The following is a 57,671-nucleotide window of genomic DNA, read 5'->3' as shown; positions in this document are numbered from 1 at the left end:
CCGCGCAGGAGGCGGGCTTTCGTCCGTGCCTGCGCTGTCGCCCCGAAATCTCGCCGGAGCTCGCGTTCTGGCGCGGCACTTCGAACACGGTGTCGCGGGCACTGGCGCTGATCGAGGCCGGCGGGCTTGACGCCGATGACGTCGAAGGGCTCGCCGATCGGCTTGGCGTTGGCGCCCGGCAGCTGCGGCGGTTGTTCCGCCAGCATGTCGGCGCCTCGCCGATTGCGATCGCGCAGACGCGGCGGGTGTTGCTCGCAAAGCAGCTCATTCACGAGACCTCGCTGTCGATGGCGGAGGTCGCGCTCGCCTCGGGCTTCGGCAGCGTCCGCCGCTTCAACGAGACGTTCCGCGACCTGTTCGCCCGTCCACCCGCGAGCTTGCGCAGGACGCGCGACAAGGCGCGGCGCGAGGCGGATGCGCTTTCGGTTCGTCTGGCCTATCGGCCGCCCTATGACTGGGAGGCGATGCTGTCGTATCTCGCTGCCCGTGCGATCCCCGGCGTCGAGCTGGTCGCGGGCGAGAGCTACCGGCGCAGCATCGCCTTCGGCAAGCGCAGCGGCGTCATCACGGTGCGGCCTGCCGGCAAGAACAGCGCCGATGTCACCGTGCGTTTCTCCGACATGGCGGCGTTGCCGTCGATCATCGCGCGCGTGCGCCGCGTCTTCGATCTCGCCGCCGATCCCGACCAGATCGGTGTGCATCTGGCGCTGGATCCGAGGCTCGCGCCGCTCGTCGCTGCGCGACCCGGCCTGCGCGTGCCGGGCGCGTGGGACGGCTTTGAACTCGCCATGCGTGCGATCTGCGGACAGCAGATCACGGTGCCGGCCGCCACCAAGCTGCTTGGCCGGCTGGTGCGGGCTTATGGCACGCCGCTGCCGGCTTCGATGCGTGATGGCGAAGGCCCGAGCCAATTGTTTCCATTGCCGAAGGCCATTGCAGCCGCTGATCCCGCAACCTTTGCCATGCCCGGCGCACGGGCGCGGGCGTTGATTGCGCTGGCGAAAGCGATTTCGGATGATCCCATGATTTTCAGCCGCGGCGCGAGTCTGGAGCAAGCGATCGCCAAGCTGCGCCGGCTACCGGGAATCGGCGAATGGACCGCGCAATACATCGCGATGCGCGAATTGCGCGAGCCGGATGCGTTTCCGGCTGCCGATGTCGGTCTGTTGCGGGCGATGGCGGATGCCGGCGGGCGCCGGCCGTCGCCCGATGAACTGCTCGCCCGCGCCGAGCGCTGGCGGCCCTGGCGGGCCTATGCGGCGCTGCACCTGTGGGCCGCGGGCGCAGCGTCCGCTGCCGCGCCGGAGGACGAGGTTGATGCGCGGAAAGCCGCCTGAACATTTTGCGGTCGATCGCCTCAAGACCCCGATCGGGCCGGCGCTCATCGTCTCCGACGGCGACGGCACGCTGCGCGCCTTCGACTGGGAAGACCATGCCGAGCGCATCACGGAGTTGCTGCGGCTGCAATATGGCGCGGTCGAATTGCACGAGGCGCGTGCGCCGAAGGCGATCCGGTCGGCGCTGACGGATTACTTCAGCGGCGATCTCAATTCGCTGAAGACCATCGACTGGCGCATCGCCGGCACGTCGTTCCAACGCAAGGTCTGGACGGCGCTGCCTGAGATCCCTGTTGGCTCGACCATGACCTATGGCGCGCTCGCCGCAAGGCTCGGCTCGCCGAACGCGATGCGCGCGGTCGGACATGCCAATGGCTCGAACCCGATCAGCGTGGTGATTCCGTGCCATCGTCTGATCGGCGCCAATGGCGCGCTGATCAAGTATGGCAGCGGGCTCGCGCGCAAGCGCTGGCTGCTCACGCATGAGGGTGTGGAATTGAAGCCCGGCGCATAAAAATGGTCAGGTCCGCAAACCGCCAGACGGTTTTGCGCAGCGCCGCTAGCGTCTCCATCATCTCGAACAGGGAGACGACGACATGACCACCGAAGACGTGCAGGATTTCGTGACGCGCTTGGCTGCGGCCTTTGCCGCGCTCGACGGCAACGCGTTTCTCGAGCTTTGGCATCCCGACGGCACCTTGCGCACGCCACTGGTCGATCGGCCGATCAAGGGCAGCGAGCTCGCAAAGCTGCTGGACGTTCAGATCGCGTCGGCGCCGGATTTCGTCTGGCAATTGCTCGACTGGACCTCGCGCGGCGATGTCGTCATCGTCGAATGGCAAACCACGCGCAATGTGAACGGTGCGCGTTTCTCCTGGCGCGGCGTCGACAAATTCCGGATTCGCGACGGCAAGATCGCCGAAGAGGTGGTCTACAGCGACACCGCGCCGCTGCGCGCGTTCCGCTCCGGCGAGAAGCTCGAGCCGATCACGAAGTTCTGAGCGTTTGTCATTCCGGGGCGCGCGAAGCGCGAGCTATGGTGCGCAATTGCGCACCTGAGAATCTCGAGATTCCGGGCCTGGTCCTTCGGATGATTCCGGAATGACGGACCAGATAGCTCAAGCCGCGGGCTTCGCCACCGCGTCGTCGCTCGACAACAGATGCAAGAGCGCGCTCTTGATCGCAGCCTGCCGCGTCGGCGCATTGATCTGTGCCCCGAGCAGATCGGTGACATAAAACACGTCGCGCGCCCGCTCGCCGAAGGTCGCGACATGGGCCGAGGCGATGTTGAGGTTGAGCTTCGAGAGCGCGGTCGTGAGCTGATAGAGCAGACCCGGCCGGTCGAGGCCGGAGACCTCGATGACGGTGTAGAGTTCCGACCACTGGTTGTTGATGGTGACTTCCGGCTCGACGACGAAAGGCCTGAGCTTGCCGCGGCCGGCGGCGCGGCGCGCCACGGCTTCCGGCAGGCGGAGCTTGCCCTCCAGGACCTCCTCGATCATGTCACCGATGCGGGTCGCGCGCCGGCCCTCGTCCTCGTCGCGATCGTACTCCCGCGAGATCGCAATGGTGTCGAGCGCGCGGCCGTCGGTCGTGGTGTAAATCTGGGCGTCGACGATGTTGGCGCCGGCGGAAGCGCAGGCGCCGGCGATGATCGACAACAGCCAGGGATGGTCCATGGCGAGGATTGTGAGCTCGGTGACGGCGCGCGTCTCGTCAAAACCGACATTGATCGCGAGCTTGTGGCCGGCCTGTTCGCTGGCGCGCACGAATTTGGCGTGACGGATCTTGCGCGGCAGCTCGACCTTGAGCCAGTAGGCCGGATAGTGCCGCCCGATATAGGCGTCGACTTCGGCCTCGGGCCATTCGGTGAAGGCGGAGCGGAACTCCGCCTGTGCCGCGGCAATGCGCCGGGCGCGGTTCACTTCCGAGAAGCCGCCGGTCAGGACCGGCTCGGTCTCATAGTAAAGGGTGCGCAGGAGCTGTGCCTTCCAGCCGTTCCACACGCCCGGGCCGACGCCGCGGATGTCGGCGGTGGTCAGGATCGTGAGCAGCTTCATCTGCTCGACCGATTGCACGACGCCGGCGAAATTCTCGATGGTGCGGCGGTCGGAGAGGTCGCGCGATTGCGCCACTGTCGACATGGTCAGGTGCTCTTCGATCAGCCAGGCCACGAGCTCGGTATCGCCCGGCGAGAAGCCAAGCCGCGGACAGAGCCGCCGCGCCACCTTGGCGCCCGCGATCGAGTGATCCTCGGGCCGGCCCTTGGCGATGTCGTGCAGGAGCACAGCGATATAGATCACCAGGCGATGCTCGGGCCGGCTCTTGCGCATCAGGTCGCTTGCGAGCGTCAGCTCCTCGTTGCTGCCGCGCTCGATGTCCTGCAGGAACCCGATGCAGCGGATCAGATGCTCGTCCACCGTATAGTGGTGGTACATGTTGAACTGCATCATCGACACGATCTTGCCGAAGGCGCGGATGAAGTGACCGAGCACGCCGGTCTCGTTCATCCGCCGCAGCACGGTCTCGGCGTCGTTCGAGGTCAGGATCTCCATGAACAGGCGGTTGGCTTCGGGATTTTCCCGAAGCTCGGTATTCACGAGCTTCAGCGAGCGCGTCACCGTGCGCATCGCGTCGGGATGGAAGGCGAGGTTGTTCTTCTGCGCCAGCCGGAAAAACCGGATCAGATTGACGGGATCGTGCTTGAACACGTCGGGCGCGGCGAGATTGATGCGGTTGTTGTCGACGATGAAGTCGTCGCTGTCGGGCACGCGCCTGCGCGCGGTGCCGGGGCGCAGCCGCGCCATGAAGCGGCTCAACACCGGCGCCGGCTTGGCCTGCTGGTCTTCCAGCTTGGCGCACAGGATCGCGGTGAGGTCGCCGACGTCCTTGGCTACCAGGAAGTAATGCTTCATGAAGCGCTCGACGTCCTGCATGCCGGGATGAGAGGTATAGCCGAGCCGGACCGCGATATCGCGCTGCAGGTCAAACGACAGCCGCTCCTCGGCGCGGCCGGTGAGGAAATGCAGGTTGCAGCGGACCGACCAGAGGAAATCGGCGCAGCGGCGGAAGATGCGGTACTCATGGGCGTCGAACACGCCGCGCTCCAGGAGCTCGTCGGTCTCGCGCACGCGGTAGACATATTTCGCGATCCAGAACAGGGTGTGCAGGTCGCGCAGGCCGCCCTTGCCGTCCTTGACGTTGGGCTCGACCAGATAGCGCGACTGTCCGGCGCGGCGATGCCGCTCCTCGCGCTCGGCGAGTTTTGCGGTGACGAACTCCGTGGCCGTGCCTTGCACCACGTCCTTGTCGAAGCGCGCGACCAGCTCATCGTAGAGGGGCTTGTCGCCCGCGAGGTATCGCGTCTCCAGGATCGCGGTGCGGATGGTCATGTCGCCGCGAGCCTGCCGGATCGATTCATCGACCGAGCGGGTGGCGTGCCCGACCTTGAGCCCCATGTCCCACAGGCAATACAGGATCGCTTCCGCAACCTGCTCGCCCCAGGCGGTCTGCTTGTAGGGCAGGATGAACAACAGATCGATGTCGGATTCGGGCGCCATCAGCCCGCGGCCGTAGCCGCCGGTCGCCACCACCGCCATGCGCTCGGCGCCGGAGGGCACCGGCGAGCGGTAGAGGTGCTGCGTCGCCGCCGCAAACAGGATGCGGATGATCTCGTCCTGCACGAAGCAGAGCCGCTCGGCGCAGCGACGGCCGTGGCGGTCCTTCAGGAGCTGCGCCTGCGCCGCAGCGCGCGCGGCGGTCAATTCGGCCTTGAGCATCTGCGCGACGGAGGAGCGGAACACGTCCTCGCGGCCGGCGTGCTTCTCCGCCAGCGCGTCGACCGCGGCCGCGACCCGTTCGGAGTCAAAGCCGGTGTCGGTGCCGGGTGTCGGTTTTGCGACCAGATTGTCCATCATTTATCCGGATATCGGACCCCGTCCGCGCTGTCACGGGGACATTGTTGAAAAGCGGCTTGGCGGCCGGCCATTGCGACCTTGCGCCGGCCGGTCGAGCGCCGATTCTTGCGCGACACCAAATTATTGAATTGGCGGAAGATTTTTCAAGAGCGGGCGATCCCGGATCGGATGGCATGATCCTGCTGCAGCGGGGTGCGGCGTGGCCGGCGGGCTGACACGTTCGTGTGTGGCCGCTATACCCGGCAACAGACAAAAGCCGGGAGAACAACGATGGACGCCGCCGAACTTCGCGCGATGCAGGCCCCGATCAAGGAACGCTACAAGCAGGATCCCTCCGCCGCGATCATCACGCTGAAAGCCAAGGGCTCGATCGAGAGCGAAGGCCTGAGCTGCAAGGTCGAGACTGGCCGGGCACTCGCGGTCGCCGGCCTTCATCCTGCAACCGGCGGCTCCGGGCTCGAGCTCTGCTCGGGCGACATGCTGCTGGAAGCGCTGGTCGCCTGCGCCGGCGTCACGCTGAAATCGGTCGCGACCGCGATCGACATGCCCTTGAAGAAAGGCCTGGTGTTCGCCGAAGGCGATCTCGATTTTCGCGGCACGCTCGGCGTCGACAAGGAGGCGCCGGTCGGCTTCGAGGAGATCCGCGTCCGCTTCGAGCTCGACACCGACGCGCCGCAGGACAAGCTCGATTTGTTGCTCAAGCTCACCGAGCGCTATTGCGTGGTCTATCAGACCATCAAGCACGGCCCGAAGGTTTCGGTGAACATGAAGCGGATCTAGTCCGCCGTCGTCCCGGCCAAGCGAGCACCTTGCGGCGCGTAGCGCCGTCAAGTAGCGAGCGCCGAGCCGGGACCCATAACCACAGGCAGTGGTTATTGCGACGGCTTTTAACCCCGCCGTCCTAAATCGAAACGCGGCGGGGGATGGGTCCCGGCTTTCGCCGGGACGACAGAAGAGAAATGTCCCCCGACCTGGCCTATTATCTCATCCTCGTCTTCCGCATGATCGTCGCCGCCGCCTTCGTGGTGTCGGCGTCCTTCATCACCGAGCATTCGGGGCCTGTGATCGGCGCGCTGGTGGCGACGCTGCCGATCTCGGCCGGGCCGTCCTACGTTTTCCTTGCGCTGGATCATGACTCCGCCTTCATTGCGCAGGGCGCGCTTTCGAGCCTGCCGATCAACGCCGCCACCATCTTTCTTGGGCTCACCTACACGCTGCTGGCGCAGCGGCACGGTCTTTTGATCAGCTATGGCGCGGCGGCCGCGGTGTGGATCGCCATTGCCGCCGTCGTCGGCTCGTCGCACTGGTCGCTGACCGGCGGCCTAATCATCAATGCGCTGGCGTTTGCGATCTGCACGCCGCTGATGCAGCGCTATCGCCACGCCAGGATGCCGCCGATCGCGCGCCGCTGGTATGACGTGCCGCTGCGGGCGTCGCTGGTCGCAACACTCGTCGCTGCTGTCGTCACGCTGTCGGGCCGTGTTGGCCCCAGCGTCAGCGGCATCCTCGCGCTGTTTCCCGCGGTGTTCTCCAGCATGATGCTGATCCTGCATCCGCGCATTGGCGGACCCGCGACCGCGGCCGTGATCGCCAACAGCGCCTGGGGCTTGATGGGCTTTGGCCTTGCGATTGCCGTGCTCCATCTCGGCGCGCTCAATCTCGGCTCCGCCTTGGGCCTGAGCCTCGCGCTTGCGACCTGCGTGAGCTGGAATTTGATGCTGTGGTGGATCGGGCGGAGGCGGAGGAGAGTGGTCAGATAGAGAAAGCGTAGGGTGCGCAAAGGCGCGCCAGCGCCGTGCCCACCATTCTTCGTATTGCACGAAAGCGGTGGGCACGCTTCGCTTTGCCCACCCTACGAATCACCTTCACTCCGCCATCCGCGCGAATAGCTCCCAATAAAAGCCGCACGACACCGCGATCGAGATGAGCGCAATGATCGCAGGCACCACCGGCTCGACCCGGCGCAACGCGCCGATCTCCTGCATCAGGATCAATGGTAGCAGCGGCAGCAGCATCAACATCAGCACGAGGGGGATCGCCCAGCCCGACGAGAACAGCATGACCAGACAAATCAGCACCTGCAGCAGGCCGGTGGCGAGCGCGAGCAACACCAAAAGCCATGCCGCGAGCCTCATGGCGTCTTGTCCGCGAGTGATTTGAGCCGATACAGCGCCTCCAGCGCCTCGCGCGGCGACATCTCGTCGGGATGCAGCGCTTTCACCGCCTCGGCCAACCGCTCCGCCTCGCTCGGCGGCGCGGCTTCCGCTGCCGCGCGCGAGGGGACGGCGAACAGCGGCAGATCGTCGGCGAGTGCACGTGCCGTCTGGCCGCGGTCTTGTGCTTCCAATTTCGCCAGCACCGCTTTGGCCCGCGCAATCACCGGCGGCGGAAGGCCGGCGAGCCTGGCAACCTGGATGCCGTAGGAACGATCGGCCGAGCCCGGCAGCACCTCGTGCAGGAACACGACGTCGCCCTGCCATTCCTTGACGCGGACGGTGGCGTTGAACATCCGCGGCAGTTTTGCGGAGAGCGCGGTCAGCTCATGATAGTGTGTGGCGAACAGGGTGCGGCAGCGGTTCGTCTCGTGCAGATGCTCGATCGCCGCCCAGGCGATCGAGAGCCCATCGAAGGTCGCAGTGCCCCGGCCGATCTCATCCAAGATTACCAGCGAGCGTTCGCTCGCCTGATTCAAAATCGCCGCGGTCTCGACCATTTCGACCATGAAGGTCGAGCGGCCGCGCGCGAGATCATCCGCGGCGCCCACGCGCGAGAACAGCCGGTCGACGACACCGATCCTGGCACGCGCAGCCGGCACGAACGATCCGATCTGCGCGAGCAGTGCAATCAGCGCGTTCTGGCGCAGGAAGGTCGATTTGCCGGCCATGTTCGGGCCGGTGACCAGCCAGAGCTGGCCCGCCCCCACCCTACCCTCCCCCGCTTGCGGGGGAGGGTAGGGTGGGGGTACGGGCGACAAGTCACACGTGTTGGCAATGAAGGGCTGGCCCTCGCGCTTGAGCGCCTGCTCGACCACCGGATGGCGGCCGGCCTCGATGGCAAAGCCGAGCGAGCCATCGACTTCCGGCCGCACATAATTGTCGTCGATGGCAAGCTTGGCCAGAGCGGTGGCGACATCGAGCAGCGCAAAGGCATGCGCGGCCGCGCGCAGATCGTCACTCGCTTCCAGCGCCTTGGCGCACAGCCGTTCGAAGATTTCGAGCTCGAGGTTGAGCGCCCGCTCGCCGGCGTTGGCGATCTTGGCCTCGGTCTCGCCGAGCTCGGCAGTGGTGAAACGCACCTGACCTGCCAACGTCTGGCGGTGGATGAAGGTCGCGTTCAGCGGCGGAGACATCAGCTTGTCGCCATGCTGCGCGGTGACCTCGACGAAATAGCCAAGCACATTGTTGTGCCTGATCTTCAAGCCCTTCACGCCGCTGTCGTCGGCGTAGCGCGCCTGCATCGCCGCCACCACAAGCCGCGAGGCGTCGCGCAGGCTGCGCGCTTCGTCGAGAGCCCGCTCATAGCCTTCGCGCACGAAGCCGCCGTCGCGCTTGATCAGCGGCAGTTGTTCGGCCAACGCGCGGCCATAGTCGCGCGCCAGCTCCCGCGACGGCCGCCGCAGTGCCGCGATCACGGATGCGATTTCCTGCGGCGGCTGCTCCAATTCTTCGAGCCGCGCCAGCGCCTGGTCGGCGGCCAGGATGCCGTCGCGCAGGCCGGCAAGATCGCGCGGACCGCCGCGTCCGACGGAGAGCCGCGCCAGCGCGCGCGACATGTCGGTTGCCCCGCGCAGGATGGAGCGAATGTCCTCGCGCGCGGCGCCGTCGACAACGAACGCGCCGACCGCATCCAGCCGGCGTGCGATCTGCGCGGCGTCCGTGAGCGGCGCCGCGAGCCGCTGCGCCAGCAGCCGCGAGCCCGCAGGCGTCACCGTGCAATCGATGGCATCGAGCAGCGAGCCGCGCCGCTCGCCCGCGAGCGTGCGCGTCAGTTCGAGATTGGCGCGGGTCGCCGGATCGATCGCCATGGTGGTGCCGGCCGCTTCGCGCGCCGGCGGCGACAGCGGCGGGCGCTTTCCCACCTGGGTGCGGTCGATATAGGTGACGGCCGCGGCCGCAGCGGTCGCTTCCAGCCGCGACATCGCCGCAAGCCCATCCATGGTCGCGACCGCGAAATAATCGCACAGCCGCCGCTCGGCAGTGGAAGAGTCGAAGACGTCACGGGTCAGCGGCGTCACGGCCGATAATTCATTGAGCCGCGGCGAAAGCTCGCTGTCACTATAGAGTGCGTCGGTGACGATCGCCTCGTTCGGATTGATGCGCGCCAGCGTCGCCTGCAACTCACCGCCCGCGCACTCCGTCACCATGAATTCGGATGTCGAAATATCGATCCAGGCGAGCCCAAAGCGATCGCCGCCGCTGGAGGAGCGGGCCCGCGCGATCGCGAGCAGATAGTTGTTGGTGCGCGCATCGAGCAGCGTGTCTTCCGTCAGCGTGCCCGGCGTCACCAGTCGAATGACGTCGCGCTTCACCACGCTCTTGGCGCCGCGGGCGCGCGCAGCAGCAGGATCCTCGGTCTGTTCGCACACGGCGACGCGGTGACCGGCGCCGATCAGGCGGTGCAAATAATCTTCGGCGCGCTCGACCGGCACGCCGCACATCGGGATATCCATGCCCTGGTGCTTGCCGCGCTTGGTCAGCACGATGCCGAGCGCCTTGGAGGCGATCTCCGCATCCTCGAAGAACAGCTCGTAGAAATCGCCCATCCGGTAGAACAGCAGCAGCCCGGGATGGGCCGCCTTTATTTCAAGGTATTGTTCCATCATCGGCGTGACGCGTGCATTGGCGTCCGCGGACGGCGCGGGCTCAGCGGGCGGGGCAGGCGGAACAGGCACGGGCTGCTGAACAGTCATGGCGGCGCAAACTAACCAATTTCGCGCAGCCCTCCTATCGCTTTGCCGCGTCGGGCCGGGTTTTCCACCCCCGCCATGACATGACGGGACATGCGCGAAAGCGAGGCTCGCGGCAAAAGCCTCAATTGACCTCGATGGGACGCACTCCTACAACTCGCCTGAAAATCCTGTCCAAACACGGCATTGAGGGAGAAACCGATGCGTGATGTCTATGTATGCGATGCCGTCCGGACCCCGATCGGCCGCTTCGGCGGCTCGCTCGCCAAGGTGCGCGTCGACGATCTGGCCGCTGCGCCGATCAAGGCGCTGGTGGCGAAACATCCGAAGCTCGACTGGTCGCAAGTCGACGAGGTCTTTTTCGGCTGCGCCAATCAGGCCGGCGAGGACAACCGCAACGTCGCGCGCATGGCACTGCTGCTCGCAGGTCTTCCGGATTCGGTTCCTGGCCAGACCCTCAACCGTCTTTGCGCCTCGGGCCTCGACGCGGTCGGCGCGGCGGGCCGCGCGATCCGCGCGGGCGAGATTGATCTCGCGATCGCGGGCGGCGTCGAGTCGATGACGCGCGCGCCGTTCGTGATGGGCAAGGCTGCGGAAGCGTTCTCGCGCTCGGCCGACATTTTCGACACCACGATCGGCTGGCGGTTCATCAATCCCTTGATGAAGGCGCAATATGGCGTCGACTCCATGCCGGAGACCGGCGAGAACGTCGCCGAGGAATACCAGGTGTCGCGCGCCGACCAGGACGCGTTCGCGCTCCGCTCGCAGCAGCGCGCAGGACAAGCGATGGCTTCCGGCTATTTCGCCGAAGAGATCATTGCCGTAACGATCCCCGGCGGCAAGGCCGGTCCCGTCGTGGTCGACAAGGACGAGCATCCGCGCCCGGATACGACGGCGGAGGGCCTCGCCAAGCTGAAGCCGATCGTGCGCAATCCCGGCACGGTGACTGCGGGTAATGCGTCGGGCGTCAACGACGGTGCGGCGGCGATGATCCTCGCTTCGGAAGCTGCGGTGAAGAAGCATGGCCTGACACCGCGGGCGAAGATTCTCGGCCTCGCTTCGGCCGCGGTGCCGCCACGCATCATGGGCATCGGCCCGGTGCCGGCCACCCGCAAGCTGATGGAGCGGCTGGGATTGAAGATTTCCGACTTCGATTTGATCGAGCTCAATGAAGCTTTCGCCTCGCAGGGCATTGCGTGTCTGCGGCAGCTCGGCGTCCAGGAGGATGCCGATTTCGTCAATCCGCATGGCGGAGCGATCGCGCTCGGTCATCCGCTCGGCATGAGCGGAGCACGGCTCGCCATGACCGCGGTGCACGGCATGGAGAAGCGCGGCGGAAAACGCGCGCTCGCCACCATGTGCGTCGGCGTCGGCCAGGGGGTCGCCGTCGCGATCGAGAAGCTGAATTGAAGCCTCACTCCTCCCCCTCTTCCCGCTCTTCGCGGGGAGAGGGGGAAGAAAGGGAAAGGGCTTTTCCGGATTAGTTATATCCTATAATGATCGGGGAAGCACGGGCCTCAAGGCTCCGGAGGAAACTGTCATGGGCTTTGTCTATCCCACCAAAAGCAACGACGCGCATCCGTTGCCATTGTCGCCGGACTACAAGAGCTCGATCCTGCGCGCGCCCTCGAGGCCGCTGGTCCCGATGCGGCATACGCTGTCGGAATTGACCGGCCCGGTCTACGGCCACGAGACCGTGCGCGCGGGCGACAACGACCTGACGACCCAGCACAAGGGCGAGCCGCTCGGCGAGCGCATCATCGTGCACGGCCATGTGCTCGACGAGGATGGCCGCGGCGTGCCGAACACGCTTCTCGAGATCTGGCAGGCCAATGCCTGTGGCCGTTACATCCATGTCCGCGACCAGCATCCGGCGCCGCTTGATCCGAACTTCACCGGCGCCGGTCGCGCGCAATCGGATGCGTCCGGCTATTACAAGTTCATCACCATCAAGCCCGGCGCCTATCCCTGGGGCAATCATCACAACGCCTGGCGGCCGGCGCACATCCATTTCTCGGTGTTCGGCCATTCCTTCGTCTCGCGCCTGGTGACGCAGATGTACTTCCCCGGCGATCCCCTGTTCGCCTTCGATCCGATCTTCAATTCGGTGCCGGACGAGAAGGCGCGCGCGCGGATGATCTCGTCCTTCGATCTGGAAAACACCCAGCCGGAATGGGCGTTGTGCTACCGCTTCAACATCGTGCTGCGCGGCAAGAACGCCACGCCAATGGAGAACAAGCAGTGACGGGGATTACGCCATCGCAGACCGTCGGTCCGTTCTTCAAATACGGTCTGACGCCGGACGGCAAATACGACTGGAACGACGCGTTCACGAGCAACCTCGTCACGCCGGATGCCTCAGGCGAACGCATCCGCGTCGAAGGCCGTGTGTTCGACGGCGAGGGGCAGCCTGTGCCTGATGCCATGCTGGAAATCTGGCAGGCGGATGCCCAGGGTCGCTTCGCCGACCCGCAGGACAAGCGCGCGCTGCCGAATGCGACATTCCGCGGCTTCGGCCGCTGCGGCACCGACGCCAATGGCGTCTTTTTCTTCGACACCATCAAGCCGGGCTCCGTGCCCGATCCCGACGGCAAGCCGCAGGCGCCGCATCTTCTGCTCGCCGTGTTCGCGCGCGGCATGTTGCGCCATCTCTATACGCGGATCTATTTCGGCGACGAGAAGGGCAATGCAAGCGACCCCGTGCTGGCGCTGGTGCCGCCAGACCGCCGCGCGACGCTGATTGCCGAACGCGAGGCCGGCAACGGCAGCGCCGTCTACAAGCTCGACCTTCGCTTGCAGGGCGAAGGCGAGACGGTGTTTTTCGACGTGTGAGTTGGCGCACGCTACCGCCACACCTACACTCGTCATGGCCGGGCTTGACCCGGCCATCCATCTTTAAAAGGATTCCTTTGAAGTTTGATGGGTGCGCGGGTCAAGCCCGCGCACGACGAATGTTATTTGCCGCAGCAACTACTCCAGCACCGCGTGCTCCGGTCCGGCAGGCTGCTTGCGCAAGCTCGCCTTGGTCGAGCCGATCATGATCGCGAGCGGGATCGAGCACAGGATGAAGATCATCACGAGCTGATAGTCCTGCGAGAAGGCGATGATCTGCGACTGCACATTGAGCATCACATCCGCCATGGCGCGGCCCTTGTCGGTGCCCAGGTTGATCATGCCGGAGACGTCGGGCATCTGCAGGGCGTGATTGAACGGATTCACGTTGTCGTTGAGGATCGCGTAGATGCGCCGCGATCCCTCCGTGAGCTGCGCGATCACGATCGAGATGCCGACCGAGCTCATGACGTTGCGCACCAGGGTCAGCATCGAGGTGCCATCGGTGCGCAGGTGCCCCGGCAGCGTCAGGAACGCCACCGTCGACAGCGGCACGAAGACGAGGCCGAAGCCAAACCCCTGGAAGACGCTGATGGTGATGATCTCTGGCACCTGGGTCTGGTCGGTCCAGCCGGTCATCTGGTACAGCGACAGCGCCGTGATGGAAAGGCCGCAGGTGATCAGCGTGCGGGCCTCGATGTAGCGCATCAGGCGGCCGACGATCATCATCGCGACGAAGGTGCCGCAGCCGCGGCTGGCGAGCAGCACGCCGGCGGTGATGATGGGATAGCCGATCACGTTCTGCAAATAGGGCGAGGCCAAGGCCATGGTGGAATAGAGCACCAGGCCCATCACGCCCATGAACACGCAGCCGGTGACGAAGTTGCGGTCCTTGAATAGCGCGAACTGGACGAACGGCCGCGCGGTCGTGAACGAATGCGCGAGGAAGTAATAGAAGCCGACGGCCGAGACGATGAACTCGACGATGATCTCGTTGGATTCGAGCCAGCCGAGCTGCTCACCGCGGTCGAGCGCGAGCTGCAGCGCGCCGATCGCGACCGCAAGCGCGGTGAAGCCGAACCAGTCGAAGCGCAGGTTGAGGTCCTTTTTGGTCTCATCCATGAAGATGATGAGGCCGAGCACGGTGATCGCGCCAAAGGGCAGGTTGACGAAAAACACCCAGTGCCAGGAATAGGTCTCGGTCAGCCAGGCGCCGAGCGAGGGCCCCATGATCGGGCCCATCATCACGCCCATGCCCCAGATCGACATTGCTTTGGCCCGCTCCTGCAGCGTGTAGGAATCGAGCATCACGGCCTGCGACAGCGGCACCAGCGCCGCGCCGAACACGCCCTGCAGGAGACGGAACAGCACCATCTGGTTGATGTCCTGCGCGAGCCCGCACAGCACCGACGCAATGGTGAAGCCGCCCGAGCAGATGATGAAGATGCGCTTGCGGCCGAAGCGGTTGGCGATCCACCCCACGGGCGCGGTCATGATCGCGGCCGCGACGATATAGGACGTCAGCACCCAGTTGATCTGGTCCTGCGAAGCCGACAACGAGCCCTGCATGTAGGGCAGCGCCACGTTGGCGATGGTGGTGTCGAGCGCCTGCATGATCGTCGCCGTCATGGCGCAGATCGTCACCATGTTCCGGCGCAGGCCCGGAACCATGGAGGCGGCTGGCACCGTGGTCGGCGACATCGCTGTTATTCCTGCGCGGCGGTCGCCGGCGCGAGGCCGAACAGGCCTGCCAGCGTGCGCTTGTGGCCGGTGTCGATGGTGGCGTAGACGCTCATGCCGGCTTTCAGCTTTTTGACGAACGGATCATCCTTGTCGAAATAGATCCGCACCGGCACGCGCTGCACCACCTTGACGAAATTGCCGGTAGCGTTCTGCGGCGGCAGAATCGCGAATTGCGCGCCGGTGCCGGGCGAGAGCGAGCCGACAGTGCCCTTGAACACGTGGTTCGGGAAGGCATCGACGTCGATCGTGACCTGCTGGCCATCCGCGACATAGGTAAAGTCGGATTCCTTCGGGTTGGCGTCGACCCAGGGATTGTCGATGTCGATGATCGAGAACACCGGCGTGCCGGCGGCGACGAAGCGGCCGAGCTGGATCTGCTCGACTTGTGTGGCGACGCCTGCCATCGGCGCGCGCAGCACGGTGTGGTCGAGGTTGCGTTGGGCCATGTCGAGCTGCGCCTTGGCCTGCGCATAAGCCGGAAATTCCACCATCGGCAGGTTCGGATTGCCGAGGAGCTGCGCCTTTGCGTTGGAAAGATTCTGCTTGACGAATTGCATCTGCGCCCCGGCGGTGACGAGGCCGGCGGCGGAATTGTCGAGGTCGAGCTGCGAGCCGACCTTCTGCTCGACGAGCTGCTGCTTGCGCGTGACGTCGCGCTGCTTCAGGTCGACGCCCTGCTGGGCGAGATCGGCCATCTGGCCATAGATTTTCACATTGGCGATCAAATTGTCATAGGTGGTCTTGGCCTGCTGGAGCTGTGCCTTGGCCTGGTTGAGGGCGAGCTGGAACGGCTCGGGATCGATCTCGAACAGCTCGTCGCCTTCTTTGACATTCTGGCCTTCCTTCACAACGACCTTGACGATCTTGCCGGAAATGTCGGGGGTGATCAGCACCTTCTGCGCGCCCACATAGGCGTCGTCGGTGCCGACATAGCGACCGCCATTCAGATAGAAGACGAGTCCGCCGATGGCGGCCGCGAGCGGCAGCACCACGAGCAGCAGGACGCGGCGGTAGCGGCGCATCGCCGCCAGCAGCCGGCGGCGCGGCTCCGCGGCGAGCTTCTTGGTCGGCCGGCCAGAGGGAGCGCCCTTCTGCTCGGGCGGGAATTTCAATACGGGGTCAGCCATAGCGCTGTTCTTTCTTCGGTGCGTCCGCCTCGTGGTTCTGGATGGCGTGGCGCACGTTTTCCTTGATCAGGTCGAGTTGGGTGAGGAGGCGGATGGCGTCCGCCGGGGTGATGCCGTCGAGCGCGGTCGCCGTGATCTCCGAGCGAAGGCCTGCGAGCTTGCCGAGGAGCTGGCGCCCCGCCTTGCGCAGATAGAGCCGGTTGACCCGGCGGTCGGTTTCATCGCCGCGCCGCTCGATCCAGCCGCTGTCGCAAAGCTTGTCGATCAGCCGCGTCAGCGTGATCGGCTGCATCTCCATCTGCTCGGCAAGCTCGGTCTGCTTCATGCCCTCGCTGCGTTCGACCTTGGCGAGCACCGCCCATTGCGCGCGGGTGATGCCGTAGCGCGCGGCCGCCCGGTCGGCATAAGCGCGCATCAGGCGCTGCACCTCGGCGAGGGTGAACAGAAAATTAAGGTCCACGGAACCCATAAGCCTGGTCTCCAATAAGCCTCGGATATAATAAGCTTGCTCATTAATTTTTGATGGTGGGTTAACAGGCCTCAGCTGCGCTCCCAGCACATGGCTGGTGGGTGCAGGCTTTGGGATCGGACCCCGAAATGCTAGAAATTGGCGTGATGACCCCGACAAAGCCGGCCTTTCCTGCGCCTGATCACGATCACCACCGCTGCTCGGCGGAGGCGATCAGCCATGCGGAACTGGTCTGCCGCGAGCGGGGACAGAAATTCACCCCGATCCGCCGCCAGGTGCTGCAGGCGCTGTCGGCGAGCCACCGGCCGCTCGGCGCCTACGAGGTGATCGACGCGCTCGCCAAATCGATGCCGCGGCCGGCGCCGATCACGGTCTATCGCGCGCTCGATTTTTTGATGGCCAACGGCCTCGTGCACCGCATTGAGAGCCGCAACGCCTATCTCGCTTGCGCGCACGACCATGACGCGGCCTCGCTGGTGGCGTTCCTGATTTGCGAGCGCTGCGGCTCGGTCGGCGAGATTCCGTCGGCTCCTGTGGCGCAGAGCCTGTCCACAGCCGCGCGCGCGACAGGTTTTGCGCCCAGACTCTCCGTCGTCGAAATCACCGGCACCTGCGCGCACTGCCAGAAGGCCGCATAACAAACACGGCGCCAAGCCGGTCATCAAGGAAAGCAATGCCATCAAATAAAGTCACGCCCGACCCCGGGCGGCCGCTCAGCCCGGGCGCCGTCGCACTGATGCTGATCCTGTGCCTGTCCTGGGGATTCAACCAGATCGCGGTCAAGCTCGCGCTTCCTGACATTCCCGCGATGATGCAGGCGACGTTCCGCTCGACGGTTGCACTGCCGGTGCTGCTCTTCGTGGGCTGGGTGCGCGGTGTGAAATTCTTCGAGCGCGACGGCTCGCTTTGGCCCGGCGTGCTCGCAGGCCTGCTGTTCGGCTTCGAGTTCGTGCTGATCTATCAGGGGCTCCGCCTCACCACGGCCTCGCGCGCCGTGGTGTTCCTCTACACAGCGCCGTTCTTCGTGGCGCTCGGCTCGTTTCAGTTGCTGGGTGAGCGGCTGCGGGCTTCGCAATGGGCCGGGCTCGGCTTGAGTTTTGCAGGCGTTGCGCTCGCGATCGGCGTGCCGCAGGCCAATGTCGATGCGAGTGTGCTGTGGGGCGATCTCATGATTGTCGGCGGCGGTGCGATGTGGGGCGCGACCACGGTCATCGCCAAGGGCACGAGACTGCGCCTTGCCGCGCCCGAAAAGGCGCTGGCCTATCAGGTCGCGATCTCGATCCCGATTCTCGCCGCAGCGTCCCTCTTCTCCGGCGAGAAGCTGACGCATGTGCCGGGGTGGCTTGCGATCTCCGTCGTGACCTATCAGGCGATCTGGATCGTCGGGCTGACCTTCACGATCTGGTTTGCGCTGGTGCAGTCCTATTCGGCAAGCAAGCTCTCCGCCTTCACCTTCATCACGCCGCTGTTCGGCGTGGTCGCAAGCTATCTCATCATGCATGACCAGCTGACGCTCGCCTTCGGCGCCGCCGCGGTGCTGGTGATCGCAGGTCTCTATCTCGTCAACCGGCCGGAGATGACAGGACCGAAGGTGGTGCCCGACCCGAATGTGCCGGCCTAGCGTTTCGAGGGGATGCTCCTTTCCTTCTCCCCTTGTGGGAGAAGGTGGCGCGGACAACGTCCGCGCCGGATGAGGGGTCTGCATCCGCGATAACAACTTGCCGAGTGGAGAGAACCCCCTCACCCGGATTGCATCTAGCGATGCAATCCGACCTCTCCCACAAGGGGAGAGGTAGACCGTCACGGCCGCGCACTTAACCCGTCTCGATCGGCAACTTGTCATCCGTTGCCCATTCGCCCATCGAGCCGTCGTAGAGCGTGAGCTTGTCGTAGCCGAGCCGGTGCAGCATGAAGAGATCGACGGTGGCCGAAATGCCGCCGCCGCAATAGGCGATCACGCGCTTGTCGCGGGAAAAGCCTTGCGCCGCGAACCTTTGTTCCGCGTCGGCCAGCGGTACGAATGCCTTCGTTTCCGGATCGGTCATCGTCGCCGCGGAGACATTGCAGCTTCCGGGAATATGCCCCGGCCTTCCATGGCGGCTTGGCTCGAGACCTCTATGAAGCTGCGCGTTGAGCGCGTTGACGACGACCGTGTTGCGGTCGCCTCGCGCGGCCAGCACCTGGTGCCTGTCGACGAAAAATCCGTGGCGCGGTTTTGCGGTGAACTTTGCGGGCGGATAGCCTTTCGCTGGTCCGGTCTCGACCGCGCGACCTTCGGCTTTCCACTTGTCCCAGCCGCCGTCAAGCACGGCGACATCATTGAAGCCCAGCGATTTCAGCATCCACCAGAACCGTGTCGCCCACATCGGCGTCGCGATGGAATAAAGCACGACAAAGCTGCCTTCGCCGACGCCATGACGAGAGAACGCCGCCTCACACCGCGCGCTATCCGCCATCATGAAGCGGAGTCTGGTGTTGGGGTTCGAGAACTCGCCCTGCAAATCCAGGAAATCGGCGCCCGGCACGTGTCCGGCCTCGAAGGTGTGGCGTCCGGGCACGACGTTGTAGGGCGCGTCGCTGCCGGGCGGCAGATATTCGAGCGTCGTCGTGCAATCGAACAGGCGAAGGTTGGGCTGGCCTAACATAGTGGCGAGTTCCGCTGTAGAGATCAGCTCGCTATGCCCTGCCATGGCAGCCTCCCGCTCTGCTTTCCGGTGAGCCTAGGGTGCGCCAGATCACATGAATAGACGCAAAATTGCTCTTTGATTTCGCCCCATGCGGCCCAATATAGCGGTCATGCCCGCCGCCTCCTTTTGGCTCGGAATCGACGGTCTAAGCTATTGAATTAACGATGCAAACATTCAGTTCCGTCGAACCCGCGATGTGCCGCCACACCCCCTTGGTGAATGTCATCAAAACCTGATATCCGGTTGCCCCATGAACAGACCAGAAAAACTCCCTGAACTCGACATCGCCGGCCCCAGCGCCCGGCACACAACCACGCAGGTCAAGGTCGGCGGTGTTGCCGTCGGCGGCGGCGCCCCGATCGTGGTGCAGTCGATGACCAACACCGACACCGCCGATGTCGAATCGACCGTGGCCCAAGTCGCAGCGCTCTCGCGCGCCGGCTCCGAGATGGTGCGCATCACCGTCGACCGCGAGGAGGCCGCCGCTGCCGTCCCGCACATCCGCGACGGCTTGCGCAAGAAGGGCATCAACACGCCCCTGATCGGCGACTTCCATTACATCGGCCACAAGCTGCTCGCGCAATATCCGGCCTGCGCCGAGGCGCTCGACAAATACCGAATCAACCCCGGCAATGTCGGCTTCAAGGACAAGCGCGACACGCAATTCGCCGACATCATCGAGATCGCCAACAAGAACAGCAAGCCGGTGCGCATCGGCGCCAATTGGGGCTCGCTCGACCAGGAACTGCTCACCCGGTTGATGGACGAGAACACGGCCTCGCCCAATCCGCGTGACGCGCGGGCGGTGACGCGCGAGGCCATGGTGCAGTCGGCGCTGCTCTCCGCCGCGCGCGCGGAAGAGCTGGGCATGCCCAAGAACCGCATCATCCTGTCGGCCAAGGTTTCGGCCGTGCAGGATCTGATCGCGGTCTATCAGGATCTGGCGCGCCGCTCGGACTATGCGATCCATCTCGGCCTCACCGAGGCCGGCATGGGCTCGAAGGGCATCGTGGCGTCGTCCGCGGCGCTCGGCATTCTGCTGCAGCAGGGCATCGGCGACACCATCCGCATTTCGCTGACGCCGGAGCCCGGCGGCGACCGCACCCGCGAGGTGCAGGTCGGCCAGGAGCTGTTGCAGACCATGGGCTTCCGCACCTTCGTGCCGCTCGTTGCGGCCTGCCCGGGTTGCGGCCGCACCACCTCGACCACGTTCCAGGAGCTGGCGCGCGCGATCCAGGATTTCATCCGCGACGAGATGCCGACCTGGAAGACCAGATATCCGGGCGTCGAGGAGCTCAACGTCGCCGTCATGGGCTGCATCGTCAACGGCCCCGGCGAATCCAAGCACGCCAATATCGGCATTTCGCTGCCCGGTACCGGCGAAGCGCCGGCCGCGCCCGTGTTCGTCGACGGCAAGAAGTTCCGTACCCTGCGCGGACCCACGATCGCCGCCGATTTCAAGGCGCTGGTGATCGACTACATCGACCAGCGCTACGGCAATGGCGGCAAGGTGGCTGAGAGTGTGACGGCGGCGGAATGAATCTCCGCTGCGGGGTAATTCTCCGCTGTCGTCCCCGCGACCCGCCTACGCCAGAGGCTTCGGCGGGGTGAGGTCTCGGGGCGCCGAAGCTTCGGCGAAGGCGCCAAGCGGGGACCCATAACCCCAGGCTTCTGTGGTTAGGCAGGCTGTCACTCCGAGTCTTCGCAAAACTCCACCCTGTGGTTATGGGTCCCGGATCGGCGCTCGCTCACGCTCGCTTGTCCGGGACGACAGCGGAGTATGTTGCGCTTCCTCCGCTTGACGCTACGATGACCCAACAACAAGCCGGGAGGAACTTCCATGAGCTCGCTGTCAGGCAAGCAGGGACCCCGCTATCGTCACGTCGCCGACGAGTCCGAGCCTTACGAGACCATCGGCGTCGAGAAGCTCACCCCGATCATCGGCGCGGAGATTTCGGGCGTCGACATCGGCACGCTCGTCGACGGCGATGCGCGCTCCAACCGCCAGATGGACGAGATCCATCGCGCGCTCGCCGAGAATCTCGTGATCTTCTTTCGCGACCAGCACATCAGCCCGCAGCAGCATCTTGCCTTCGGCCGCAAGTTCGGCGAGCTCCATATTCATCCCGCGGCCCCGCATGATGAAGAAGATCCTGCGTTGATGAAGATCCATGCCGACAAGGATTCCCCGCGCGCCAATGGCGAGGGCTGGCACACCGATGTGTCCTGCGACCTCGAGCCGCCGATGGGCTCGATCCTCTACATCAGGCAGTGCCCGCCGCGGGGCGGCGACACGCTGTTCGCCAACATGTACGCGGCCTATGAGGCGCTGTCGGATCGCATGAAAGTCTATCTCGACGGACTCAAGGCGCTGCACGACGGCGAGTCCACCTATCGCGGGCTCTACGCCAACTATGGCGTCGCGGACAAGCCGAGCTATCCGCGCGCGGAGCATCCGATGGTGCGCACCCATCCGGTGACAGGAAAGAAAGCGCTCTACGTCAACCGCGGCTTCACCCGCCACATCATCGGCATTCCCCGCGACGAGAGCGACGCCATGCTCGCCTATCTCTACCAGCACGCGGAGAACCCGCTGTTCCAGTGCCGCTTCCGCTGGAGCGAGAACGCGATCGCATTCTGGGACAACCGCTGCGCCCAGCATCGCGCGATGTGGGATTACTGGCCCCACACCCGCGCCGGCACCCGCGTCACCATCAAGGGCGAGCGGCCGGTGTAAGCGCCCCCGAGGCCGAGAAACCCCAGCCGGAGCCATCCACAAATCTGTCCGGTTTCGACGTACCCGTGGCACATCGGCGCGCTCCGCGCAGCGCGCGCGGGGCCCTCCGTACGCTCTTGAGCGTCGGCGTGTTCGACGAGTGGTGAAGGGAGGCGGACCGGCAGTGTGGCGCTACCTTCAGTCGTATCCGTGGCCATCCAAACGCTCAATGACGCGTTTATTGCCGGCCGCCAAACACATTATTGATTGTAAAACGCTGATTTATTTCGCTTTAATTGTAAGCAGCCAATTTAACTAATTGCCAAGCGTTAATTTAATTGCTAACATTTAATTCTCATTCTTTGTTTCTAAGCGCTAACTTTATTGCCGAGCGCCAACTTTTATTGCTGCGCTGCCCCAAAGAGTTAGCCGCGGTCCTCCCTGGAGGATTGGTTTCGCATGAAGCGGCACCGTAATTTATTAATTTGTCACGACAGGCCATATCACCAGGCGGCTGCAGGGGATGTGGATGCGCGCGGAAGCCGAAGGGTCGTCATTCCCTGCGAGGACGGGAATCCCTCCAACGGAATTGAGGTTCGGGCGTATCAAGCGGCCTTCCGCCAGAGGTCAGGGAGCCGCCTGTCGCCGGCTAGAACCGCGGCGCTGTTGCTGACTGCAGTCTTCTTCGCGACGACGTGGACGCTGGACGGGCAGGCGCATGACGACGGCCGGAGCGGCGACACATCCGCGCGCCTGGCGCAGACCAGCGATCCGCCGCAATCCCAAGCCGCCGAGGAGCAAGAACGCCAAACAACCGAGATGCAGGCGCGCGAACTCGCCGCCACGAAGCGCGATCTGGAAGTGCTGCTGAGGCTCCTGAACAGGGCGTGCGGCGAGTCGACTCTCGCCACGCAGGCGGCCGACAGAGAAATCGCCGAATTGCGAAAAGCCCTGCAAGATGAGCACGACCGTGCCGAGCAGATGGAGCGGGATCTTGCATCGCGCCGCAGTGTCGGGCCGCCGGGGGTGTCGGTCACCACGACCGACGACAAAGTCGGCCCATCAATACGGGCGGCGGACGCAGGCACGGCCGATTTGCGCAAATCGCTGCAGCAGGAACACGACCGCGCAAGCCGGCTGGAGCAGGATCTTGCGGCGGCACGGCGCAATGTCGACACGCAGACCGCGCTCGCGGCCAAGGCGGCGGCCGAAGCGAACCGACTCAAGACGGCGTATGCAGGCGCGGCGGATTTGCAAAAATCGCTGCAGCAGGAACACGACCGCGCGGGCCGGCTGGAGCAGGACCTCGCGGCGGCGCGGCGCGATGTCAAGACGCAGACCGCGCTCGCGACCAAGGCGACGATCGAAGCAAGTCAACTGAAGAAGACGGCGGACGCAGGCGAGGCGGATTTGCGTAAATCCCTCCAACAGGAACACGACCGCGCAAGCCGGCTGGAGCAGGATCTTGTGGAGGCGCGCCGCGATGTCGAGACGCAGATCGCGCTCGCGACCAAGGCGACGACCGAAGCAAGTCAACTGAAGAAGACGGCGGACGCAGGCGAGGCGGATTTGCGTAAATCCCTGCAGCAGGAACACGACCGCGCGGGCCGGCTGGAGCAGGATCTTGTAGAGGTGCGCCGCGATGTCGAGACGCAGACCGCGCTCGCCGCCAAAGCGGACGAGCAAGCCGCGCAGTTGAAGCAGGCGGCGGAAAAAAGCTCCGCGGAGCAGAGGCAATCGCTCAAGCAGGAGCACGACAAGGCCGAGGCCCTGAAACAGGAGCTCTCGACGGCGCGAACAAAGATCTACGCCTACGAGGCTCAAGCGCTCCAGGCCAGCGATCAGGTGGCAAAGCTCAAGCGGGCGGCGGAAGACGGCACGGCGGATTTGCGAGAGTCCTTGCAGCAGGAACGCGACCGGGCGGCGGCGCTGGCGCAGGAGCTCTCAGCAAGCCGGCACGATGTCGAGACGCAGACCGCACTGGCGACCAGGGCGAATGCCGAAGCCAGCCGACTAAAGCAGGTCGCGGATGGTGATTCCGCGGAATTGAAACGATCGCTACAGAAGGAGCACGACAGAGCCGAGGTGCTGGCACAGAACCTCTCGATGGTGCACGCCGCGATCTACGCCTACGAGGCTGAGGCGCGGATGGCCAGCAACCAAGCGGTCAAGCAGGCGGCGGACAGCAGCGCCGCAGAGCTGCGAAAGTCCCTGGCGCAAGAGTGGGAGCGTGAAGCGCGGCTGCAGCAGAATCTCGCAGAAGCGCGGCGCAATGTCGACACGCAGACCGCGCTCGCAGCCAAGGCCGCAGCCGAAGCGAACCGACTCAAGACGGCGGACGCAGGCGCGGCGGATTTGCGCAAATCGCTGCAGCAGGAACACGACCGCGCGAGCCGGCTGGAGCAGGATCTTGCAGCGGCGCGGCAAGATGTCGAGACGCAGACGGCGCTCGCGGCCAAGGCCCGCGACGAAGCCGCCCGGCTGTGGCAGGCGAGCGAGGGCGGCTCGGCGGAACTGCGCCAATCTCTGCAACAGGAGCGTGAGAGGACGGCGCAGCTGGAGCGCAACCTTGTGTTGGCACGGCGCCAGGCGCCTGCGCCTTCCATCATCGCCGCCGATCAGATCAACGCACAACAGGCGGTGGAAGCGGCCAAGCCGATCGCAGCAGAGCAGGCGGCCGTCTCAAGCACTCAACCCAAAGCGGAGGATACGGCGGAAACCACGAGGTTGGTGGCGTACGCGCGCGTGCTGCTCAGTCGCGGCGACATCGGGTCAGCGCGAATCGTGCTTCAGCGCGCCGCCGAAATGGGCAGTGCACAGGCAAGTTTCGCGCTCGCGGAAACCTATGATCCGCTCATCCTTTCCAAATGGAGAACCTATGGGACGCGCGGCGATGCAAAAAGGGCGCTTGATCTCTACGCCAGGGCTCTGGCCGGCGGAATCAAGGAAGCGAAAGAGCGATCCGATGCGCTGCATCGATAGTAGAACGTAGGAACTTTTCCATGAACAAATCTGTGGGATCACGCCCGCTGCTTGCGCTCGCAGCATTGGCTGCGCTGCTGCTGGCCATTCCGCCTTCCCTGGTGGATGCGCACGCGAAGCATGCTCGCACCCATGCTCACTCGCATCCGCCGCCGAGGCCGCAAGAGACTGCGGTCGCAAGACCGCAGGAGACCATCAACGCGTGGACGGTCGGCCTCGCCGGAGGCCTCCTGGAGGGCGCGCCGATACGCTTTGCCGCGGAAATGGCGCGCGTGGTCGACGATGGCGACAATCTGCATGTCCTGCCGGTCGTGACCCGCGGACCGACAGAGAACGTCAACTCACTGCTCTATCTGCGAGGCATCGACGCGGCGATCATCAGCGCAGACTCGCTCGACGAGTACAAGAACCAGGTGCCGGATATTCAGCACAAGATCGCCTACGTGCTTAATCTGTTCCCGTCCGAGCTGCATGTGTTCGTGCGGCCCGAGATTCAGAGCCTTGCCGACCTCGCCGGCAAGAAGGTGAACTTCAATACGCTCGGCACCGCCGCAGCTTATTCGGGACCGCTGATCTTCTCTCGTCTCGGTCTCGACGTCGAGAAGACGTTCATCCCGCATCAGGTCGCGCTGGAGCAGATGCGCAAGGGCGAGAACGGCATGGCGGCGGTGGTGTTCATCACGTCCAAGCCGGTTGACGCGTTCGTGCGCAGGCGGTTCGAGCCCGGCTTCAAGTTCCTGCCGGTCCCCTACAACGACAAACTGGAGGACTACTATCTTCCCTCGACTCTCGATGCGGCCGACTATCCCGGCCTGATCAAGCAGGGCGAGCGCATCGAGACGATTGCGGTCCCCACCGCGCTCGTCGCGTTCAATTGGCCGACCAATTCGAACCGCTATGAGCGCGTCGCGCGCTTTGTCGATCACCTGTTCTCCCGGCTCGACAAGCTGCAAGGGCCCGGCTTCGATCCGAAATGGAAGTCGATCAATCTCGCCGCGTCGGTCCCAGGTCTTGCGCGCTTCTCTGCGGCGCAGGCCTGGCTCGATCGCCATGCGCACGAAAGCCAGGCATCGCAATGAAAGCCGCGGCTCTCCCGTTCCCGATCGTCCTCGCGCTCGTGAGTGGGGTTGCCTCGGCGCAAGCTGCAAGCGACGCGACGCCGCAGCTTCGCGCTTGCCTGCAGATGGAAAGCGCGAAGGGGCAGGAATGCCAGGACAAGCCAGCGCGTGCGATAACATCGCCGATCGAGCTGGCGCTGGCAGGCGATGGCTGGATCGTGAGCGAGACAACGTCGCCCGTCGACTATTCGCCGATAGCCACCGCTACGACCGCATCGCGCAAGGTCGCGGGCGGCGTGGCAATGCAGCTATCCATTCGCTGCCGCGGCGGTCGCACGGAACTTGCCGTGACTGGAGCTGCCATCACCGGCCGCGGCGACAACTACTACATTTCTTATCGCGTGAACGGCGGCAACCCGGTGCAACTCGCGGGCGCCGCGGCGGCATCTGGCGACGGCGTCGCGTTCAAGGGAGACGTGGTCGCCTTGCTGCAGTCACTTCCGGATGCGGGGGAGCTCGCGGTCCGGCTGCTGCCCCTTTCGGGAAATGAGCTGGATGGAAGTTTCGCGCTCAACGGGCTGGAAGCGTTGCGGACAAGGATCGGCACGACGTGCAAATGGCCACACGCTATCGCCAAACCCAATGACCAATAATTCACGGCGTGGCGTTCTTCGAGGGAGGTGACGATGGTCAGGTTTCGGTATGTCGCGATAGCAGCAATGGCGGGCGCGGTCGCGCTTCTGGTCACGACGGCGCTGGCCGCGGCGCAGGATGTTGAGCAGAAGCTGAGGCCGATGCCGAGGCCGAGGCCTCATCTCATCGTGAAGAGGCACGTTGCCGTGAAGTCCGTAAGGCCCGCCGCTACCGCGCAGGCGAAGAAGCCGTCCGCTCCTGCCGAGGCCTCCCCGCAGAAAACGGAGCACCACCTGATCCTGCAGGTGAATACCAATGATCCGGCTGCGATGAATCTGGCACTCAACAACGCAATGAACGTGACGCAATATTACAAGGAGATCGGCGAGGACGTGAAAATCGAGGTGGTCACGTTCGGACCGGGCCTGCACATGCTGCGCAGTGACACCTCGCCCGTGAAGGCCCGAATCGAGACAATGGCGCTGAGCACGCCGGAGATTTCATACAAGGCCTGCGGCAACACGCAGGAGAACATGCACAAGGCGGAGAACAAGGACATCCCGATCATTCCCGAGGCCCAGGTGGTGAAGTCCGGCGTCATCCACATCATGCAGCTGGAGGAGCAAGGCTGGACCTACGTCAAGCCGTGAGGCCCCATTCCATCAACACGCACTGGGCTGCAGGTTCGGCGTACCGGCCCGTTACCCCATCTACGCATGGACCTGCCTCAGAAACTCGATCATCGCGGCGCTGACTTCGGACGCGCGTTCCTGCTGGGTCCAGTGTCCGCAGTTCGGCAGCATGATCGGCGGCCGCAGCTTTGGAATGAGCGTCGATTGCAGGGCAATGGCTGATCGAAACGCTTCGGCGAGCAGGTCGCGCTCGCCCACCATATAGAGCGCGGGCACGTTGACCTCCGCGCCATCAAGAGCGGCCATCAGCTCCCAGCCGCGATCGATATTGCGCCACCAGCTCAAGGGGCCGCGCCAGCCGCTGCGGGTGAATTCCGCGACGTAGACATCGACGTCGGCCTCCGTGATCCACGCCGGCAATGATGCCGGTTCGGTGAAGGCAGCGCCCTTGCGGGGCACCATCCCGGCTTGAGCAACGCCTCCGTTCGTGGACGCCGGCCTGTCGGCGGAGAGCGAATAGAACTGCGAGCGGAACGTGCGGCGCATGTCGCGCGAAAGCGCCGCCTCGGCCGCCGGAGTCTGCAGGAAGAGCTGGTAGAACATCGCATCCCTGGTTTGCGGCATGACGCTTGTCGGCGGCCCCTCACCGCCAAACGCCCGCGGCCGGAATGGCGGGCCGAGCGCAATCACACCCTTGAAGCGGTCGGGACGCAGCAGCGCGGCTTGCCATGCGATCGTGGCGCCGATGTCGTGGCCGGCTATGACAGCTTGTTTGACACCGAGTGCGTCGACGAGACCCACGACGTCGCCGACGTCATGGAGCACCGTGTATTTCTCGACCTCCTCCGGACGATCGCTGCGGCCATAGCCGCGCAGGTCGGGCGCCACGGCGTGGAAACCGGCCTTGGCGAGTGCCCCGAGCTGATGCCGCCAGGAATACCAGCACTCTGGAAAGCCGTGGCAGAGGATGACGAGAGGACCCGTGCCCTGTTCGGCCACGTGGATCCGGATGCCGTTCGCTTCAATCATGCGATGCGTCACCTCGGGCATCGTCGGATCCGCCCACGATGACGCATCGGCGCCCGCTGCGCTCGGCCGCGGCTCTGCCGCCTTGAGCGGCTCCGCCAAGGCAGCGACGAGGGGCAGCGCGCCCGCCGCAGCGCCGAGTAAATCGCGTCTGGAAAATCTGGTGCTTTGCATCGCCGTGCTCCCATCTCGTCGCAAACCGAAGTCGCCGTGACTTCTGATCTGCGAGCTGGATGTACGGGCGCGTCGGACGAGCGACTATCGGCGATAACGTTGACGGGGCATGAAGCAGAACTTCACAGTCGGCCGGAGCTTTCGCCGGTCGGCCGCGCACACCTCGTAAAAGTCTGTAGAGCGGATCGGCGGAAGCGTAATCCGCCTCTTTTGCGCGGGAGCTGGCGGCTTACGCTTTCGCCTTCGCTCGTCGAGCTTCGCCCGCCCGACGAGCTATTTCGGCATTTGCAGGGTTACCCCGTAACGGCCGTAGATTCGGCCGATCGTGCCGTCGGCTTTTAGCTTTTCCATGGCGCTATCGACCGCGCTCTGCAAGCTGCCGTCGGGCCGGACCATGCCGACGGCGATATTCCAGTTGAGGTTGGGCTCGCTCTCGTCGAGATCGAGGATGCGCACGGCCTTGTCCGGATGCGTCAAGTTGAAATAGCCGGCCATCGCCGGCGTGACCGCCGCCGCGTCGATCTCATGATTGGCAAGCGCGTCGAGCATGTCGACCTCGAATCCGAATGTCGACGTCGACACGTGACGTTGACCAAGCGTCATGGCCGCCATCGATCCGACCAGGACACCGACCTTGGTGTGCGCGTCGAGGCTCTTGAAGGACGTGATCTGGCTCGACGCCGGCACGGCCAGCGCGACGCCAGTGCGATAGTACGGCTTTGAAATCCTCAAATGGGTTTCGCCCTGCGCCTGCTGGTCGGCAATGACGTCCAGGACGATGTCACAGGCGGCGCTGTGCAACTGGTACTGGGTGATGATCCAGTCGAGGCTCAACGAGACGCCAAGCTCATGCGCCAGCGCCTTGCCCAATTCGACCTGAAATCCCGGCGGGTCGCCGGCCTTGCTGGCGAATGGCAGCGAATTGGGGTGGGCGCACAGTCCAAGCGCGCCGGACTCGCGGATCGCATCGAGAGATCGGGCCTGCGCCGCGCCGACAAGTCCAATCGCGGCGCCGACCATGAGAGGGAGAATGATTTTCATTGTCTGTGCATGCCCCGTTGATCAATCCTGCCGGCTCAGCCTTGGTCCGGTTTCAGGTTACGGATGTATTTGATGATCTGGTCGATCTGCGCATCGTTGAACATGCCACCGAAGGCAGGCATCGCGCCTTCCTTGCCGTTCTTGATGCGGTTGCGGATGAAGTCGTCGTCTCGCTTGGTGTCCATGAGCTGCGGTCCCTTGCCGGCGACGCGACCGCCGTCGGAGTGACACCAGCCACAGGTGGTCGCAAACAACTGCTTCACATCGAGCTGATCGCTGTTCGCTGCCGGGGCAGCGGGTTGCTGCGCGGGGGCAGCAGGCTGCTGGGCGCGGCCCGGTGCGGCGGAAAACGCCAAGGAAAACACCGGGAAGACGGCGAGTATCAGCGGCCGCCACGTTGTGATCTTCGCACTCAATCTCATGAGGGCCAAACCCATTCATCTGACGGGAGTTCCAGTCAGCTCGCCTCAATACGCGGGGAGCGGCGTGGTGCGCCGCTCCTCGCAGGCTGTCGCACAACCTATTTCAGGCTGTAGACGATGAGCGCGCCGTCGTCGCGCGGCATGCTCTTGTAGACGCCGCCGAACGTCGGCGCGTAGTCATCCGAAGCCATGCCGCCAAAACCGGCAACGACCGCGATGTACTGCTTGCCGTTGACGGCGTAGCTGATGATGCCGCCCTGGTGGCCGGTGCCGTCGGAATGATTCCACAGCTCGGTTCCCGATTCTGCGTCATAGGCGTGAACCGTGCCACGCGAGTCAGGGACGAACACCAGATTGCCACCGGTGGACAGCACGCTTGCCAGCGGAGGCTCGGGGAAGCGGACTTCCCATTTCTTGGCGCCCGTGATCGGATCCCGCGCGTCGAGATGACCATAGATCTGGCCGCCCGGGGGCGGCGCGATCTTGAAGTCTGCGCCGATGTTGAGCTGGGCCTGCGGCGTCACGATCGGGGTCGTCTTCATGACAGTGAGGGTCATGCACCATTCCTGACCGAGCTTGTAGTAGAGGCCCGTCTTGGGATTGTAGGAGCCCGAGTTCCAGCTCACGCCGCCGGAAATGTGCGGGCACAGCGGCTCGTCGACCTTGCCGGCCGTGAAGTCGCGGCGTCCGACCAGCTCACCCGTCTTGGGATCGATGTTCTTGACGAAGTTGCTGTTCTGGGTGATCCGCCAGACGTTCTTGAGGCCCAGATTGTGGTCATAGACGAAGATGTATCCGCTCTTGTTGGGATGCACGATGTACTTCTGGCCATCGCGATCCAGCATCACGAACTCGCCGACCGCGCTGTCGAAGTCCCAGGTGTCGTGCGGCAGCTCCTGATGATAGAATTTCAACTTGCCGGTATCGAGGTCGAGGCCGATCACCGAGCTCGTGTAGAGATTGTCGCCCGGGCGGGCGCCTTGCGTCTTGTAATCGGCTCCCGACCAGTCATAGAGCGGTGCCGGGTTGGCCGTTCCCCACAGAACCGTGTTCGTATCGGATTCGTAGGTGCCCGGCATCCAGCCGCCGCCGCCGCCGGTGCGCCAGGAGTCATTGCCCCAGGTCTTCATCGCGTCGTCGGTGCCGGCAACGGTCAGGAATTCCCATTTCTTCTTGCCGGTGGCAGCGTCGACCGCAAAGATCGGTCCGCGGCCCGGCCATTCGCCGCCTTGCGCACCGATGATGACCGTGCCCTTGGCGTAGAGGGGCGCGCCGGTGAAGCCGACGGTCAATTTCTGGGAATCGATCAGCTTGGTGTCCCACATCACCTTGCCGGTCTTCATGTCGAGCGCGATGAGCCGGCCGTCCACGGTGCCGACATAGACCTTGCCCTCGCCGATTGCGACGCCGCGATTATACGGCGAGTGCGTCTGCCGCGCGACCAACGCTTCGTCGAGTTCGGGGAAGTAGGACCAGATCACCTCGCCGGTGGCGCCGTTCAGCGCGAAGACGCGACTGTAGGAGCCGGTGTAGTAGAGCACGCCATCGGCCACCAGCGGCATCGACTGCAGCCCGCGCGTCGAGCGTCCCGGAATATGGATCCAGGCGACACTCAGGTTATTGACGTTGCTGGTGTTGATCTGGGCCAGGGGGCTGTAGTGATAGGACTGGTACGAGCCGTGATAGGTCAGCCAGTCATTCTGACCGCCGGAATCGATACGCGCAGTATCGACGCCTTGAGCAAACGCCGACGACGCGGCGAATGCCGCGACCGCGACCGAAATACAGAAGCTAGAGCGACGCCAATGCTTCATCATGCGCACTTCCTCCCTTTATATTTCATTTTTTGCAGATGTGAACGCGAGCGGTGCATGCAGTCGAGTGTGCATCGGTCTCTTGTTGCGCGCGCAACCCATCGATACGCGCGACCCCCCGGCCAACTTCGCCGGTGATTATTTTCAGCCTGGGCTAGCTGCTGATGCACACCCCTTGCCCTACATCGATAGCGTAAGGCGAATGACATTGACGACCAATGATGGAAAACCGATGACACCCATGTCATCTTGTCAGACGGTCAGTAGTGCTGACCGTTTTTGCCACTTGCAAGCGAAGACCCAGATCGCGCGCAAGTAAAGCGCGGGCTGCACGCGGGCCGCGCTGCTTCGCGATGAAGTCAGTCACCAATCCCAATTGCGAGATCGATGGTGCGCCGCCGAAGTAGAACTTCACAGTCGGCGGCGATGACCTGCGCAGTCCCGCAGTAAGTGTGGTATTTTTCGAGGTGTGTTCGGCGTGGCCCTGAGTTCCGGGGGCCCCATGAGACGACGCGCTCTTATCAAGATGATTGCTGGTTCGCCGGCGATTTACGTTCAGCGCGAGTTTGCGGTGGCAGGCGGCCTCATCGGCTACGGAACCAATATTACCGACGCTTACCGTCAGGCCGGCACCTACACCGCCCGGATTCTCAAAGGGGCCCGGCCGGGCGATCTGCCGGTGGTGCGGCCGACCAAGTTTGACTTCGTCATCAACCTCAAGGCCGCAAAAGCGCTTGGTCTCGACATTCCACCAACGCTGCTGGCGCTCGCCTCCGAGGTCATCGAGTGAGCTGGGCCAGGTCCGGAGATGGACCCGGAGCGAGTGTTCGGCCGTGGCGCGGAACTCTGGATTTGTATAAGGTTAAGCATCGTTCCGACCCACCCGGGGGAGCGAAATGCCGCAACGCGGAAGCGAACATCCGAGCAAGGGGCTGCGTCCGAGTAGGCGCAAAACGCCCGAACGATCGACCGCTGTTCCGTCCATTGCCCACCTGCAAAAGCAGGTGCGCACGCTCACCCGCGAGCTGAAAGAGGCGCGTGAGCAGGAGACTGCGACCGCCGAGGTGTTGCAGGTCATCAATTCCTCGCCCGGCGATCTCGCGCCGGTGTTTCAGGCGATGCTCGGGAAGGCGACGCGGCTGTGCGGAGCCGGATTTGGCGCTCTCTGGACCTATGACGGGGAGCGATTCAGCATAGCCGCCACCTACGCGGTGCCAGCCGCGCTCGCCGAGTTTGTCCGCGAGCCTGTACCTGTAGCGGCTTCGGCCAGTCTTGTGGAGATCGTCCGCGGTCAAAATCTTGTTCACATAGCGGATTTGGCAACGACCGAGCTGTACCGAGCCAGCAACCGCGTGCGCCGCGCCTATGTCGACCTGGGCGGCGCCCGCACGCTCGTCAATGTCGCGCTCCGCAAGGACAACACCCTGCTCGGCGTCTTCAACATCTACCGTCAGGAGGTGCGACCATTCTCCGACAAGGAGATCGCGCTCGTGCAGAACTTCGCCGCGCAGGCTGTGATCGCAATCGAGAATGCGCGGCTTCTCGGCGAATTGCGCCAGCGCACCATCGACTTGACCGAATCCCTGCAGCACCAGACCGCCACCAGCGACGTGCTGAAGGTCATCAGCCGCTCGACTTTCGACCTTAAACCGGTGCTGGAGACGGTCGCCCGGACAGCGGCAAGGTTATGCGAGGCAGAGATGGGGTTCGTCTCGCGGCGCGACGGCGACGTCTTCCGCTATGTCGCGGCGGTCGGCTTGACGCCTGAAGCGTCGGCCGGCGCCGTCAGATTGCAGAAGTATCTTGATACTCATCCGGTTTCCGGGCGCTCGGGCCGACGCACGATGACCGGGCGGGTGGTCTCGGAACGTCGCGCTTTGCAAATCGCCGACATCACTGCCGACGCAGAATATCAATTTCCCGAGATCTTCGAACTCTCGGGAGCACGCGCGCTCCTTGGCGTCCCGCTGCTGCGCGACGGCGAGCCGATTGGTATGATGAGCTTGGGGCGCCAACGACCCGAGCCATTTACCGAGCGGCAGATCGAGCTGGTGCGCACCTTTGCCGATCAGGCGGTGATCGCCATCGAGAACAGGCGGTTGCTGACGGAGCAGCGCGAAGCGCTCGAGCGGCAAACCGCGACCGCCGAGGTGCTGCAAGTCATCAATTCATCGCCCGGCAATCTCGCGCCGGTATTCGACGCGATCCTGGTGAAGGCACACCGCCTCTGCGGCGTCGCTTATGGCAGCTTGCAGGTCTATGACGGCGAACGCTTCAGCGCGGTCGCGGTTCATAATTTGCCACAACAATTCGCCGATCTCCTGCGCCGGGGATTTCGGGGCTCTGACCATCCGGTAGGCCGGGTCTTGCTCGCCGGCGACCGTCTCGTGCACATTTCCGACTGCGCGGAAATTGACCATCCGGTCATGCGGAGTGCGGTCGATCTCGCCGGGATTCGTACCGCGCTGTTTGTGCCGCTGCGTCGAGACGAGACGCTGCTTGGACTGATCGTCTCCGCCCGACGCGAAGTCAGGCCCTTTTCCGAGAACGAGATTGCACTCCTGGAAGGCTTTGCCGCGCAAGCAGTGATCGCCATCGAGAACGCGCGGCTGTTGGGCGAGTTGCGCGAGCGGCAGGCCGAGTTACGTACCACCTTCGACAACATGGGCGACGGCGTCGCGATGTTCGACGCCGCGGCGCGCCTGGCGGCATGGAACCGCAATTTGCAGGAGATGCTCGATCTGCCGGACGCCTATCTTGCCGAGCGGCCAGGCTTCGCGGAGCTCTTCCGTTATCTGGTTGCACGAGGGGAGTTCGGCTCGGCCGATCTCGAAGCGCAACTGAGAAGCTCCCTCGACGATACCAGGCGGGAGATGCGCTACGAGCGGACGCGCCCCGACGGTCGCGTCGTCGAGGTGCGCCGCAACCCGGTGCCGGATGGCGGCTTCGTGCTGATCTATGCCGACATCACCGAGCGAAAGCGCGCCGAGCAGGCCATTCGTGCGGCGCGCGATGCCGCCGAAACTGCGTTGCGCGAGTTGCAGACGGCGCAGGACCGTCTGGTCCAGACCCAAAAGCTCGCGTCACTTGGCCAACTCACCGCCGGCATCGCGCATGAGATCAAGAACCCGCTCAATTTCGTCAACAACTTCTCGAGCCTATCGGTCGAATTGATCGACGAACTGCAGAAGGCTTTGGTGCGAGTGCAGGTCGACGATGAGACATCGACCGAAATCGCCGAGTTGGCGGATGTCCTGCGCGATAATCTCGGGAGGATCGTGCAGCACGGCAAGCGTGCCGACTCTATCGTCAAGAATATGCTGCTGCACGCGCGTGAAGGCTCGGGTGACCACCGGCCCGTCGATATCAATGCCCTGGTCGAAGAGAGCCTCAATCTCGCCTATCACGGGGCACGGGCGGAGAAGCAGGGATTTAACATCACGCTCGGGCGGTCATTCGATCCAGCCGTGGGGCAGGCCGATGTGTTTCCTCAGGAGATCACGCGCGTCTTGCTCAATTTGATCTCAAATGGCTTCGATGCGGTCGTTAGACGCAGCCGTGAGGTCGACCGGGATGATTTCGAGCCGATGCTTGCGGCGGCAACCCGAAACCTTGGGGATTGTGTCGAGATCACGATCCGGGACAACGGAATCGGCATTCCGCCCGACGTGAAGGAAAAGATGTTCAATCCGTTCTTCACCACCAAGCCCGCCGGGGAAGGAACGGGCCTTGGCCTTTCAATCAGTCACGACATCGTCGTCAAGCAGCATGCAGGATCGATAGAGGTCGATACCTGTCCTGGCGAGTTCACCGAAATCCGGATCGTTCTTCCGCGTGTCAGTGCGTCCCTCACCTGAAGGACAAGCATGATCACCCGGACATTTCGTGTCGCGGGAATGCGGTCGCATGTCCTGGTGTCTTTATCAATATCTTTGCGCGCGAAACGAGAAAGTCGGCCATGGTTAGCCCGGCGCCTCCCACCCACCTTTGTCCATCGCACGGCAGAGTAGCCATGACCGCGACGACGCGCCGGAAGCTTGCAGCGGTCCTGCTCTCGACGGTGATCTTCGCCTGCCTCGGCGCCTTGACCACCGCCGCGGTCGGACGGCCGGTCGAAATCGGCACCATGAATGCGCTTCTGATCGGCGCCGGCATCGGCCTGTTCGAGGAATTCTATGTGCAGGGCCCGCGCGGCAACTGGATGCGGGCGATGCATCCGCTGCGCTCGATCTTCATCTACATCCTGGTGGTGATGGCGCTCTATCTCGTCGCGCTGCACATCACCCATGTCGTGCTCGGCCGGCTCGACGATCTGCCGGTGGTATATCGCCGCCTGCCTTACGGTCTTGCCTTCTTCACCGCCTTCTCGATTCCCGGCATTCTGATGATGCGCGTTGCGCACTTCGTAGGCCTGCGCACGCTGCTCGATCTCATCCTCGGCACCTATCATCGCCCTGTGCAAGAGCGAAAGGTGCTGCTGTTTCTCGACATCAACGGCTCGACCGCCCTCGGCGAGCGGCTGGGGGCGCTGACCATGCGCGCCTTCGTCCGCAAATTCCTGTCCGACCTCTCGCAGCCGATCGTCGACCATGGCGGCGAAATCTATCTCTACAAAGGCGATGGCCTGATCGCGATCTGGAATTGGTCCGACGCAATCAACGATGACGCCATCCTGCACGCGATCGACGCGATGTTTGCGGCGGTGGCGCGGGAGGGGAAAGCCTATGCGCGCGCATTCGGCGTCGTGCCCGGCTTTCGCATCGGGGTCCATGGCGGGGACGTGATCGTGAGCGAGCAGGGTGACGCGAAGCGTTCGATCGGCATCTATGGCGATGCCATCAACATCGGCGCCCGCATGGAGGAGGCCGCGCGGACCCACGGCGTTCGCTGCGTCATCTCGGAGATGGTGGCCGATGCGTTGTCCGATCGCAGCCGGGTCCGCGCCCTCGGCTCGGAGCAGGTCAAGGGCATCTCGACGGCGATCCCGATTTGCGAATATGCGCCGGGATAGAGGTGGGGCAGCACGCCTGACGCAACCTAAACGTGATGTACTTCACCATCCTCGTGGCCTGATGGCGCTATGATCGCCTCGGAACAATCGGTCTTCTCGAGCCGGACGTGCTCGTTTTGGCTGAGCGCGATCTGAGGTGAGACAGCCCGACATTGCGCGTATTTGCCGATTTCATTGCTTTGCATGGAGTACGCCCATGGCCGATGGAAGACTTCATCTATTCCTGAGTTATGCAATCGAAGACCGGGATCTCGCTCTCGCCATCGCGGAAGAGCTGCGGCGGACTTTCAATCCTGCTGTATTCAAACTGACGATCGACGTCGACTTCAAGCTTGGCGCCAATTGGCGCACGCAACTGAAGGCCGATCTCGACGACACCGACATCCTGCTCGTCGTTGCCACGGGAAGGCAGAAGGCCAGCCACTCGTTCACCGGTTTCGAGGTCGGATATTTCGATGCCTCGATCAAGCATTCCCGGAAGATGGCGAGCTTCCCCACCCAGGACCGCTTCATGCTTCCGATTGCGGTGCTCACCCGCACGCCGGAAACGCTGGCGGACATCGAGGCGCTTCAAATCGACGATCCGGTGCTGGTCGACCCGGCCGCGCTGAAGAATCCCGCCGCTCCGTCGAAAATCGGCAACGGAAGGGACCCTATTTTGAAGCTGTTCAAGCGCATCCAGGGGATACTCAATCCGCCCAACCTCACTGATGAGGACCTGGAGGCGTTCAACGGGTCCTTGCACATTTCCGCCTCACGCCTGACCTCGATCATCCATGACGAGCTGCGCAAGCGCGTCTATCTGGAGAATTTTCCGGAGCGCAAGATCGTTATTCGCACGCCGAACGCCGAAGGGCGGTCCGGTGGTCTCCTTGCCGACTCCACGGTCGAGTTCTTCGGTCATTTCGATGCCTTCGGCTTCGACGCACCGGAGGCGGGAAAGCCCATTCCGTGGGCCGGCTTCGTTGCCGGCATCGCGGAGGAAGATGTCGCCCGTTGCTGGGCCGACACCGTGCAGATGCTGGTCACGGCCGCGATCCGGGGCGATTTCCGCGAGAATCGCCAGACAGTGACGTCGCGGGAGCGGGACCGTGCGTTCAGGATGTTTGTCGCGCGCAGCATCATCTTCTACAGCGGAGTGCACGAGATCCACATTTATATCTTCGAGATCAAGCACAGGGATTTCGGCGACCCCACCACCAGCATGCTGCTCAAGGCGATTTCCGTTGGATCGCAATATCACTTCATGTTCCTCGAGGGGAAAGCCAGCGAATATTCGCCCGAAGCCTTCAACGCGACATTACAGGACGAACTGCGCGGCAAGATTGCCGAGATGATCCAGCAGCTCGATTACCTCCTGTGGTACAGCCGGGACGCAGGCCTGAGAAAGCCCGGCAGCATCCTGCACATTCTGGGTGACGTGAAGCCCGGCGAGATCGAGAAGCGGGCGGCGGCCTGGGACGCTGCGAAAGCGAAACTCTTTGCGTCGGCGCAAACCGTGCTCGGTTCGAAGAGCGACCAGGAGCTGCTCCAGAACAAGATCCAGTTCGTGCGCGTGCTGAAGGCGTTCTGCGACAGCACGAGGGTCTGGAATGAGGACTTCACCGCCAAGGTGATGATCGCGCTCGGCGCCGCCGTTGGCGGCAAGGATGCTCCGCCAATGGGGAAGGTGGCCTGAACGCGCTCCAACAAGGTACGAAGGCACCACAAGTTGTCGCTCAGGCCGCGCTTAGGTCAACGCTGCTGCATTTTTCGAATCAACTCGGAATGATCAGCTACCCGAAACTATTTTGGGGGTGCGTTTTGATAGTCCGAATTGTGTTTGGGTTTCTGATTTCAACGAGCTTGATCCTGACCGCCTATTTCGGGGCCGAGGCCTGGCGTCTCTCCAATGATCAGCAAGATGAGAGAACGGGACCAGGCCGACCTTTCCACCAGGTTCGTTTTCAACCGCCATGATTCGAGTTCAACAGCCATGATTCGAGGACTTGGGAATGCCCTTATCATTGTGGCGATCGCCTCGTTGCTGGACCAATATTTCTATGCGGGGCGCTACACTGACGCGGCGTTCGCCATGCTGCGGCAGATCAGGCATTCGTTCGGGCTGTGATTGCGCATGATGCGGACGCGCATTTGCATCTAAGATATAGCGCGCTTTAAGGCTTGCCCGGCGTTGGAACGCGCCGCGGCCGCTTTTGCGCAATGTTCGCGTTTGCGCCTGGTCCATTCACCCTGAATCAATCAGCCTGAACGTCAACCCAAGCCAACTCTGGATTTGGCCCCGAGCAGCGTTAGGGGATGTCTGATATTCCGCCGCTGTGAGAGGATGAGCGGACTTCCGGCAAATTGGCCAAAAATGACGCGACGACCCATATCAGACGTTCGGCAAGTCGCAAGTAGCGATCGGAAAAGTTCAGCAAAGGTTCTGAGTTGCCGCTCTTTTCCTATTTACCCGTCGGAGGGGTTGGTAAGAGCTTGTACTGCCCTTCTTGGTCCTTACACAACTCGAAAACGCCGTCGCTATAAATGTGCTTGCAATCAGGTGTGTCTGGCTGAAGCGGGTCCGATATTTTCCGCAGATGATACTCCATGACTGCTTTCTGCGCTTCCGAGAATTGCAGAAGTGACAGTTTCATTTTCTCGGAGGATGGACGCTTTCCAAGCGCGTCCTTCAGTCCTTTCTTCTCCAAGAGAAGATGCATCAAGGCAGCCAAGACCACGTCAAAATGTTCGTGGTATGACGGCTCATCGTCGAGTGTATTGATCCGAATCTGCGGGAAAGATGCTGTGAAGGCGAGAAAGGGAGCCATAATATTGAACGTAAACAGAAATTTTGTTCGTGGCGACATCGTCGAATATGCCTTCACTTTCGGAGTCACTCTTGTTTCCACCATTGCGGATATGTCCGGATCCTCGAAGCTTATGGGATCCATTCTGTGCGCAAAAGCGTTGCGGACCTCGCGAATAAGATGAAGGGATTCCCTTCGTTCTTCGTTGAATAAGCCGAGAGCAAAGCCAAGCTCAATCTTAGACGACAAGGTTGATAGTGGACCGTTTGACTGACAGAACAACGCCTTTTTGCGATTGGAGGAGAGGTCTACGAGTCGAGCGATAATAAGATGCTCCAAAATGCCATCGATGACGGATGCAGCAATCATTGCTGCGCCGCGATCTGTTTGTTTCTCAATCTCATCAACAACTGCCTGCATCTGCTCGCGCGTATACGGGAACACTGGCGCCTCCGGTCACGGGCCTGCCGCGATCGGGCAGACTTAATTGCGCATTCTCTGTTTGGCCATAGCCGACGTTTCAACTGCTGAGCTACGCTTCCGCATCTGACGCTCTCACTCAGGGCTCAACCTAGTGGGCTGACTTGGATGGCCGACGACGGCCGAATCAGTTTTGCGATTTTCGCGCGTCATCGCCTCATGCGCTCGCGCAAAGCCCTGAAAATTCGTCGCGCCAAAACCGCAGTTTTTGCGAGCGTTTTCAATCTGATTTGGCCTGTCCAGCCCTGAAACGAAAAATATTTGTCTTCCGTTTTTCGGAAATGTGTGGTTGTCTCCGCGCATCCCGCCTTGAGCAGAGGGGCGTTCGGCCAATCGTCACCAGACGCGAGACGGGGATGCGATGGACGTGTGGGCTGCGCTAGACGAGCGCTGACCAATACGGACGGCGAAATCGTGCGGTCCCGACGCCCCGACGCTGGCGTCAACCGCCGGGTCACGAGCCCGGGGGGACGGAGGCTAACAAGCCCGGTACTCCGAGGAGACCACGTATAAGCCGTAAACCATCGCGCAGGGAATGCCGGAGTGTGTTCGGTTGTACCTGTGGATGACTCGTGTGCGTTTTTTGCGCATTTGCTGCACACGAGGCTCGCGGGTGCAACGGCACCCGGCATTCCCTGCGCCCTCCTTCTCGAAGGGCGCCGCGTTTTGGCGTCACCCGGGCATTTCGTGCCGCGGGAATGCCTAGGTTTGCCTGTTTGATAGCCTTCCGCGTTGACGCCCACCGTTGGTCGCGTCAATCTCGCGGAAGTTGCTTCGCCCGGAGATCGATCATGCTGCGCGCCGAGGACAATAGGTTCCTGACCGAATCGGGTGCGGGCACCGGCATGGGCGAATTGCTGCGGCGGTTCTGGATTCCGGTGCTTCTGTCGGAGGAATTGCCGGACGCCGATGGCGAGCCGAAGAAGATCGTGGTGATGGGCGAGGAGCTGCTCGCCTTCCGCGACACCAGGGGCGTGGTCGGCGTCATCGACCAGTATTGCCCGCATCGCGGCGCCAATCTCTGGTTCGGCCGCAACGAGGAATGCGGCATCCGCTGCGTCTATCACGGCTGGAAGTTCGACACCGACGGGCGCTGCGTCGACATGCCGACCTCCTACCCCGACCTCAACGCCAAGGACAAGATCCGCATCAAGTCCTATCCGGTGCGCGAATGGGGCGACATGATCTGGGCCTATATGGGTCCGGCGGACGCGATGCCGGAATTGCCGGATCTCGAGATAGCGCTGGTGCCGCCCTCGCACCGCTACGTCTCCAAGAAATGGCAGGACTGCAACTGGGTGCAGTCGGTGGAAGGCTCGATCGACACCGCACATTTCACCTTCGCCCATCTCTCCTTCGACAAGGAGGAGAACGAGATCCTCGACATCAAGAAGCACTTTGTGAATCCGCTGGCGCGGATGTCGACCGATCACATGCGCTGGATCGCCGAGGATCCGCGGCCCGTGATCAAAATCAATCCGCATGATGCCGGATTGACCATCGCCGGCGGCCGGCTTACCGGATCGGACAACATTTATTGGCGCATCGCGCAGTTCCTGATGCCGTTCCATTCCTACGCCCCGAGCGCGATGCCGGGCGAGAACATTTTTGGGCAGACTTTTGTGCCGGTCACCGATGCCAATTGCTGGATCTATACCTACGCCTGGAATCCGGAACGGCCGCTGACACAGGCCGAGCGCGACGGCTACGCCAAAGGCAACGGTGTGATGGCCGAGGTCGACGAGAACTACGTGCCGCTGCGCCACAAGGGCAACAACTATCTGATCGATCGCACGCTGCAGAAAACCAGGAGCTATACCGGCATCAAGGGCGTCTCGGAGCAGGACGCCGCGGTGCAGGACAGCCAGGGCCCGATCGCCGACCGCACCCGTGAACATCTTGGGCCGACCGATCTCGGCATCATGCATTTCCGCAAATTGATGCTGGAGGCGGCGCGCGCGCTGCAACGCGGCGAGGCGCCGCCGCATGTCGCGCACCAGGATCGCTACGCCGTGCGCTCCGGCGCCTGCGTTACCAACAAGGCCAAGGAGCTCACCGCCGTGATGGTCGAACGTTTTGGCGATCCCACCGGCTTCGTCGGCCGGCCGCGAACCGTAGCTGCGGAGTAGCGCTTGCGCTCGCGCGTTCGCACATCACGCAGCATCAGCCTGGGCCAATGGCCCCGGCGCGGCGCGATCGTCGCTGCGACAATCTCGCTCACGCTGCTGCCGGTCGGCGCGAGCAAGGCGGGCTGGCTGTCCGATCTCTTCAAGGGCTCCTCCAAGCCGGAGCACAAATCCAGGCAAAAGCACACCACTGCGGCAAAGCCTGCGCATCATCCCAAAGCATCCAGCTCGTCAACGTCCGCTTCAGTGAAGTCGGAGGAGCCGGCCAAGCCGCGCACTGCCGAGAAGCCTGTTGCGGAGAAAAAGGCCGCGACGGGTCCGCGCGCAGCGAAATGCGAGCCGGCGAAATTCCACCTCATCGTCGATGTCGGACACACCAAGAAGTCGGATGGCGCGATGAGCGCCCGCAACGTGCCCGAGTTCGAGTTCAACCTGAATCTCGCAACGCGGCTCGTTGACAAGCTGAAGTCCGAAGGCTTTGCCTGGACCCGGCTGATGGTGACGGAGGGCAAGGCGCGGCCGAGCCTCGCCCGGCGCGTCGCGACCGCCAATAACTCGGGCGCGGACCTGTTCCTGTCGATCCACCATGACTCCGTGCCGGATAAATTCATGGAGAACTGGGAGTTCGATGGCAAGAAGCTGCAATACAGCGATCGCTTTTCCGGCTGGTCGGTGTTCGTCTCCCACGAGAATCCGGATTATGATGACAGCCTGGCGTTTGCCAGAATGATAGGCAAGCGGATGAGCGCACTGCGTCTGCATTTCGCCGACCAGTATTCGCTGCCCGTCATCGGCGTCAGATACCGCCATGATCTCCTGGACAAGGATGATGGCGTCTATCGCTACGACCAACTTATTGTCCTGAAAGACACCCGAATGCCGGCGGTGCTGCTCGAGGCCGGCTCGATCAGCAACCGCGACGAGGAACTGCGGATGGCCTCAACCTCGCGCCAGGACAAGATCATCGGGGCGGTGACATCAGCGGTGAAGGAATATTGCGGGCCGCTTCCCGTTGCCCCGGCGCAGGAGCCGCAAGTGAGCGCCAATCAATCGGCGCCGGACTCCAGTCGGATCGGTGGCGCCTCGCAGAAGCAATGAGGATCGCGATTTAAACTATTGGATGCCGGCTTGCCGCTCACTTGGCCCGGATTCTGCTTTGACAGGACCGGGTCAAGCTGATCCAATTTCTCTCTGACTCCAGGCTTCCGCATGGAGAGGTGAAGTTGAGTATCGGCAACACCGCGGAGCAATCCAATGAACGAGCGGGAACTTCGAAACCTGGTTGGCGACGTCAAGGCCGGGCGCCTGACGCGACGACAATTTGTGCAACGCATGGTAGCCCTTGGCCTCACCGCACCGATGGCCGGGATGATCCTGAGCCAGTCGGGCGTCGCCCAGGCCGCGACTGCGATCCCCTACAAGCCGACAAAGGCCGGCGGGGGCGGCACGCTCAAGCTGCTCTATTGGCAGGCGCCGACGCTGCTCAATCCCCATTTCGCAGTCGGAACCAAGGATCAGGAGGCATCTCGCGTATTCTACGAACCGCTGGCGGGATGGGATGGGGACGGCAATCTGGTTCCGGTCCTCGCGGCCGAGATTCCGAGCAAGGACAATGACGGCCTCAAGGAAGACGGCCTCTCGGTGGTCTGGAAGCTGAAGCAGGGCGTCAAGTGGCATGATGGCACGCCGTTCACGGCCGACGACGTGGTGTTCAACTGGGAATATGCGAAGAATCCCGAGACAGCCGCGGTCACGATCGGCAGCTACAAGGATATCACGGTCGAAAAGGTTGACGATCATGCGGTCCGTGTCGTCTTCGCGAAGCCGACCACGTTCTGGGCCGACGCGTTCGTCAGTGCGATCGGTATGATCGTCCCAAAGCATCTGTTCGCGGACTATACCGGGGGCAAATCACGCGACGCGCCAACCAATTTGAAACCGGTGGGTACCGGCCCCTATCTGTTCGTCGATTTCAAGCCCGGTGACTCCCTCTCGGCCAAGCGCAACCCCGACTATCATCTCCCGAACAGGCCTTATTTCGACACGCTCGAGATCAAGGGGGGCGGCGACGCCGTTTCGGCCGCGCGTGCCGTGCTGCAGACCGGCGAGTATGATTACGCCTGGAACATGCAGGTGGAGGACGAGATCCTGAAGAGGATGGAAAACGGTGGCCAGGGCAAGGTGAAAATCGTTCCCACCGGCAACATCGAGTTCATCGCGCTCAATTTCACCGATCCGACTACCGAGGTGGACGGCGAGCGCGCCAGCGTCAAGACCAAGCACCCGTTGTTCTCCGACCCGGCGGTGCGGCAGGCGATCAACCTTTTGATCGACCGTGCCTCGGTGCAGAAGTTCATCTACGGCCGCACCGGTGTCGCCACCGCGAATTTCGTCAACAACCCCGAGCGCTTCCGTTCGAAGAACACTCACTTCGAGTTCAACATCGACAAGGCCAATCAGATCCTGGAGGCGGCGGGCTGGAAGAAGGGCTCGGACGGCGTGCGTGCCAAGGACGGCAAACAGCTCAAGTTCGTGTTTCAGACATCAATCAATGCGCCCCGACAGAAGAACCAGGCTATCGTCAAGCAGGCCTGCCAGAAGGCCGGCATCGAGGTCGAGCTGAAATCGGTGGTGGCCTCGGTGTTCTTCTCGTCCGATACCGCCAATCCTGACACCTATTCGCATTTCTACTGCGATGCGGAGATGTACACGACGACCATGCTGCAACCCGATCCGGATCGCTTCATGAATCAGTTCGTGTCGTGGGAAGTCGCGACCAAGCAGAACAAGTGGCAGGGACGGAATATCTCGCGCTGGCAGAACAAGGAATATGATGATCTCTACCGCCAGGCCGAGAACGAACTCGACGCCGTGAAGCGCGCGGCGATGTACATCAAGCTCAATGACATCGTGGTCGGCGACAATTATATCCTGCCCGAAGTGTACCGGCCGCGGGTGACCGCCCTGAAAGGCGGCGTGGTCGCGCATCTCAGCGGCTGGGACAACGATCTTTGGCAACTGGCGAGCTGGTATCGGGAGACGTGAACAAACCGCGCCAGACGCCGCCAATGACCGGCCAACCATTGTGAGGGAAGAGCGATGGGCAACTACCTGCTCAGGCGTCTCAGCATCGCTCTTCCCAGCCTGCTCGGCATCAGCCTCATTCTCTTCGTCCTGCTGGCGCTGGCGCCCGGCGATCCCTTCGGCGAGCTTGCGACCAATCCCAACATCCCGCCCGAGGTGCGCGAGGCGCTGCGGCTGAAATTCGGGATGGATGATCCGATTCTCGTGCGCTATCTCCACTGGCTGGTTGCCATGCTGCATGGCGACTGGGGCTTCTCCTTCGCCAGCCGCGTCGATGTCGACACGCTGATCCTGCAGCGCCTCCCGACCACGCTCTATGTGATCGGCACGTCTCAGCTCGTCGCGCTTATCGTCGCGCTCCCGGTCGGCGTCTATGCGGCGATGCGGCCCTATTCGGTGTTCGATCGGATCGCCAACACCGTTGCCTTTATCGGCTTCTCCCTGCCGACCTTCTTCACCGGCCTGTTGTTGATCCTGATCTTCAGCGTCAATCTGGGCTGGCTGCCTTTCGTGTATCGCGCCGACATCACCGCTACCGGCTGGCAATGGTACTGGGAATATATCAAGCAGGCGATCATGCCGGTGACGGTGCTCGGCCTGTTCCAGGGGGCATCCTACACGCGATACGTCCGCGCCGCCGTGCTGGACGTGATCCGGCTGGACTACGTCACGACTGCCCGCGCCAAGGGCCTCGATGAAAGCAAGGTCATCGTCAAGCATGTGGTGCGCAATGCGCTGATACCGGTGGTCACGCTGGTCGCGCTGCAGATGCCGAGCGTGTTCGGCGGCGCCATCGTCACCGAGCAGATCTTCCGCATTCCCGGGATCGGATCGCTTCTGATCAGCGCCATCCTCGCCAACGACACGCCCGTCATCATGGCGGTGACGTTCGTGTTCGCCTGTCTCGTCATTCTCTTCAACCTGTTGGCCGATATCATCTATGGCTGGCTTGACCCACGTATCTCCTACCGTTGAGGCGGCGCCCGCTTCTCGGCCTGCCAGCCGCAAGCGGCGCTTTTCGCCGTGGGGCGAAGCGTGGCGGCGGTTCCGGCGCCATCGCCTCGCCGCTATCAGCGTCGTCGTGCTGGCGTTGCTTGCGCTCTCGATCCTGATCGGGCCGCTGCTTTGGCGCGTGGCGATCGACGATATCGACTTCACCGCCCGCCTGAGCCCGCCGTCATGGGACCATCCGTTCGGCACCGATGATCTCGGCCAGGATCTTTTGGCGCGAATGCTCTACGGCGGACGGATTTCCCTTGCGGTCGGGTTCGCGGCCATGGCGGTCTCGATGTTCTTCGGCACTGTCGTCGGCGCCGTCGCCGGCACTTCGCGAGGCAGTGTGGATGCGGCGCTGATGTGGGTCACCGACCTTTTCCTGTCGCTGCCGCAACTGCCGTTCCTGCTTCTGGTAACGTACCTGTTTCGCGACGCCCTCACGAAGCTGGTGGGTCCGGAGAGCGGCGTGTTCATTCTGGTGGTGCTGGTCATCGGCATCTTTCGCTGGATGACGGTGGCGCGGCTGGTGCGGGCGCAATTCCTGTCGCTGCGCGAGAAGGAGTTCGTCGAGGCCGCCCGTGCGCTCGGCGCGTCCAACCTGCGGCTCGTCGTCAGGCACATCCTGCCGAACGCGCTCGGGCCGGTCATCGTCGCCGGCACCATCGATGTCGCGGCCGCCATCATCGCCGAATCGACCCTGTCGTTTCTCGGCCTCGGCTTTCCGCCCGATACACCGACCTGGGGCCGTCTGCTCTTTGACGGCAAGGACTATCTCGACATCGCGCCGCACTGGGCGCTGTTCGCCGGCGGTGCGATTTTCCTCACCGTGATCGCCATCAACTTCATCGGCGATGGCCTGCGCGATGCGCTCGATCCGCGGAAGGTGATGTGATGGATGCGGTCAATCGCGCAGCGGGCGGCGCGCTCCTCGACATCAGAGGGCTCAAGACGCATTTCAAGACGGACGAGGGCATGGTGCACGCGGTCGATGGGGTCGACCTCTCGATCGGGCACGGCGAGACCGTCTGCGTGGTCGGCGAATCCGGCTGTGGCAAGACGGTCACCGCGCTTTCGATCCTGAAATTGATCGCGATGCCGCCAGGCCGCATCGTCGGTGGGCAGATTCTCTGGCAGGGCAGGGATCTCGTTCCGCTGAATGCGGATCAAATGAATCGCGTTCGCGCCGGCGAGATCGCGGTGGTGTTCCAGGAGCCGATGACCTCGCTCAACCCCGTCTATACGATTGGCGACCAGATCTCCGAGGTAATCCAGCTTCATCAGGGCTTGAGCCGGCGCGCGGCCTTGAAACGCACGATCGAGATGCTGGCCCTGGTGCAGATTCCAAATCCGGCGCGACGCGTCCACGATTACCCGCATCACTTCTCCGGCGGGATGCGGCAGCGGGTGATGATCGCGATGGCGCTGTCCTGCAATCCAAAACTCCTGATTGCCGATGAGCCGACGACGGCGCTCGATGTGACGATCCAGGCGCAAATCCTCGATCTCCTGCAGGACATGAAGTCGCGCCTCGGCATGTCGATCATGCTGATCACCCACGCGATGGGCGTGGTGGCTGAAGTCGCCCAGCGTGTCGCGGTGATGTATGCGGGCAAGGTCGTGGAGGAAGCCCCCGTCGGTCGCTTGTTCGGCAATCCGCGCCATCCCTACACGCAGGGCTTGATCCGCTCGATTCCGCGGATTGATCTCGCCGCCGCCCGCAAGCGGCGGCTCGATACCATAGCGGGCGTGGTGCCGAGGCTGATCGACCCGCCGGTGGGATGCCGCTTTGCGCCGCGATGCCGGCTCGCCGTCGACGAATGCCGCCGTGTTCAGCCGCCGCTTCGCGAAATCGAAGCGGGACACAAGGTCGCCTGCATCCGCGCGGAGGAGACCGCCGTCACATGAGCGAAGCGTTGCTCAGCGTCAGCAATCTGACCAAGGCGTTTCCGATCCGCAGCGGGCTCTTGCAGCGCCAGACCGGGAGCGTCCATGCGGTTGACGGCGTGGATTTCCACGTCGAGGCCGGCGAAACGCTCGGGCTGGTCGGCGAATCCGGCTGCGGCAAGTCGACCACGGGCCGCTGCGTGCTGCGCCTGATCGAGCCGACATCGGGTGACATCCGATTCGACGGCAAGGACGTGCGTGCACTGGACGGCGGTGGGCTGCGTGCGCTCCGCCGCGACATCCAGATCATTTTCCAGGACCCCTATGCCTCGCTCAATCCGCGCATGAGCGTCGGCGCCATCATCGGTGAAGCCCTGATCATCCATCGGCTTGCGAACAGCCGTCGTCAGTTCGACGATCGGGTTGTCGAACTGCTCGAGACGGTCGGCCTGCAGGCGGATCATGCGTCGCGCTATCCGCACGAATTTTCCGGCGGCCAACGCCAGCGTATCGGGATCGCGCGCGCGCTCGCGGTCGAGCCGAAGCTGATCATTTGCGACGAGCCGGTTTCGGCACTTGACGTGTCGATCCAGGCCCAGGTGATCAATCTCCTGGAAGACCTGCAGCAGAAGTTCGGTCTCGCCTTTCTCTTCATCGCCCATGACCTGTCGGTGGTCGAGCATATCAGCCGTCGCGTTGCCGTGATGTATCTCGGCCGCATCGTCGAGACGGCCAAAAGCCGCGATCTCTACGCTTCGCCGAAGCACCCCTATACCGAGGCGCTGCTGTCGGCGGTGCCAATTCCGGATCCGAAGGTCAGGCGTCGGCGCATCCGGCTGGGCGGCGAGGTGCCGAGCCCGATCGCGCCGCCATCCGGATGTCACTTCCACACGCGCTGCCCCATCGCGCAAGGCATTTGCAGCCAGGAGGCGCCGAAGTTGAAGCAGACGGCAAAGGGACATTGGGTGGCCTGTCATTTTCGCTGAGCGTTCACTGGAATTGCGGCGCTTCACACGGAGGCGCGGTATTCGCGGTTGGCGAGGCTTGCTTCCTCGAGATCAAGGTCGCGCTCGATGTGGCGCCGCGTTTCATCGGTGATCTTGCCGTCGCGCAGCATGGCGTGGATGAACTGGCGCTCGGCGGCAATCAATTCGCGCGTGAGCTCGATGCCCGCCGCCGAGACGTCGTGGGTTTCCGGGTCGAGCGTATCGGGCAATTGACTGGCGCGGATTTCGTGCCGCGCCCGCAAGAGGCTCACGGCCTCGTCAGGCAGCTCGCATTTTTCAATCAGGGCATCGAGCGAGCTCAGCGCCGCATCGAGTGCCGCGCGCCGCGCGGCGATTTCAGCTTGATGCTCGGCGACAAGCTCGGCGTGGCCGGCGTTCGCTACGCCGAGCCAGCGCACCACCATCGGCAGGCTGAGGCCCAAGCCCACCAGCGTCACGAAGATCACGCCGAAGGCAATGAACAGCACGAGGTCGCGATCGGGAAAGGCGTCGCCGTTCGCGAGAGCAAGGGGTAGTGCCAGCGCGGCGGCAAGCGACACCGTGCCGCGCACGCCGGCAAAAGACAGGATGAAAACCCATTGCCAGGGTGGCGACGGATCGCGCTGACGCAGGCTCCTGCTCAGCCATCGCGGCAGATAGGTTGCGGGATAGACCCAGACAAAACGCGCGACGATGACGATGGCCGCGACCAGGGCGGTCGCGATCAGGATGTCGTCGAGCGGAAACGCCTTCGACTTCTCGTAGAGAATCCGCATCTGAAAGCCCGTGAGCAGGAACAACAGGCCCTCGATCAGGTAGATGATCAAATCCCAGAAGAAGATGCCTTGCAGGCGCGTCGCGGCGGAAATCCACAGCGGGCCGTTCCAGCTCATATAGAGCCCGCATGCGACCGTTGCGATCACGCCGCTTCCGCCGAGATGCTCCGGTACCCAGTAAGCGAGATAGGGCGTGATCAGCGACAGCGTGATCTCGATCTGCGGGTCGCGCGCATAATGGCGCGTGCGCAGCGAGAGCCAGCCGACGGCGATGCCGAACGCCACTTCGCAGGCGACGATCGCCAGGAAGGTGCCGGTCGCCTTCGACAGCGAAAACGAGCCGGTCGTGATCGCGATCACCGCGAAGCGGTAGAGGATCAGAGCAGTGGCGTCGTTGGCAAGGCCTTCGCCCTCGAGAACCACCAGGATGCGGCGGGGAATGCCGAGCCTGCGGGCGATCGCGATCGGCGCCACCGCATCCGGGGGTGCGACAATGGCCCCCAAGAGGAAGCCCACATTCCAGGGCAGCCCGATCAGGTAATGGGTTGCGGTCGCGACCGCGACCGCCGTGAAGATGACGCAGCCGACCGCAAGCAGGGTGATCGGCCGCAAGCTTCGCTTGAACTCGCGCCAGCTCATAGCGACGCTCGCCGAATAGATCAACGGCGGTAGCACCACCAGCAGCACCAGCTCCGGCGGCAATTCGAGCGTGGGCATTCCCGGCACGAAGGCTAGCGCAATGCCCGAAAGCAGCAGCATGATCGCGGGCGCGATATTGGTCCGCCGGGCGAACCAGGCCGTGCCGGCAAGGACGGCAAGCAGGAACAGAAAGATCTGGAATTTGGCTTCCATGAGCTCTGGTTTGGCAGGGAAGGCCTTCCCCCGTCAACGCGGTCGCCACCCGCACCAGGTTTCACGGCGTATCGATGATGGTGTCGTGAACGCCGCGCGCAAATGTCGCAGAACGGATCCCGCACCCACTCCGTAACAGCCTCAACCTTTCGCGATGGCGGAAGACTAACGGGCAGGAGCTCTTCATGAAGCGGTCCGGCGAGCATGCGATCGTGATCGGCGCCAGCATGGGCGGATTGTTGGCCGCGCGCGCCGTTTCGGAGTTTTATGACAACGTCACTGTCCTGGAGCGCGACGCTTTTCCGGCCTCGGATGTCCCGCGCAAGGGTGTGCCGCAGGGCCGGCATGCCCATGGCCTGCTCGCGCGCGGTCGCGATGTGATCGAGGCCTTCTTCCCCGGCTGGACTGACGAGGTCGTCGCTTCCGGAGGCAGGCGAGGGGACATCGCCGGCGACGTGGGATGGATCGGCCATGGTGTGACGCTGAAATCGGCGCCGAGCGACATGGTCGGCGTGCTTGCCTCGCGTCCCGCGCTGGAAGGCCACGTTCGGCGCCGGCTGCTCGCGCTCTCCAATGTACGTGCGATCGAGAACTGCACCGTGCAGGGCCTGGTTGCAACGAATGACAACGGGGCCATCCAGGGCGTTCGAGTCAGGATCAACGGCGGCGCAGAGCAGGAGCTGCTCGCCGACCTCGTGATCGACGCCGCCGGACGCGGCTCGTCGAGCCCGGCATGGCTTGAGGGGCTTGGCTATGCGCCGCCGGAGGAGGAGCGGATCGAGATCGGCATCGGCTACACCACGCGCCTCTACCGCCGCCACCCGACCGACCTTCGCGGCAAGGTTGCGCTGGTCGTCGCCGGCAGCGGCCCGAACTGGCGCAACGGCGCGGTGTTGTATCAGACAGAAGACTGCTGGATCGTCTCGATCGGCGGCTATCTCGGCGACCATGCGCCCGACGACGAGCAGATGTTCGCGGCCTATGCGCGTTCGCTGCCGACCTCCGATATCTACGACATCGTCTCCCACGCCGAGCCGGTCTCGGATTTCGTCAGCTATCGCTTTTCCGCCAACTTGCGGCGGCGCTATGAGCGGCTGCCGCGCTTTCCCAAGAGCTATCTGGTGTTCGGTGATGCGCTGTGCAGCTTCAATCCGGTCCTTGGACAGGGCATGACGGTCGCCGCACAGGAGGCTTCGCTATTGCGCGAGTGTCTGGCCGAGGCAGGCGACACCGATCTCGCGCGGCGTTTCTTCAATGCGGTGCAGGGCGCGATCGACATTCCCTGGGACATCGCCGTTGGTAACGACCTGCGGCATCCGCAGGTCGCCGGGCCGCGCTCCGCAAAAGTCAAGTTCATCAACTGGTACATCGGCAAGCTGCACAGAGCCGCGCAGTATGACGGCAAATTGGCGACGGCCTTCCTGCAGGTCGCCAACCTCAAGGCGCCGCCCGAGCGGCTGTTGCACCCGGCCATCGTGCTGCGCGTGATGCTGGGCAATCTCGCGCGTGGCCGCGGTGATGCGGCCACGACGAAAATGAGCGCGCAGACCTGACTATTCCCGCAGGTCGTAGCGATAGGATTTCGAGACGATCTGCCAGCCGTCCTCAAGCTTCATCGCGACCAGATAGTCCGTGAAGTAGCGCGGTGGGAGCTGGCAGCGCACCTTGATGAAGGCGGTCTGCTCGTCGGAACGGTCGATGGTGACGATGAAGTCCTCGCGCGGCTTGCCTTCGGCTTTTGCCGACGGCCGTTTCCGGATCAGGCCCAGCCAGTCGGGCACAGTGAGAACCTTCAGCTCGCCCTTTTCGACCCAGCGCAGGTCGGCCGAGGGGTGGAAGACGGCGCCCATCTTGTCGGCATCGCCGTCATAGAGCGCGTCGAAATAGTGGTTGACCACGGCTTCGACAGATGAACGGTCATGGCTCACGATTATTCTCCTCCAACAATTTCGAGATTTCTCAGGTGCGCAATTGCGCACCATAGTTCGATGCTGAGTTTATCATCGGGCCGCGCCTTTTGCGTGGACCCGTTGGCATCCCTGGAATGACTGCTTCGCGTCACATCAAGAACACGCCCTTGCCGTCGACCTGCTTGTCGAACAGCTTGTAGGCCGCCTCGGCCTGGTCGAGTTTCCAGCGGTGGGTGAACAATCTGTCGACGTCGACGCCGCGCTCGACCGAGAAGCGGGCGCATTCGGCCTGGATGATGTTCGAGAAGGTCCATGACGCGATCAGCGTCAGTTGCCGGCGCAGGAGATGCGGGCTGACGTCGATATGGACATTGCCGCCCTCGCCGACAAAGCACATCGTGCCCCACACCTTGGTGGCGCGGATCGCGTTCAGTCGCGCATCCGGATTGCTCGACGTATCGAGCGTCAGATCGGCATAGCGGCCGTGGGTCAGGTCCTTGATCGCCGTCACCGGATCGTTGGAGCCGGGATTGACGACCGCGTCCGCCCCGAACTCCCTGGCGCGATCGAGCCGTTGCTGGCTGATGTCGAGTGCGATCACGCGGCCGCCCATCGCCTTGGCGTATTGGGTGGCCGCCAGTCCGACCGGCCCCTGGCCGAAGATCGCAATGGTGTCGTTGCCGGAGAGGTTCATGCGGCGCAGCGCGCTATAGGCGGTGCCCGAGCCGCACGCGATCGCCGCACCCGCGGAGAACGACAACTCGTCCGGCAGGTTCACCAGCGTATTCGCCGGCACTTTCAGGTAGTTCGCATGCCCGCCATGGGCGTTGTTGCCGTAGACCTTGACCGGCACCTCCTGGCAAAGTTGCTGCCAGCCGGAGCGGCAATGGTTGCACTGGGTGCAGCCCTGATAATGGTGCACCATCACGCGCTGGCCGATCCGCGCCTCCTGCGGTCCAACCGCAGAGCCGATTGCCACCACGACGCCGCAGGGCTCGTGGCCGGCGATCACATGGCCCTCGCGCATCGGAATGCCGCTGGGCTGGCTCTGGCCCTTGGGCCGCCGGTATTGGTGCAGATCGCTGCCGCACATGCCGGAAGCTTTCATTTCGATGACGACCTCGTGCGGATCGGGGCTCGGGTCGGGGAACTGCATCAGTTCCAATTCGCGTTCGCCATGAAACACCACCCCGCGCATCGTTGCCTCCGATCGTCTTGATTGTTCCGCCCATCTTGAACGGAAAAAGTGCATCCGCAAAGAGCGAACCTTTGGGGTCTCCGGCGAGACTTATCATGAGGGAAGCTCCGCGAAAAAACCCAGATTCCACCAAGGTTTGCTTCGTGATCTGGCTCACAACATGCGAATGCTGAGTCTTGCTAGACCATTCCCCGGGGCGGGAGGCCGTCGTGCCGTCGGAGGCGCCGTCATGCGTGTGCGTGGATTGTTGGGATCGCTGAAGTTCTGGCTCGCTGCTCTGCTGATCCTCATCTCTCAGCCCGCTCTTGCCGAAAAGCGCGTGGCGCTGGTGCTCGGCAATGCCGCCTATCAAAACGTGCCGCCGCTCGCCAATCCCGTCAATGACGCCGCACTGATGGCCGATACGCTGCGGCGCGCCGGCTTCGACGTCGTCGATTCCCGCAAGAACCTGTCGGCGCTTCAGACGCGGCGAGCGCTGCGCGAGTTCGCCGACAAGGCCGCCGATGCGGACATTGCGGTGATCTATTACGCCGGCCACGGTATCGAGGTTGACGGCTCGAACTACCTGATTCCGGTGGATGCGAAGCTCGAGCGCGACACCGATGTCTATGACGAGGCGTTTTCACTTGACCGAGTCCTGGTGGCGGCCGAGTCGGCCAAGAAGCTGCGGCTCGTCATCCTCGACGCCTGCCGCGACAACCCCTTTGCCCAGACCATGAAGCGGACCCTGGCGACGCGTTCGATCGGACGTGGCCTCGCCAAGCTCGAGCCGTCGAGCCCCAACACGCTGATCGCCTATTCGGCGAAGGCGGGCTCCACGGCGGAGGACGGCGCAGGCAGGAACAGTCCTTTCACAATCGCGCTGTCCAACCACCTCACGACGCCTGGCCTCGACGTCCGCCGCGCCTTCGGCTTTGTCCGCGACGACGTGCTGAAAGCGACCTCCAATCATCAGGAGCCCTTTGTCTACGGCTCGCTTGGCGGCGACGACGTGCCGCTGGTGCCGGCGCCCGCCACCGCAGCGTCCCCTGCGATCCAGCAACCGGCGCCCAATTCGCAGGCCGACATCCGCCGTGACTATGAGCTCGCGCTCCAGGTCGGCAACCGCGCGGCGTTCGACGCGTTCCTCAAGCAACATCCCGACGGCTTCTATGCGAGCCTCGCCAGGCTTCAGCGCGATAAGTACGTGGCTGACGAAGCCCACGCCGCTGCGGTCGAGAAGGCGAAGCAGGCCGAAGAGGAGCGGCAGCGGCTCGCCGCCGCCGGCGCCGAGAAGGAGGCCCAGGACAAGGCCGAAGCCGATGCGGAGGCCGCCGAGCAGGCGCGGCTCGATGCCGAGAGGGTTCGAGAGGCCACGCAGCAGCAGGCCGCCGAAGCCGAGCGCAAGCGCATGGAGACCGCAACGATCGCGCCCGCCGCCCCGGCGACGGCTGACAAGAAGGTCACCGTGGCGTCGCTCAACCCCGCCCCTGACCAGACCGAGATCACGAAATCCGTGCAGAGCGAGCTGCGCCGCGTTGGCTGCTACGCGGGCAACGTCGACGGCGATTGGGACAATGCCTCGCAGCGCTCGCTGTCGCTGTTCAACCGCAATGCCGGGCTGAAGCTCGACGTCAAGATGGTGAGCGCCGACACGCTGGACGCGATCAAGCAGAAGACATCGCGGGTCTGCCCGCTGGTCTGCCAGCACGGCTTCAAGGCCAACGGCGACCATTGCAGCAGGATCGTCTGTGCCGAAGGTTTCTTCATCAACGACGACAATGAATGCGTGAAGCAGCGGGGCAAGGCCACCGCCACGCGCAACGAGAATGACCGCTCGAGCCGCCATGCGCGCCAGGATCGTCTAGATAGCCGGTCCGATGCCGGCTATGGGGCCACGCCGCGGCGCTCCGAAACGCGGCCATCGCGGGCGCAGGCCCAGGGGTCAGGACAGATTTACTGCGACAACGTCGGCTGTCGTCCGGTCCGGCCTGGCTGCCATCTCGGCTACCACGGTGGCGGCGGCCCCGGCAACATTGCCAATCCGGAGATTTGCAATTAACCGCGCTCGCGATGACGTTTTAACTCGAAATCGCGCTTGCTGCGATGTTGACCATCAGCGCCACGAGCGCGGTGTTGTAGACGAACGCGATGATGCCGTGCACGGTCGCGGTGCGGCGGATGGTCTTGTCGGTGATGCCGACGTCGGAGACCTGCGCAGTCATTCCGATGACGAATGAAAAATACATGAAATCCCAATAGTCGGCGTGATCCTGCGTCTCGCCGCTCGGAAATTGCAGGCCGCCCGGCTTGATGCCGCGGTAGTAATCATGCGCGTAGTGCAGCGCGAAGGCGGTATGCACCACGGCCCAGGACAGCACGATGGTTAAGGTCGCGATCGTAAGCTGCGGCACGGCGTGATGCGTGCCGCCGAGCTCGAACACGATGGCTGCGATGCTGGCGAACGCCCCGACGGCGGTCACCAGCAGGATCAGGAAGCGGCCATCGTCCTGCAGGATGGCGTTACGGCGGATATGGTGGCGGGTGCTCCGCCACATCATGATATAGACCAACACCAGATAGAACGCGGCAAACACATCCCAGCCGATGAGCAGCCGGGTCACCAGCCGCGACGAAGCCGGTAGAGCCAAGAAAGCGACGATGCCGAGCACGATCGAAATGAAGGTGCGCGGTCGCGCATAGACGACCCGCGCCGGCTTCGGCAGCTTGCGGAATCGAAGAACGGCCTCTTCCAGCTCGTTGCCGGGCATCAGTGCCTATGATTCCCAGTTAAAATCCGCGCATGATCTCTTCGGGAAACCTGTTTCCACTTTGCGCTAGCTGTGCAGCCCTCCGGGTCCGGATCATGCGTTAATTCTTGCGCTCCGCGACAAAACGCGAAGTGGCGCGCAGCACGTCGCCCCTGGCGCCGAAGATCGAGAGCGCGGCATCGCCGCGCGCCAGCAGGTCGCGCACGCGCTGTCTGGCGCCGTCGATGCCGAGCTGGGTCACGAAGGTGGTCTTGCCGAGGGCGGCGTCCTGGCCGGACGGTTTGCCCAGCGCCGCCGCGTCACCCTCAACGTCGAGCAGATCGTCGGCGATCTGGAAGGCTTCGCCGAGCGCTTTGCCGTAGTCGTCGAGCGCCTGGTACTCTTTCTCGGACGCCTGGCCGAGCAGTGCGCCGGCGATGCAGCCGAAGCGGAGCAGCGCGCCGGTCTTCATCTGCTGCAGCCGCGCGACATCGACCGGCTCGCGGTCGCCGAAGCGGCCTTCGCCGGCGAGATCGAGTATCTGCCCGCCGACCATGCCGCCGATGCCGGCGGCGCGCGCCAGCGCTCGCGTCAACAGCAGGCGGACCGAGGCATCGCGGTGGATCTCGTCGCGGGTGATGATGTCGAAGGCGAGCGTCAACAGGCCGTCACCGGCGAGGATCGCGGTGGCGTCGTCGGTCTTCTTGTGCAGGGTGGGTCGGCCGCGGCGGAGATCGCTGTTGTCCATCGCCGGCAGGTCGTCATGGATCAGCGAATAGCAGTGGATGCATTCGAGCGCCGCCCCCGCCAGCAGCGCAGCCTCGCGGGGAACGGAAAAAATGGCGGAACTTTCCACCACCAGAAACGGCCGCAGGCGCTTGCCACCGCCGAGCGTCGAATAGCGCATCGCATCCATCAGCCGCTTGGGCCGCGCGATCTCGTCAGCGAGAGGCGCATCGCCCAGAAGCTTTGCGAGCAGCGCCTCGGTATCCTCGGCGGTCTGGTCCAGTCGCTTGGCAAAGTCGGCAGGTGGCGTGGCGGTCGTCATTTACGAAAAGCTCCCAATCGAATTGGCCGGACAATCGTTGATGACGCCGCCCGCGTCAATTGCGCCCAGGCGATCTCCGGGTGCCTTAAAACCGTTGAAAAAATAAGGGATTATCAGACAGATAACGGTCACGCCGAGATATTGAGCCAGAAACCGTCGATTTTGCGCATTGCCCGAAATTTGCTTCTGATCCTGCTGGCCGTGTTGTTGCTGCCCTATTTGCTGGTGCCGCTCTATCGCACCGGCCATCCGGCCTCAGCCTTGATGGCCTGGCGCTATCTGAGGG

At 63.5% G+C, this 57,671-nt stretch carries 48 protein-coding genes (1 of these 48 running past the window's edge); 31 read left to right on the top strand and 17 right to left on the bottom strand.

Annotated features, from left to right (window positions below; genetic code table 11):
• From VKR55_RS10435 to VKR55_RS10425, 3 genes are all read left to right on the top strand, one after another.
• On the top strand, window positions 1-1,337 hold the 3' portion of the coding sequence (locus VKR55_RS10435) for an AlkA N-terminal domain-containing protein (protein WP_324402545.1). The gene continues 241 nt to the left of window position 1, outside the view; the window shows 1,337 of its 1,578 coding nt (coding positions 242-1,578); its start codon lies off the left edge, out of view; it ends in the stop codon at window positions 1,335-1,337.
• Window positions 1,318-1,851: a methylated-DNA--[protein]-cysteine S-methyltransferase gene (locus VKR55_RS10430; RefSeq protein WP_324402543.1), complete on the top strand. Its 534-nt coding sequence runs from the start codon at window positions 1,318-1,320 to the stop codon at window positions 1,849-1,851. The genes VKR55_RS10435 and VKR55_RS10430 overlap by 20 nt, the downstream gene beginning before the upstream one ends.
• A gap of 82 nt (window positions 1,852-1,933) precedes the next feature.
• Window positions 1,934-2,338: a nuclear transport factor 2 family protein gene (locus VKR55_RS10425; RefSeq protein WP_324402541.1), complete on the top strand. Its 405-nt coding sequence runs from the start codon at window positions 1,934-1,936 to the stop codon at window positions 2,336-2,338.
• 117 nt (window positions 2,339-2,455) lie between these two features.
• Here the strand turns inward: VKR55_RS10425 and VKR55_RS10420 are convergent, their stop codons facing one another.
• Entirely contained in the window at window positions 2,456-5,251 is a 2,796-nt protein-coding gene (locus VKR55_RS10420) for a [protein-PII] uridylyltransferase (RefSeq protein WP_324402539.1), read from the bottom strand.
• A gap of 273 nt (window positions 5,252-5,524) precedes the next feature.
• Here VKR55_RS10420 and VKR55_RS10415 point away from each other — a divergent pair, with 273 nt between their 5' ends.
• Both VKR55_RS10415 and VKR55_RS10410 read left to right on the top strand, forming a co-directional pair.
• Complete coding sequence (locus tag VKR55_RS10415; RefSeq protein WP_324402537.1) at window positions 5,525-6,034, top strand: OsmC family protein; 510 nt, start codon at window positions 5,525-5,527, stop codon at window positions 6,032-6,034.
• Window positions 6,035-6,213: 179 nt separating this feature from the next.
• On the top strand, window positions 6,214-7,014 hold the full coding sequence (locus tag VKR55_RS10410) for a hypothetical protein (protein ID WP_324402535.1): 801 nt from the start codon (window positions 6,214-6,216) through the stop codon (window positions 7,012-7,014).
• A 105-nt stretch (window positions 7,015-7,119) separates the two neighbouring features.
• Here VKR55_RS10410 and VKR55_RS10405 read toward each other — a convergent pair whose 3' ends face one another.
• Together VKR55_RS10405 and mutS are read right to left on the bottom strand one after the other, a co-directional pair.
• The gene (locus VKR55_RS10405) at window positions 7,120-7,389 is read right to left on the bottom strand and encodes a hypothetical protein (protein ID WP_324402533.1); all 270 of its coding nucleotides are present in this window, start codon (window positions 7,387-7,389) and stop codon (window positions 7,120-7,122) included.
• On the bottom strand, window positions 7,386-10,163 hold the full coding sequence (mutS, locus tag VKR55_RS10400; protein WP_324402531.1) for a DNA mismatch repair protein MutS: 2,778 nt from the start codon (window positions 10,161-10,163) through the stop codon (window positions 7,386-7,388). Before mutS ends, VKR55_RS10405 begins: the two co-directional genes overlap by 4 nt.
• Window positions 10,164-10,361: 198 nt before the next feature.
• On the opposite strand from mutS, the gene pcaF reads away from it, so the two are divergent.
• From pcaF to pcaG, 3 genes are all read left to right on the top strand, one after another.
• Complete coding sequence (gene pcaF / locus VKR55_RS10395; RefSeq protein ID WP_324402529.1) at window positions 10,362-11,570, top strand: 3-oxoadipyl-CoA thiolase; 1,209 nt, start codon at window positions 10,362-10,364, stop codon at window positions 11,568-11,570.
• Between the two features lie 130 nt (window positions 11,571-11,700).
• Window positions 11,701-12,405, top strand: coding sequence for a protocatechuate 3,4-dioxygenase subunit beta (gene pcaH / locus VKR55_RS10390; protein WP_324402528.1), 705 nt, complete (start codon window positions 11,701-11,703; stop codon window positions 12,403-12,405).
• Window positions 12,402-12,992: a protocatechuate 3,4-dioxygenase subunit alpha gene (pcaG, locus tag VKR55_RS10385; protein WP_324402526.1), complete on the top strand. Its 591-nt coding sequence runs from the start codon at window positions 12,402-12,404 to the stop codon at window positions 12,990-12,992. Before pcaH ends, pcaG begins: the two co-directional genes overlap by 4 nt.
• A 138-nt stretch (window positions 12,993-13,130) precedes the next feature.
• Here the strand turns inward: pcaG and VKR55_RS10380 are convergent, their stop codons facing one another.
• Genes VKR55_RS10380 through VKR55_RS10370 form a run of 3 tightly spaced genes read right to left on the bottom strand, consistent with a single transcriptional unit; the run spans window position 13,131 to window position 16,331 of the window.
• Window positions 13,131-14,693, bottom strand: coding sequence for an MDR family MFS transporter (locus tag VKR55_RS10380; RefSeq protein ID WP_324402523.1), 1,563 nt, complete (start codon window positions 14,691-14,693; stop codon window positions 13,131-13,133).
• Window positions 14,694-14,698: 5 nt separating this feature from the next.
• Window positions 14,699-15,862, bottom strand: coding sequence for an HlyD family secretion protein (locus tag VKR55_RS10375; protein ID WP_324402521.1), 1,164 nt, complete (start codon window positions 15,860-15,862; stop codon window positions 14,699-14,701).
• On the bottom strand, window positions 15,855-16,331 hold the full coding sequence (locus VKR55_RS10370) for a MarR family winged helix-turn-helix transcriptional regulator (protein WP_324402519.1): 477 nt from the start codon (window positions 16,329-16,331) through the stop codon (window positions 15,855-15,857). The genes VKR55_RS10375 and VKR55_RS10370 overlap by 8 nt, the downstream gene beginning before the upstream one ends.
• A gap of 146 nt (window positions 16,332-16,477) precedes the next feature.
• Between VKR55_RS10370 and VKR55_RS10365 the strand changes: the two genes are divergently transcribed.
• Entirely contained in the window at window positions 16,478-16,969 is a 492-nt protein-coding gene (locus VKR55_RS10365; protein ID WP_324402517.1) for a Fur family transcriptional regulator, read from the top strand.
• Between the two features lie 98 nt (window positions 16,970-17,067).
• Entirely contained in the window at window positions 17,068-17,952 is an 885-nt protein-coding gene (locus tag VKR55_RS10360; RefSeq protein WP_324402575.1) for a DMT family transporter, read from the top strand.
• A 193-nt stretch (window positions 17,953-18,145) separates the two neighbouring features.
• Here the strand turns inward: VKR55_RS10360 and VKR55_RS10355 are convergent, their stop codons facing one another.
• The gene (locus VKR55_RS10355; protein ID WP_324402515.1) at window positions 18,146-19,021 is read right to left on the bottom strand and encodes a sulfurtransferase; all 876 of its coding nucleotides are present in this window, start codon (window positions 19,019-19,021) and stop codon (window positions 18,146-18,148) included.
• Between the two features lie 247 nt (window positions 19,022-19,268).
• Here VKR55_RS10355 and ispG point away from each other — a divergent pair, with 247 nt between their 5' ends.
• The 6 genes from ispG (at window position 19,269) to VKR55_RS10325 (ending at window position 27,057) form a co-directional block, all read left to right on the top strand.
• Entirely contained in the window at window positions 19,269-20,558 is a 1,290-nt protein-coding gene (gene ispG / locus VKR55_RS10350) for a flavodoxin-dependent (E)-4-hydroxy-3-methylbut-2-enyl-diphosphate synthase (RefSeq protein ID WP_324402513.1), read from the top strand.
• Between the two features lie 300 nt (window positions 20,559-20,858).
• On the top strand, window positions 20,859-21,755 hold the full coding sequence (locus VKR55_RS10345) for a TauD/TfdA dioxygenase family protein (RefSeq protein WP_324402511.1): 897 nt from the start codon (window positions 20,859-20,861) through the stop codon (window positions 21,753-21,755).
• Window positions 21,756-22,193: 438 nt separating this feature from the next.
• Window positions 22,194-24,716: a coiled-coil domain-containing protein gene (locus VKR55_RS10340; RefSeq protein WP_324402509.1), complete on the top strand. Its 2,523-nt coding sequence runs from the start codon at window positions 22,194-22,196 to the stop codon at window positions 24,714-24,716.
• 20 nt (window positions 24,717-24,736) lie between these two features.
• Window positions 24,737-25,795, top strand: coding sequence for a TAXI family TRAP transporter solute-binding subunit (locus VKR55_RS10335; RefSeq protein WP_324402507.1), 1,059 nt, complete (start codon window positions 24,737-24,739; stop codon window positions 25,793-25,795).
• A complete protein-coding gene (locus tag VKR55_RS10330; protein ID WP_324402506.1) occupies window positions 25,792-26,427 on the top strand; it encodes a hypothetical protein in 636 nt (211 codons plus the stop codon). Before VKR55_RS10335 ends, VKR55_RS10330 begins: the two co-directional genes overlap by 4 nt.
• 33 nt (window positions 26,428-26,460) lie before the next feature.
• Window positions 26,461-27,057, top strand: a complete 597-nt coding sequence (locus VKR55_RS10325; RefSeq protein ID WP_324402505.1) for a DsrE family protein — start codon at window positions 26,461-26,463, stop codon at window positions 27,055-27,057.
• A 60-nt stretch (window positions 27,058-27,117) separates the two neighbouring features.
• On the opposite strand, the gene VKR55_RS10320 is transcribed toward VKR55_RS10325, so the two are convergent.
• The 4 genes from VKR55_RS10320 to VKR55_RS10305 form a co-directional block, all read right to left on the bottom strand.
• Complete coding sequence (locus VKR55_RS10320) at window positions 27,118-28,239, bottom strand: alpha/beta fold hydrolase (protein ID WP_324402503.1); 1,122 nt, start codon at window positions 28,237-28,239, stop codon at window positions 27,118-27,120.
• A gap of 273 nt (window positions 28,240-28,512) precedes the next feature.
• Window positions 28,513-29,280: a substrate-binding periplasmic protein gene (locus VKR55_RS10315; protein ID WP_324402501.1), complete on the bottom strand. Its 768-nt coding sequence runs from the start codon at window positions 29,278-29,280 to the stop codon at window positions 28,513-28,515.
• Window positions 29,281-29,315: 35 nt separating this feature from the next.
• Window positions 29,316-29,702 carry a c-type cytochrome gene (locus VKR55_RS10310; protein WP_324402499.1) on the bottom strand — a complete coding sequence of 129 codons (387 nt, stop codon included), beginning with the start codon at window positions 29,700-29,702 and terminating at the stop codon, window positions 29,316-29,318.
• Window positions 29,703-29,800: 98 nt separating this feature from the next.
• Window positions 29,801-31,519 (bottom strand): pyrroloquinoline quinone-dependent dehydrogenase, encoded by a 1,719-nt coding sequence (locus tag VKR55_RS10305; protein ID WP_324402497.1) that lies wholly within the window; start codon window positions 31,517-31,519, stop codon window positions 29,801-29,803.
• 499 nt (window positions 31,520-32,018) lie between these two features.
• On the opposite strand from VKR55_RS10305, the gene VKR55_RS10300 reads away from it, so the two are divergent.
• The 5 genes from VKR55_RS10300 (at window position 32,019) to VKR55_RS10280 (ending at window position 38,637) form a co-directional block, all read left to right on the top strand.
• Complete coding sequence (locus tag VKR55_RS10300; protein WP_324402495.1) at window positions 32,019-32,306, top strand: ABC transporter substrate binding protein; 288 nt, start codon at window positions 32,019-32,021, stop codon at window positions 32,304-32,306.
• 214 nt (window positions 32,307-32,520) lie between these two features.
• Window positions 32,521-35,373 carry a GAF domain-containing protein gene (locus VKR55_RS10295; protein ID WP_324402493.1) on the top strand — a complete coding sequence of 951 codons (2,853 nt, stop codon included), beginning with the start codon at window positions 32,521-32,523 and terminating at the stop codon, window positions 35,371-35,373.
• Between the two features lie 155 nt (window positions 35,374-35,528).
• On the top strand, window positions 35,529-36,527 hold the full coding sequence (locus VKR55_RS10290; protein ID WP_324402491.1) for an adenylate/guanylate cyclase domain-containing protein: 999 nt from the start codon (window positions 35,529-35,531) through the stop codon (window positions 36,525-36,527).
• A 196-nt stretch (window positions 36,528-36,723) separates the two neighbouring features.
• On the top strand, window positions 36,724-38,205 hold the full coding sequence (locus VKR55_RS10285) for a toll/interleukin-1 receptor domain-containing protein (RefSeq protein ID WP_324402489.1): 1,482 nt from the start codon (window positions 36,724-36,726) through the stop codon (window positions 38,203-38,205).
• Between the two features lie 213 nt (window positions 38,206-38,418).
• Window positions 38,419-38,637, top strand: a complete 219-nt coding sequence (locus VKR55_RS10280) for a hypothetical protein (RefSeq protein WP_324402487.1) — start codon at window positions 38,419-38,421, stop codon at window positions 38,635-38,637.
• Between the two features lie 334 nt (window positions 38,638-38,971).
• Here the strand turns inward: VKR55_RS10280 and VKR55_RS10275 are convergent, their stop codons facing one another.
• Window positions 38,972-39,760: a DUF4145 domain-containing protein gene (locus VKR55_RS10275; RefSeq protein WP_324402485.1), complete on the bottom strand. Its 789-nt coding sequence runs from the start codon at window positions 39,758-39,760 to the stop codon at window positions 38,972-38,974.
• A 144-nt stretch (window positions 39,761-39,904) separates the two neighbouring features.
• Between VKR55_RS10275 and VKR55_RS10270 the strand changes: the two genes are divergently transcribed.
• From VKR55_RS10270 to VKR55_RS10235, 8 genes are all read left to right on the top strand, one after another.
• A complete protein-coding gene (locus VKR55_RS10270) occupies window positions 39,905-40,045 on the top strand; it encodes a hypothetical protein (RefSeq protein ID WP_324402483.1) in 141 nt (46 codons plus the stop codon).
• A gap of 542 nt (window positions 40,046-40,587) precedes the next feature.
• Complete coding sequence (locus VKR55_RS10265) at window positions 40,588-41,925, top strand: Rieske 2Fe-2S domain-containing protein (RefSeq protein WP_324402481.1); 1,338 nt, start codon at window positions 40,588-40,590, stop codon at window positions 41,923-41,925.
• 3 nt (window positions 41,926-41,928) lie between these two features.
• Window positions 41,929-43,020: an N-acetylmuramoyl-L-alanine amidase family protein gene (locus VKR55_RS10260; protein WP_324402478.1), complete on the top strand. Its 1,092-nt coding sequence runs from the start codon at window positions 41,929-41,931 to the stop codon at window positions 43,018-43,020.
• A gap of 156 nt (window positions 43,021-43,176) precedes the next feature.
• Complete coding sequence (locus VKR55_RS10255) at window positions 43,177-44,967, top strand: peptide ABC transporter substrate-binding protein (RefSeq protein ID WP_324402476.1); 1,791 nt, start codon at window positions 43,177-43,179, stop codon at window positions 44,965-44,967.
• Between the two features lie 54 nt (window positions 44,968-45,021).
• Window positions 45,022-45,981 (top strand): ABC transporter permease, encoded by a 960-nt coding sequence (locus VKR55_RS10250; RefSeq protein ID WP_324402474.1) that lies wholly within the window; start codon window positions 45,022-45,024, stop codon window positions 45,979-45,981.
• Window positions 45,947-46,894: an ABC transporter permease gene (locus VKR55_RS10245; protein ID WP_324402472.1), complete on the top strand. Its 948-nt coding sequence runs from the start codon at window positions 45,947-45,949 to the stop codon at window positions 46,892-46,894. The genes VKR55_RS10250 and VKR55_RS10245 overlap by 35 nt, the downstream gene beginning before the upstream one ends.
• Window positions 46,894-47,907 carry an ABC transporter ATP-binding protein gene (locus VKR55_RS10240; RefSeq protein WP_324402470.1) on the top strand — a complete coding sequence of 338 codons (1,014 nt, stop codon included), beginning with the start codon at window positions 46,894-46,896 and terminating at the stop codon, window positions 47,905-47,907. The genes VKR55_RS10245 and VKR55_RS10240 overlap by 1 nt, the downstream gene beginning before the upstream one ends.
• A complete protein-coding gene (locus tag VKR55_RS10235) occupies window positions 47,904-48,872 on the top strand; it encodes an ABC transporter ATP-binding protein (RefSeq protein WP_324402468.1) in 969 nt (322 codons plus the stop codon). Before VKR55_RS10240 ends, VKR55_RS10235 begins: the two co-directional genes overlap by 4 nt.
• A gap of 23 nt (window positions 48,873-48,895) precedes the next feature.
• Here the strand turns inward: VKR55_RS10235 and VKR55_RS10230 are convergent, their stop codons facing one another.
• Entirely contained in the window at window positions 48,896-50,500 is a 1,605-nt protein-coding gene (locus VKR55_RS10230; RefSeq protein WP_324402466.1) for a Na+/H+ antiporter, read from the bottom strand.
• Window positions 50,501-50,685: 185 nt separating this feature from the next.
• Here VKR55_RS10230 and VKR55_RS10225 point away from each other — a divergent pair, with 185 nt between their 5' ends.
• The gene (locus tag VKR55_RS10225; protein ID WP_324402464.1) at window positions 50,686-52,053 is read left to right on the top strand and encodes an FAD-dependent oxidoreductase; all 1,368 of its coding nucleotides are present in this window, start codon (window positions 50,686-50,688) and stop codon (window positions 52,051-52,053) included.
• On the opposite strand, the gene VKR55_RS10220 is transcribed toward VKR55_RS10225, so the two are convergent.
• A complete protein-coding gene (locus tag VKR55_RS10220; RefSeq protein ID WP_324402462.1) occupies window positions 52,054-52,428 on the bottom strand; it encodes a nuclear transport factor 2 family protein in 375 nt (124 codons plus the stop codon).
• Window positions 52,429-52,558: 130 nt separating this feature from the next.
• Window positions 52,559-53,608 (bottom strand): zinc-dependent alcohol dehydrogenase family protein, encoded by a 1,050-nt coding sequence (locus VKR55_RS10215; RefSeq protein WP_324402460.1) that lies wholly within the window; start codon window positions 53,606-53,608, stop codon window positions 52,559-52,561.
• Window positions 53,609-53,843: 235 nt separating this feature from the next.
• Here VKR55_RS10215 and VKR55_RS10210 point away from each other — a divergent pair, with 235 nt between their 5' ends.
• A complete protein-coding gene (locus VKR55_RS10210; RefSeq protein ID WP_414642335.1) occupies window positions 53,844-55,649 on the top strand; it encodes a caspase family protein in 1,806 nt (601 codons plus the stop codon).
• Between the two features lie 19 nt (window positions 55,650-55,668).
• Here VKR55_RS10210 and VKR55_RS10205 read toward each other — a convergent pair whose 3' ends face one another.
• Window positions 55,669-56,358 (bottom strand): DUF1345 domain-containing protein, encoded by a 690-nt coding sequence (locus VKR55_RS10205; RefSeq protein ID WP_324402456.1) that lies wholly within the window; start codon window positions 56,356-56,358, stop codon window positions 55,669-55,671.
• A gap of 100 nt (window positions 56,359-56,458) precedes the next feature.
• Window positions 56,459-57,385: a polyprenyl synthetase family protein gene (locus VKR55_RS10200; RefSeq protein WP_324402454.1), complete on the bottom strand. Its 927-nt coding sequence runs from the start codon at window positions 57,383-57,385 to the stop codon at window positions 56,459-56,461.
• Window positions 57,386-57,671: the final 286 nt, after the last annotated feature.

It is taken from the genome of Bradyrhizobium sp. (assembly GCF_035309285.1).
Classification (GTDB): Bacteria; Pseudomonadota; Alphaproteobacteria; order Rhizobiales; family Xanthobacteraceae; genus Bradyrhizobium.
This window is presented reverse-complemented; position numbering and strand designations above follow the sequence as displayed.

Coding starts and splice junctions, on each gene's coding strand:
- VKR55_RS10305 (WP_324402497.1), bottom strand. CDS start 31,519: ATGATGAAGCATTGGCGTCGCTCTAGCTTCTGTATTTCGGTCGCGGTC.
- VKR55_RS10285 (WP_324402489.1), top strand. CDS start 36,724: ATGGCCGATGGAAGACTTCATCTATTCCTGAGTTATGCAATCGAAGAC.
- VKR55_RS10430 (WP_324402543.1), top strand. CDS start 1,318: ATGCGCGGAAAGCCGCCTGAACATTTTGCGGTCGATCGCCTCAAGACC.
- VKR55_RS10320 (WP_324402503.1), bottom strand. CDS start 28,239: ATGCAAAGCACCAGATTTTCCAGACGCGATTTACTCGGCGCTGCGGCG.
- VKR55_RS10290 (WP_324402491.1), top strand. CDS start 35,529: ATGACCGCGACGACGCGCCGGAAGCTTGCAGCGGTCCTGCTCTCGACG.
- VKR55_RS10355 (WP_324402515.1), bottom strand. CDS start 19,021: ATGGCAGGGCATAGCGAGCTGATCTCTACAGCGGAACTCGCCACTATG.
- VKR55_RS10215 (WP_324402460.1), bottom strand. CDS start 53,608: ATGCGCGGGGTGGTGTTTCATGGCGAACGCGAATTGGAACTGATGCAG.
- VKR55_RS10315 (WP_324402501.1), bottom strand. CDS start 29,280: ATGAAAATCATTCTCCCTCTCATGGTCGGCGCCGCGATTGGACTTGTC.
- VKR55_RS10265 (WP_324402481.1), top strand. CDS start 40,588: ATGCTGCGCGCCGAGGACAATAGGTTCCTGACCGAATCGGGTGCGGGC.
- VKR55_RS10225 (WP_324402464.1), top strand. CDS start 50,686: ATGAAGCGGTCCGGCGAGCATGCGATCGTGATCGGCGCCAGCATGGGC.
- VKR55_RS10425 (WP_324402541.1), top strand. CDS start 1,934: ATGACCACCGAAGACGTGCAGGATTTCGTGACGCGCTTGGCTGCGGCC.
- ispG (WP_324402513.1), top strand. CDS start 19,269: ATGAACAGACCAGAAAAACTCCCTGAACTCGACATCGCCGGCCCCAGC.
- VKR55_RS10310 (WP_324402499.1), bottom strand. CDS start 29,702: ATGAGATTGAGTGCGAAGATCACAACGTGGCGGCCGCTGATACTCGCC.
- mutS (WP_324402531.1), bottom strand. CDS start 10,163: ATGACTGTTCAGCAGCCCGTGCCTGTTCCGCCTGCCCCGCCCGCTGAG.
- VKR55_RS10415 (WP_324402537.1), top strand. CDS start 5,525: ATGGACGCCGCCGAACTTCGCGCGATGCAGGCCCCGATCAAGGAACGC.
- VKR55_RS10250 (WP_324402474.1), top strand. CDS start 45,022: ATGGGCAACTACCTGCTCAGGCGTCTCAGCATCGCTCTTCCCAGCCTG.
- pcaH (WP_324402528.1), top strand. CDS start 11,701: ATGGGCTTTGTCTATCCCACCAAAAGCAACGACGCGCATCCGTTGCCA.
- VKR55_RS10420 (WP_324402539.1), bottom strand. CDS start 5,251: ATGGACAATCTGGTCGCAAAACCGACACCCGGCACCGACACCGGCTTT.
- VKR55_RS10365 (WP_324402517.1), top strand. CDS start 16,478: ATGACCCCGACAAAGCCGGCCTTTCCTGCGCCTGATCACGATCACCAC.
- VKR55_RS10230 (WP_324402466.1), bottom strand. CDS start 50,500: ATGGAAGCCAAATTCCAGATCTTTCTGTTCCTGCTTGCCGTCCTTGCC.
- VKR55_RS10255 (WP_324402476.1), top strand. CDS start 43,177: ATGAACGAGCGGGAACTTCGAAACCTGGTTGGCGACGTCAAGGCCGGG.
- pcaF (WP_324402529.1), top strand. CDS start 10,362: ATGCGTGATGTCTATGTATGCGATGCCGTCCGGACCCCGATCGGCCGC.
- VKR55_RS10240 (WP_324402470.1), top strand. CDS start 46,894: ATGGATGCGGTCAATCGCGCAGCGGGCGGCGCGCTCCTCGACATCAGA.
- VKR55_RS10245 (WP_324402472.1), top strand. CDS start 45,947: ATGGCTGGCTTGACCCACGTATCTCCTACCGTTGAGGCGGCGCCCGCT.
- VKR55_RS10335 (WP_324402507.1), top strand. CDS start 24,737: ATGAACAAATCTGTGGGATCACGCCCGCTGCTTGCGCTCGCAGCATTG.
- VKR55_RS10340 (WP_324402509.1), top strand. CDS start 22,194: ATGAAGCGGCACCGTAATTTATTAATTTGTCACGACAGGCCATATCAC.
- VKR55_RS10345 (WP_324402511.1), top strand. CDS start 20,859: ATGAGCTCGCTGTCAGGCAAGCAGGGACCCCGCTATCGTCACGTCGCC.
- VKR55_RS10370 (WP_324402519.1), bottom strand. CDS start 16,331: ATGGGTTCCGTGGACCTTAATTTTCTGTTCACCCTCGCCGAGGTGCAG.
- VKR55_RS10360 (WP_324402575.1), top strand. CDS start 17,068: ATGCTGATCCTGTGCCTGTCCTGGGGATTCAACCAGATCGCGGTCAAG.
- VKR55_RS10300 (WP_324402495.1), top strand. CDS start 32,019: ATGAGACGACGCGCTCTTATCAAGATGATTGCTGGTTCGCCGGCGATT.
- VKR55_RS10205 (WP_324402456.1), bottom strand. CDS start 56,358: ATGCCCGGCAACGAGCTGGAAGAGGCCGTTCTTCGATTCCGCAAGCTG.
- VKR55_RS10270 (WP_324402483.1), top strand. CDS start 39,905: ATGGCCGACGACGGCCGAATCAGTTTTGCGATTTTCGCGCGTCATCGC.
- VKR55_RS10375 (WP_324402521.1), bottom strand. CDS start 15,862: ATGGCTGACCCCGTATTGAAATTCCCGCCCGAGCAGAAGGGCGCTCCC.
- VKR55_RS10410 (WP_324402535.1), top strand. CDS start 6,214: ATGTCCCCCGACCTGGCCTATTATCTCATCCTCGTCTTCCGCATGATC.
- VKR55_RS10235 (WP_324402468.1), top strand. CDS start 47,904: ATGAGCGAAGCGTTGCTCAGCGTCAGCAATCTGACCAAGGCGTTTCCG.
- VKR55_RS10330 (WP_324402506.1), top strand. CDS start 25,792: ATGAAAGCCGCGGCTCTCCCGTTCCCGATCGTCCTCGCGCTCGTGAGT.
- VKR55_RS10325 (WP_324402505.1), top strand. CDS start 26,461: ATGGTCAGGTTTCGGTATGTCGCGATAGCAGCAATGGCGGGCGCGGTC.
- VKR55_RS10280 (WP_324402487.1), top strand. CDS start 38,419: ATGATCAGCAAGATGAGAGAACGGGACCAGGCCGACCTTTCCACCAGG.
- VKR55_RS10380 (WP_324402523.1), bottom strand. CDS start 14,693: ATGTCGCCGACCACGGTGCCAGCCGCCTCCATGGTTCCGGGCCTGCGC.
- VKR55_RS10200 (WP_324402454.1), bottom strand. CDS start 57,385: ATGACGACCGCCACGCCACCTGCCGACTTTGCCAAGCGACTGGACCAG.
- VKR55_RS10405 (WP_324402533.1), bottom strand. CDS start 7,389: ATGAGGCTCGCGGCATGGCTTTTGGTGTTGCTCGCGCTCGCCACCGGC.